56 protein-coding genes, 4 tRNA genes and 1 pseudogene (1 of these 61 running past the window's edge) are annotated in these 55,778 nt (G+C 70.0%); 30 read left to right on the top strand and 31 right to left on the bottom strand.

Annotated elements, in window-relative coordinates; genetic code table 11:
* Both OU415_RS18545 and OU415_RS18540 read right to left on the bottom strand, forming a co-directional pair.
* Positions 1–805: the 5' end (the start) of an ABC-F family ATP-binding cassette domain-containing protein gene (locus OU415_RS18545; RefSeq protein WP_270950128.1), read on the bottom strand. The gene continues 839 nt to the left of window position 1, outside the view; the window shows 805 of its 1,644 coding nt (coding positions 1–805); its start codon is at positions 803–805; the stop codon falls past the left edge of the window.
* 75 nt (positions 806–880) lie between these two features.
* Positions 881–1,858: an alpha/beta fold hydrolase gene (locus OU415_RS18540; RefSeq protein ID WP_270950127.1), complete on the bottom strand. Its 978-nt coding sequence runs from the start codon at positions 1,856–1,858 to the stop codon at positions 881–883.
* A 54-nt stretch (positions 1,859–1,912) separates the two neighbouring features.
* On the opposite strand from OU415_RS18540, the gene OU415_RS18535 reads away from it, so the two are divergent.
* A complete protein-coding gene (locus tag OU415_RS18535) occupies positions 1,913–2,503 on the top strand; it encodes a TetR/AcrR family transcriptional regulator (protein WP_270950126.1) in 591 nt (196 codons plus the stop codon).
* Between the two features lie 68 nt (positions 2,504–2,571).
* Here the strand turns inward: OU415_RS18535 and OU415_RS18530 are convergent, their stop codons facing one another.
* From OU415_RS18530 to OU415_RS18510, 5 genes are all read right to left on the bottom strand, one after another.
* Positions 2,572–3,096, bottom strand: a complete 525-nt coding sequence (locus tag OU415_RS18530; RefSeq protein ID WP_270950125.1) for an SRPBCC family protein — start codon at positions 3,094–3,096, stop codon at positions 2,572–2,574.
* 170 nt (positions 3,097–3,266) lie between these two features.
* Positions 3,267–3,340: transfer RNA gene (locus OU415_RS18525), tRNA-Phe, on the bottom strand.
* A 29-nt stretch (positions 3,341–3,369) separates the two neighbouring features.
* A tRNA-Asp gene (locus tag OU415_RS18520) sits at positions 3,370–3,446 on the bottom strand.
* A 23-nt stretch (positions 3,447–3,469) separates the two neighbouring features.
* Positions 3,470–3,542 (bottom strand) — tRNA-Glu (locus OU415_RS18515).
* 605 nt (positions 3,543–4,147) lie between these two features.
* A complete protein-coding gene (locus OU415_RS18510) occupies positions 4,148–4,387 on the bottom strand; it encodes a hypothetical protein (RefSeq protein ID WP_270950124.1) in 240 nt (79 codons plus the stop codon).
* Positions 4,388–4,616: 229 nt separating this feature from the next.
* Between OU415_RS18510 and OU415_RS18505 the strand changes: the two genes are divergently transcribed.
* Positions 4,617–4,838, top strand: a complete 222-nt coding sequence (locus tag OU415_RS18505) for a heavy-metal-associated domain-containing protein (RefSeq protein WP_270950123.1) — start codon at positions 4,617–4,619, stop codon at positions 4,836–4,838.
* A gap of 313 nt (positions 4,839–5,151) precedes the next feature.
* Positions 5,152–5,703, top strand: coding sequence for a hypothetical protein (locus tag OU415_RS18500; protein WP_270950122.1), 552 nt, complete (start codon positions 5,152–5,154; stop codon positions 5,701–5,703).
* A 127-nt stretch (positions 5,704–5,830) separates the two neighbouring features.
* On the opposite strand, the gene OU415_RS18495 is transcribed toward OU415_RS18500, so the two are convergent.
* From OU415_RS18495 to OU415_RS18485, 3 genes are all read right to left on the bottom strand, one after another.
* A complete protein-coding gene (locus OU415_RS18495) occupies positions 5,831–6,988 on the bottom strand; it encodes an acyl-CoA dehydrogenase family protein (RefSeq protein ID WP_270950121.1) in 1,158 nt (385 codons plus the stop codon).
* A 29-nt stretch (positions 6,989–7,017) separates the two neighbouring features.
* The gene (locus OU415_RS18490) at positions 7,018–9,060 is read right to left on the bottom strand and encodes an acetyl-CoA carboxylase biotin carboxylase subunit (RefSeq protein ID WP_270950120.1); all 2,043 of its coding nucleotides are present in this window, start codon (positions 9,058–9,060) and stop codon (positions 7,018–7,020) included.
* A gap of 102 nt (positions 9,061–9,162) precedes the next feature.
* A complete protein-coding gene (locus OU415_RS18485) occupies positions 9,163–10,776 on the bottom strand; it encodes a carboxyl transferase domain-containing protein (protein WP_270950119.1) in 1,614 nt (537 codons plus the stop codon).
* An 87-nt stretch (positions 10,777–10,863) separates the two neighbouring features.
* Here OU415_RS18485 and OU415_RS18480 point away from each other — a divergent pair, with 87 nt between their 5' ends.
* Together OU415_RS18480 and ctaD are read left to right on the top strand one after the other, a co-directional pair.
* Positions 10,864–11,439, top strand: a complete 576-nt coding sequence (locus OU415_RS18480; protein ID WP_270950118.1) for an SACE_7040 family transcriptional regulator — start codon at positions 10,864–10,866, stop codon at positions 11,437–11,439.
* A gap of 311 nt (positions 11,440–11,750) precedes the next feature.
* A complete protein-coding gene (gene ctaD / locus OU415_RS18475) occupies positions 11,751–13,445 on the top strand; it encodes an aa3-type cytochrome oxidase subunit I (protein WP_270950117.1) in 1,695 nt (564 codons plus the stop codon).
* Between the two features lie 90 nt (positions 13,446–13,535).
* Here ctaD and OU415_RS18470 read toward each other — a convergent pair whose 3' ends face one another.
* Positions 13,536–14,933, bottom strand: a complete 1,398-nt coding sequence (locus OU415_RS18470) for an arylsulfotransferase family protein (RefSeq protein ID WP_270950116.1) — start codon at positions 14,931–14,933, stop codon at positions 13,536–13,538.
* A 397-nt stretch (positions 14,934–15,330) separates the two neighbouring features.
* Here OU415_RS18470 and OU415_RS18465 point away from each other — a divergent pair, with 397 nt between their 5' ends.
* Both OU415_RS18465 and OU415_RS18460 read left to right on the top strand, forming a co-directional pair.
* Complete coding sequence (locus OU415_RS18465; RefSeq protein ID WP_270950115.1) at positions 15,331–16,536, top strand: MFS transporter; 1,206 nt, start codon at positions 15,331–15,333, stop codon at positions 16,534–16,536.
* Positions 16,537–16,710: 174 nt separating this feature from the next.
* A complete protein-coding gene (locus tag OU415_RS18460; RefSeq protein WP_270950114.1) occupies positions 16,711–17,541 on the top strand; it encodes an aldo/keto reductase in 831 nt (276 codons plus the stop codon).
* 67 nt (positions 17,542–17,608) lie between these two features.
* On the opposite strand, the gene OU415_RS18455 is transcribed toward OU415_RS18460, so the two are convergent.
* Complete coding sequence (locus OU415_RS18455) at positions 17,609–18,760, bottom strand: FAD-dependent monooxygenase (protein ID WP_270950113.1); 1,152 nt, start codon at positions 18,758–18,760, stop codon at positions 17,609–17,611.
* A gap of 270 nt (positions 18,761–19,030) precedes the next feature.
* Here OU415_RS18455 and OU415_RS18450 point away from each other — a divergent pair, with 270 nt between their 5' ends.
* Positions 19,031–20,152 carry a 5-methyltetrahydropteroyltriglutamate--homocysteine S-methyltransferase gene (locus OU415_RS18450; RefSeq protein WP_270950112.1) on the top strand — a complete coding sequence of 374 codons (1,122 nt, stop codon included), beginning with the start codon at positions 19,031–19,033 and terminating at the stop codon, positions 20,150–20,152.
* A gap of 315 nt (positions 20,153–20,467) precedes the next feature.
* Here the strand turns inward: OU415_RS18450 and OU415_RS18445 are convergent, their stop codons facing one another.
* Positions 20,468–20,665, bottom strand: a complete 198-nt coding sequence (locus tag OU415_RS18445; protein ID WP_270950111.1) for a KOW motif-containing protein — start codon at positions 20,663–20,665, stop codon at positions 20,468–20,470.
* Positions 20,666–20,817: 152 nt separating this feature from the next.
* On the opposite strand from OU415_RS18445, the gene OU415_RS18440 reads away from it, so the two are divergent.
* On the top strand, positions 20,818–21,438 hold the full coding sequence (locus OU415_RS18440; protein WP_270950110.1) for a YigZ family protein: 621 nt from the start codon (positions 20,818–20,820) through the stop codon (positions 21,436–21,438).
* Positions 21,439–21,627: 189 nt separating this feature from the next.
* Here the strand turns inward: OU415_RS18440 and OU415_RS18435 are convergent, their stop codons facing one another.
* Positions 21,628–22,230 carry a TetR/AcrR family transcriptional regulator gene (locus tag OU415_RS18435; protein WP_270950109.1) on the bottom strand — a complete coding sequence of 201 codons (603 nt, stop codon included), beginning with the start codon at positions 22,228–22,230 and terminating at the stop codon, positions 21,628–21,630.
* 115 nt (positions 22,231–22,345) lie between these two features.
* On the opposite strand from OU415_RS18435, the gene OU415_RS18430 reads away from it, so the two are divergent.
* Complete coding sequence (locus tag OU415_RS18430) at positions 22,346–23,482, top strand: DUF418 domain-containing protein (RefSeq protein WP_270950108.1); 1,137 nt, start codon at positions 22,346–22,348, stop codon at positions 23,480–23,482.
* Here OU415_RS18430 and OU415_RS18425 read toward each other — a convergent pair.
* On the bottom strand, positions 23,473–24,282 hold the full coding sequence (locus tag OU415_RS18425) for a helix-turn-helix transcriptional regulator (RefSeq protein ID WP_270950107.1): 810 nt from the start codon (positions 24,280–24,282) through the stop codon (positions 23,473–23,475). The two genes, OU415_RS18430 and OU415_RS18425, sit on opposite strands and share 10 nt — an antisense overlap.
* 102 nt (positions 24,283–24,384) lie before the next feature.
* Between OU415_RS18425 and OU415_RS18420 the strand changes: the two genes are divergently transcribed.
* Both OU415_RS18420 and OU415_RS18415 read left to right on the top strand, forming a co-directional pair.
* Positions 24,385–24,819 carry a nuclear transport factor 2 family protein gene (locus OU415_RS18420; RefSeq protein WP_270950106.1) on the top strand — a complete coding sequence of 145 codons (435 nt, stop codon included), beginning with the start codon at positions 24,385–24,387 and terminating at the stop codon, positions 24,817–24,819.
* A complete protein-coding gene (locus OU415_RS18415; RefSeq protein ID WP_270950105.1) occupies positions 24,816–25,646 on the top strand; it encodes a Rossmann-fold NAD(P)-binding domain-containing protein in 831 nt (276 codons plus the stop codon). Before OU415_RS18420 ends, OU415_RS18415 begins: the two co-directional genes overlap by 4 nt.
* Here OU415_RS18415 and OU415_RS18410 read toward each other — a convergent pair.
* The gene (locus tag OU415_RS18410) at positions 25,558–26,103 is read right to left on the bottom strand and encodes a phosphatase PAP2 family protein (RefSeq protein ID WP_270950104.1); all 546 of its coding nucleotides are present in this window, start codon (positions 26,101–26,103) and stop codon (positions 25,558–25,560) included. The genes OU415_RS18415 and OU415_RS18410 overlap by 89 nt on opposite strands.
* A gap of 81 nt (positions 26,104–26,184) precedes the next feature.
* Between OU415_RS18410 and OU415_RS18405 the strand changes: the two genes are divergently transcribed.
* Positions 26,185–26,733 carry a chorismate mutase gene (locus OU415_RS18405; protein ID WP_270950103.1) on the top strand — a complete coding sequence of 183 codons (549 nt, stop codon included), beginning with the start codon at positions 26,185–26,187 and terminating at the stop codon, positions 26,731–26,733.
* A 54-nt stretch (positions 26,734–26,787) separates the two neighbouring features.
* Positions 26,788–27,690 carry an LLM class flavin-dependent oxidoreductase gene (locus OU415_RS18400; RefSeq protein ID WP_270950102.1) on the top strand — a complete coding sequence of 301 codons (903 nt, stop codon included), beginning with the start codon at positions 26,788–26,790 and terminating at the stop codon, positions 27,688–27,690.
* Positions 27,691–27,817: 127 nt separating this feature from the next.
* On the opposite strand, the gene OU415_RS18395 is transcribed toward OU415_RS18400, so the two are convergent.
* Positions 27,818–28,810, bottom strand: a complete 993-nt coding sequence (locus OU415_RS18395) for an aldo/keto reductase (protein ID WP_408641867.1) — start codon at positions 28,808–28,810, stop codon at positions 27,818–27,820.
* Between the two features lie 115 nt (positions 28,811–28,925).
* On the opposite strand from OU415_RS18395, the gene OU415_RS18390 reads away from it, so the two are divergent.
* The 3 genes from OU415_RS18390 to OU415_RS18380 all read left to right on the top strand — a co-directional run bounded on the left by OU415_RS18390 (position 28,926) and on the right by OU415_RS18380 (position 31,061).
* Positions 28,926–29,786 (top strand): helix-turn-helix transcriptional regulator, encoded by an 861-nt coding sequence (locus OU415_RS18390; RefSeq protein WP_270950100.1) that lies wholly within the window; start codon positions 28,926–28,928, stop codon positions 29,784–29,786.
* A 179-nt stretch (positions 29,787–29,965) separates the two neighbouring features.
* On the top strand, positions 29,966–30,418 hold the full coding sequence (locus tag OU415_RS18385; RefSeq protein ID WP_270950099.1) for a nitroreductase family deazaflavin-dependent oxidoreductase: 453 nt from the start codon (positions 29,966–29,968) through the stop codon (positions 30,416–30,418).
* 49 nt (positions 30,419–30,467) lie between these two features.
* Positions 30,468–31,061 carry a TetR family transcriptional regulator gene (locus OU415_RS18380; RefSeq protein WP_270950098.1) on the top strand — a complete coding sequence of 198 codons (594 nt, stop codon included), beginning with the start codon at positions 30,468–30,470 and terminating at the stop codon, positions 31,059–31,061.
* A gap of 20 nt (positions 31,062–31,081) precedes the next feature.
* Here OU415_RS18380 and OU415_RS18375 read toward each other — a convergent pair whose 3' ends face one another.
* Positions 31,082–31,270 (bottom strand): hypothetical protein, encoded by a 189-nt coding sequence (locus OU415_RS18375; RefSeq protein ID WP_270950097.1) that lies wholly within the window; start codon positions 31,268–31,270, stop codon positions 31,082–31,084.
* A 47-nt stretch (positions 31,271–31,317) separates the two neighbouring features.
* Here OU415_RS18375 and OU415_RS18370 point away from each other — a divergent pair, with 47 nt between their 5' ends.
* On the top strand, positions 31,318–31,878 hold the full coding sequence (locus OU415_RS18370) for a flavoprotein (protein ID WP_270950096.1): 561 nt from the start codon (positions 31,318–31,320) through the stop codon (positions 31,876–31,878).
* A 301-nt stretch (positions 31,879–32,179) separates the two neighbouring features.
* Complete coding sequence (locus OU415_RS18365) at positions 32,180–34,090, top strand: N-acetylmuramoyl-L-alanine amidase (protein WP_270950095.1); 1,911 nt, start codon at positions 32,180–32,182, stop codon at positions 34,088–34,090.
* Between the two features lie 79 nt (positions 34,091–34,169).
* On the opposite strand, the gene OU415_RS18360 is transcribed toward OU415_RS18365, so the two are convergent.
* The 7 genes from OU415_RS18360 to OU415_RS18330 form a co-directional block, all read right to left on the bottom strand.
* Positions 34,170–34,676, bottom strand: coding sequence for a hypothetical protein (locus OU415_RS18360; protein ID WP_270950094.1), 507 nt, complete (start codon positions 34,674–34,676; stop codon positions 34,170–34,172).
* 75 nt (positions 34,677–34,751) lie between these two features.
* Positions 34,752–35,693, bottom strand: coding sequence for a PDR/VanB family oxidoreductase (locus OU415_RS18355; protein ID WP_270950093.1), 942 nt, complete (start codon positions 35,691–35,693; stop codon positions 34,752–34,754).
* A 14-nt stretch (positions 35,694–35,707) separates the two neighbouring features.
* Complete coding sequence (locus OU415_RS18350; protein ID WP_270950092.1) at positions 35,708–36,445, bottom strand: SDR family NAD(P)-dependent oxidoreductase; 738 nt, start codon at positions 36,443–36,445, stop codon at positions 35,708–35,710.
* Positions 36,442–36,957 carry an aromatic-ring-hydroxylating dioxygenase subunit beta gene (locus OU415_RS18345; protein WP_270950091.1) on the bottom strand — a complete coding sequence of 172 codons (516 nt, stop codon included), beginning with the start codon at positions 36,955–36,957 and terminating at the stop codon, positions 36,442–36,444. The genes OU415_RS18350 and OU415_RS18345 overlap by 4 nt, the downstream gene beginning before the upstream one ends.
* Positions 36,950–38,221: an aromatic ring-hydroxylating oxygenase subunit alpha gene (locus tag OU415_RS18340; protein WP_270950090.1), complete on the bottom strand. Its 1,272-nt coding sequence runs from the start codon at positions 38,219–38,221 to the stop codon at positions 36,950–36,952. Before OU415_RS18340 ends, OU415_RS18345 begins: the two co-directional genes overlap by 8 nt.
* 14 nt (positions 38,222–38,235) lie before the next feature.
* On the bottom strand, positions 38,236–38,616 hold the full coding sequence (locus OU415_RS18335; protein WP_270950089.1) for a hypothetical protein: 381 nt from the start codon (positions 38,614–38,616) through the stop codon (positions 38,236–38,238).
* Positions 38,617–38,717: 101 nt separating this feature from the next.
* Complete coding sequence (locus OU415_RS18330) at positions 38,718–39,857, bottom strand: acyl-CoA dehydrogenase family protein (protein ID WP_270950088.1); 1,140 nt, start codon at positions 39,855–39,857, stop codon at positions 38,718–38,720.
* Between the two features lie 133 nt (positions 39,858–39,990).
* Between OU415_RS18330 and OU415_RS18325 the strand changes: the two genes are divergently transcribed.
* From OU415_RS18325 to OU415_RS18310, 4 genes are all read left to right on the top strand, one after another.
* Complete coding sequence (locus tag OU415_RS18325) at positions 39,991–41,454, top strand: PAS domain-containing sensor histidine kinase (RefSeq protein WP_270950087.1); 1,464 nt, start codon at positions 39,991–39,993, stop codon at positions 41,452–41,454.
* A gap of 184 nt (positions 41,455–41,638) precedes the next feature.
* Entirely contained in the window at positions 41,639–42,145 is a 507-nt protein-coding gene (locus OU415_RS18320) for a flavin reductase (protein ID WP_270950086.1), read from the top strand.
* A 28-nt stretch (positions 42,146–42,173) separates the two neighbouring features.
* Positions 42,174–42,458 (top strand): hypothetical protein, encoded by a 285-nt coding sequence (locus tag OU415_RS18315; protein ID WP_270950085.1) that lies wholly within the window; start codon positions 42,174–42,176, stop codon positions 42,456–42,458.
* On the top strand, positions 42,455–43,702 hold the full coding sequence (locus OU415_RS18310; protein ID WP_270950084.1) for an amidase: 1,248 nt from the start codon (positions 42,455–42,457) through the stop codon (positions 43,700–43,702). The genes OU415_RS18315 and OU415_RS18310 overlap by 4 nt, the downstream gene beginning before the upstream one ends.
* Positions 43,703–43,917: 215 nt before the next feature.
* Here the strand turns inward: OU415_RS18310 and OU415_RS18305 are convergent.
* Positions 43,918–44,472 (bottom strand): annotated as a pseudogene (locus OU415_RS18305) (response regulator transcription factor); the annotation flags it as partial.
* A 65-nt stretch (positions 44,473–44,537) separates the two neighbouring features.
* Positions 44,538–45,095: a nuclear transport factor 2 family protein gene (locus tag OU415_RS18300; protein ID WP_270950083.1), complete on the bottom strand. Its 558-nt coding sequence runs from the start codon at positions 45,093–45,095 to the stop codon at positions 44,538–44,540.
* A gap of 313 nt (positions 45,096–45,408) precedes the next feature.
* Between OU415_RS18300 and OU415_RS18295 the strand changes: the two genes are divergently transcribed.
* From OU415_RS18295 to OU415_RS18275, 5 genes are all read left to right on the top strand, one after another.
* Positions 45,409–46,554, top strand: a complete 1,146-nt coding sequence (locus OU415_RS18295) for a mandelate racemase/muconate lactonizing enzyme family protein (protein ID WP_270950082.1) — start codon at positions 45,409–45,411, stop codon at positions 46,552–46,554.
* 58 nt (positions 46,555–46,612) lie between these two features.
* On the top strand, positions 46,613–47,470 hold the full coding sequence (catA, locus tag OU415_RS18290) for a catechol 1,2-dioxygenase (protein ID WP_270950081.1): 858 nt from the start codon (positions 46,613–46,615) through the stop codon (positions 47,468–47,470).
* 2 nt (positions 47,471–47,472) lie between these two features.
* Positions 47,473–47,754 carry a muconolactone Delta-isomerase gene (gene catC / locus OU415_RS18285; protein WP_270950080.1) on the top strand — a complete coding sequence of 94 codons (282 nt, stop codon included), beginning with the start codon at positions 47,473–47,475 and terminating at the stop codon, positions 47,752–47,754.
* A 128-nt stretch (positions 47,755–47,882) separates the two neighbouring features.
* Positions 47,883–49,109, top strand: a complete 1,227-nt coding sequence (locus tag OU415_RS18280; RefSeq protein ID WP_270950079.1) for a hypothetical protein — start codon at positions 47,883–47,885, stop codon at positions 49,107–49,109.
* Positions 49,110–49,571: 462 nt separating this feature from the next.
* Positions 49,572–50,954, top strand: coding sequence for a pyridoxal phosphate-dependent decarboxylase family protein (locus tag OU415_RS18275; protein ID WP_270950078.1), 1,383 nt, complete (start codon positions 49,572–49,574; stop codon positions 50,952–50,954).
* 84 nt (positions 50,955–51,038) lie between these two features.
* On the opposite strand, the gene OU415_RS18270 is transcribed toward OU415_RS18275, so the two are convergent.
* Together OU415_RS18270 and OU415_RS18265 are read right to left on the bottom strand one after the other, a co-directional pair.
* Positions 51,039–51,410 carry a hypothetical protein gene (locus OU415_RS18270; RefSeq protein WP_270950077.1) on the bottom strand — a complete coding sequence of 124 codons (372 nt, stop codon included), beginning with the start codon at positions 51,408–51,410 and terminating at the stop codon, positions 51,039–51,041.
* 69 nt (positions 51,411–51,479) lie between these two features.
* A tRNA-Lys gene (locus OU415_RS18265) sits at positions 51,480–51,555 on the bottom strand.
* 280 nt (positions 51,556–51,835) lie between these two features.
* Between OU415_RS18265 and OU415_RS18260 the strand changes: the two genes are divergently transcribed.
* A complete protein-coding gene (locus OU415_RS18260) occupies positions 51,836–52,480 on the top strand; it encodes a DUF4232 domain-containing protein (protein ID WP_270950075.1) in 645 nt (214 codons plus the stop codon).
* Positions 52,481–52,536: 56 nt separating this feature from the next.
* Here OU415_RS18260 and OU415_RS18255 read toward each other — a convergent pair whose 3' ends face one another.
* Positions 52,537–53,580 (bottom strand): hypothetical protein, encoded by a 1,044-nt coding sequence (locus OU415_RS18255; RefSeq protein ID WP_270950074.1) that lies wholly within the window; start codon positions 53,578–53,580, stop codon positions 52,537–52,539.
* 161 nt (positions 53,581–53,741) lie between these two features.
* On the opposite strand from OU415_RS18255, the gene OU415_RS18250 reads away from it, so the two are divergent.
* Positions 53,742–54,869: a sensor histidine kinase gene (locus OU415_RS18250; RefSeq protein ID WP_270950073.1), complete on the top strand. Its 1,128-nt coding sequence runs from the start codon at positions 53,742–53,744 to the stop codon at positions 54,867–54,869.
* Between the two features lie 64 nt (positions 54,870–54,933).
* Here OU415_RS18250 and OU415_RS18245 read toward each other — a convergent pair whose 3' ends face one another.
* Complete coding sequence (locus OU415_RS18245; protein WP_270950072.1) at positions 54,934–55,536, bottom strand: response regulator transcription factor; 603 nt, start codon at positions 55,534–55,536, stop codon at positions 54,934–54,936.
* Between the last annotated feature and the right edge of the window lie 242 nt (positions 55,537–55,778).

The following is a 55,778-nucleotide window of genomic DNA, read 5'->3' as shown; positions in this document are numbered from 1 at the left end:
CGGACTTCTTGTCCGCGTACTCCTCGTAGGCCTCCCGCGCGTGCCGGCGCGCGACCGCGCGTTCCTCCAGGTAGGCGTCGTAGCCGCCGCCGTAGAGGTTGATCTGCTGCTGGGCGAGGTCGAGCTCCAGGACCTTGTTGACGGTGCGGGCGAGGAATTCGCGGTCGTGGCTGACGACGACGGTTCCGGCGCGCAGCCCGCGCACGAACTCCTCGAGCAGTTCCAGGCCTTCGAGGTCGAGGTCGTTGGTGGGTTCGTCCAGCAGGAACACGTCGTAGCGGGACAGCAGCAGCGAGGCGAGCCCGGCGCGCGCGGCCTGACCGCCGGACAGCGAGGTCATCGGCTGCTCGAGCTCGACGGCCAGACCGAGCTGGTCCACGACGCCTTCAGCACGTTCTTCGAGGTCAGCGCCACCTAGGCTCAGCCAGCGCTCCAGACTCTCGGCGTAGGCGTCGTCCGCGCCGGCGGCGCCTCGGGTCAGTGCCTCGGTCGCGTCGTCCATCACGCGCTGCGCAGCGGCGACGCCGGTGCGGCGGGCGAGGAACTGGCTCACCGTTTCGCCGGGGCGTCGGTCCGGTTCCTGCGGCAGGTATCCGACGGCGGCGGTGGCCGGGGAGAGCCGCAGCTCCCCGTGCTCAGGTGCGTTCAGCCCGGCGAGCAGCCGCAGCAGGGTCGACTTCCCCGCACCGTTGGCTCCGACCAGTCCGATGACATCACCAGGAGCGATGACGAGATCCAGCCCGGAGAACAACGAGCGGTCGCCGTGCCCGGCGGCGAGGTTCGAGGCAACGAGAGTCGCAGACATGAGACTGCCGAGATTAGCAACCACCACCGCGGCGACTCCCGGAAAGCGGTGGCACGAGCTGGTTCTCGAGCCCGGCTAGGGGCGCCTCGCCAGGAAGTCCGCGATGTCGGCGGCGATCCGGTCCGGGTGTTCGCCGTTGACGGCGTGGGAGGCGTCCGGGTAGACGCGGACCGTCGCCTCGGGCAGCGCGCGTTCGGCCGTCGCGGTGGCCGTTCCGGGATCGTGCATGACGGACCGGCCGGCGATGATCGCCAGCACCGGCAGGTCGAGCCCGGCGAGCGCTTCTTCGGTGATCCTGCTGGGCTGCGGCAAGCGCAGCCGGTAGTGCTGCATGCCGGACTCGATCATCCGCGCGACCGGCACGTCCTCGACCGGAGCGCCGCCCGCCGTGTAGGAGTTGAAGCCGTCGCGCCACGACTTCGGCAGCCACGACAGGGCGGCCGGGAGGGAGCGCACGACGGTGCCCAGCGGCATGTCGTCGAAGACGAAGACCGGGTCGATCAGGGTCAGGGTGGCGACGAGTTCCGGCTGCCGGACGGCCAGGTTGGCCGCGTTCCACCCGCCGATGGAGAGCCCGACCAGGTGGAACCGGTCTTCGGGGAGCCCGGCGAGCGCCTGGTGCAGCCAGGCGGCCTGGTCCGCGTCGTCGACGATGGGACGGTCCTGGACGCTCCGGCCCGGCTCACCGAGCAGATCCACGGTGTAGACGTCGCCGACCTCCAGCAGCGACGGCAGGTTGTCCGCCCACACCGGGCTCGCCGAAGCCCGTCCCGGGAGGAGCACCAGCGGCGCCGAGGCCTCGCCGCTGCCGGCGAAGCGGTAGAAGCGGACGACGCCGTAGTCGGTGCGCACATCGATCGCGTCCTCGACCGCGGGCAGATCCCGAAACGCCTGGTCGTAGGCCGCCAGGAAGCGATCGCGTCCCTCCGCGCCGTCCCAGTGCCCCACCGGCGAGGGCGTGCGCATGGCGAAAGCGGCGACCACCACGGGCACGGCGACGACGCCCAGCGCGATCAACCAGCGGCGCCGGCGAGGCCGTTCCGAGTTGCCCACGATTCCTCCCTGACCGATCGGTAAATCTTCTGACCGATCGGTAGAATATGGGGCGTGTCAAGGAGAGAACGAGCGGAATCCGAGCTCACGCTGACCGAGCGGGCCCGGCGCCAGCAGCTGATCGAGGCCACCGTCGAGCTGGTCGCCGATCGCGGTTACGCAGGTGCCTCCCTGTCGCGGATCGCCGAACGCGCCGGCATCACGAAGGCGGCCGTGCTCTACCACTTCCCGTCGAAGGACGCCGTCGTCCGCGCCGCGCACGAACACGCCCTGACCGCGCTGACCTCCCAGGTCGCGGCGGCCGTGGAAGCCGCGGACCCCGCGCACGGTCCGGCCGCCTACATCCGGTCGATGGTCGGCCACCTGCGCGAACACCCCCGGCACACCAGGATGATCATCGAAGCGATGACCAACGAGTCCGCCGAGCGCCAGCCCGCCGAGCGGTGGCGTCCACTCGCGCAGATCATCGAAGCGGCCAGGAGCGAGCGGACCCCGAAGGCCGCGGGTGACGAACGCACGCTCGCGATCATCATCGGCGGTGGAATCGACGCGATCGTCGCCGAGCAGCTCAACGACCCGAGCTACGACACCGCGGAAGCAGCCGAAGAGCTCATCGACCTGGTCCAGACCAAGCTCTCCGCATGACCCCGCGTGCAGGGCGAAGTTCCCAGTTCCGCCCTGCACGCTGCCGGTGGCGGTCGCCCGCCTGCCGCCTAGCCGCCGGATGCCCCGGCACGGGACGTCGGCGCGACGAGCTCGGCCAGGTGTTGCAGCGAGTTGGGGAGGTGCTCGGGACCGAACGGCGGGAACTGGATGTACTCCCGGACGGACTGCGGCACCGCCGACCAGTCGTAGGTGAGCGTGACCTCGGTGTCGGACGGACCGAGCGGCACGAGGTCGTAGCGCCAGAACCAGCCGCCGAACTCCAGGTGACCATCGCCCTTGGGGTCATGCCCCGTACGCCAGCCGATGGCGCGCGGTGCGTCGAGCACGTGGACCTGGTTGGCCACCTGGTAGTCACCGTCCTGAGCGTTCGGGTGGTACATGTCCATCCGGAAGATCTGCCCCACCTCGGTCAGCGCCGCCCGATCGGCAGGTTCCCGAACCCAGCCGGTGCCATCGATCGCAGGATGCGTCGCCGGGTCCGCCAGCACCGCGAACACCTTCTCGGCGGGCACGGCGACAGCCAGGGTGGCGCTCACGTTCTCCTCGTCCACGGTGTGCACGCTCCTTGCCATGTCATTTCGGCCTCGCCGAGGCGCGAAAACGGGACGTTCACCATGCAGACCACGCCGCGAGACAGAACTCATCGGATCGCGCCAACGGGCAGGGCAACCATGAGACCGGCAACTGAGACAAAAAACGCCCCCACCGAACCCGGTGGGGGCTTTTTTGCAGCTCTGAGCGGTGGCCAGGGGCGGGGTCGAACCGCCGACCTTCCGCTTTTCAGGCGGACGCTCGTACCAACTGAGCTACCTGGCCGATAGCGTCCGGTTTGCACCGTTACGCCTTGGCGACCCAGACGGGACTCGAACCCGCGACCTCCGCCGTGACAGGGCGGCGCGCTAACCAACTGCGCCACTGGGCCATGCTTCTCTGTTCAGTTGTTCGTACCCCCAACGGGATTCGAACCCGCGCTACCGCCTTGAAAGGGCGGCGTCCTAGGCCGCTAGACGATGGGGGCTTGGCCGATTCGGAACCGACCCGGCCTTGCCTCCAACCGGCTTTCCCTTTTCAGGTCCGCTCCGTTGGCGTTGAGAAAAGCTTACGACATGCCTCAAGCGGGCTTGCAACAGGGGGGTCCCTCAAGCCGAACGACCCCCGCGAGCGCCCGCTCCGAGACCCTCGCCCGCCCGCCAGACTACTGCCTTGACCTGCCGATTTCGACCATTCACGGCAGCGAGCCCCAGCACGCGCCGAGGCGCGCCCAGTGCCCCGACGAGGCTCGCTCCAGGCTTGGAAACCGACAAATCGCTCAAGATCCAAAAATGTGACCTGGGACTCAGGTTTGAGCGATTTTTCGGGATCTGCGGCGCACTGCCCCGACGAGCACCGCACGACAGATCCAGATGAAGCGGCCCTTCGGACCTATTGGCGAGCGCGCAGCAGCCCGGCGCGATGCGCATCCCGGCTTGCCGACTGCTGCAGCCCGGCTCCGACAGGTGGCGACCACTCTGGATTCCGCTCGTCCGGGCGACCCGCCCCACGAACGGTTGATCTACGACACCACCGGAAGTTACGTCGCCCTGGGCGTCGCGCCCACCGGCGGACGCCTCCGCGCGACACCCGTCAGCGGGTGACCGGCGGCTGTCCGTCGTCGTCGGGAGCCAATCCCAACATGTCCAGCAGGAGTCTGCAATCTTCGGCGCTCTCCGCGCCGCGGGCGACCGCCATCCTGGCCTTGTGCACCTGGTCCGGCGAGATCCGCGAGGGCTCACCAGCTCTCGGAGCGGGCACCGCGGCCGACTGCCGCGAGTGTCCGTCTTCCTGCTGCCACAAGAACTTCCGTACGTCCAGCGACCCGTACATGACGCCTCCCCGGCCTCGGGTTCCCGGCGCAGGCTATCCACAGGTTGTCCACACCCGCAGCCCCCCAGAGAGTGATTTGACTTCGACGCAGAGTAATCACGCTCGGGGGTGACGATCCACTTCGGATCTTCGCGCTGCGCCGGTCACCCGCGTTGATCGTCCACACTGGACGAACGGCAGAGTTGCCCCGACCGCCGGTTCGGGGCGGACCCATCAGGAAGGAACGCACATGAGCAGTCGAACGTTCACCGTCAGTGGCATGACCTGCGGCCACTGCGCCACGTCGGTCACCGAGGAGCTGACCGAGCTCCCCGGCGTCACCGACGTGCAGGTGTCGGTGGACAGCGGACGGGTGTCGGTCACCAGCGAGCAGGAGCTCAGCCGCGAGGCGGCCACCGCGGCGATCACCGAGGCCGGCTACACCATCACCGACTGGCCCAGCGCGAACTGAACCCCTCGCCGGGGGTCGCGGTTCGCGGGATAACACCTCGAACCGTTGCGCGAGACCGCCGAGCGGGCCCGCCCCGGAGGTGCCGGACGCACGAATCGTGCGCCAAAAGCTCCCCAAAGGGCCTCGCCACGTGCCACAATCGGGTCGCTGACACACCCCCGGTCAGCACCTGTGGAGATCCCCTCCGGCCCCCGCGTTCGTCCCCCTGACGCGGGGGCCCTCCGCTTTTCACGGCCCGCGACGCAGCTGCCACGCACGGTGACTGGAGTCACAGCAGTTCGCGCTTCGCAACCCAACCGTTATCGTGGGGCTCGTGGCTCTAGGACGAACCAAGACCAGCCGTCGGCAGAAGGCGGCCGAACCGGCCGAACCCGATCACGAGTTCGAGTCGTACCTGGCTGCGCTGGCCCCGGAGGAGAGCGTCGAGTCCACCGGGTCCGGTCGCCGCTTCGGCGCCGCGCAGGTCTACCAACTGCGCCTGCCCCTGATGGCCAACGAGCGGCTCAAGGAGCTCGCGTTCAAGCAGGGCACCTCACCGGCCGCGCTCGCCCGTGACTGGGTGATGCAGCACCTCGCGTTGGAGGAGGACAACGCGGCAGCCGCTCCAGCGGCACCGATGCACCAGCCGGCTCCGGCCGAGTACTCAGCTCCCCTCGAGCACGCTGCTCCGGACGAGTACACCGTCGTGGACGACTACGCGGCTCCGGTCGAGTACGGCGCTCCGCAGGCGGACCCGATGTGGCCGGACCAGGACACCCAGAAGCACTTCCAGCCGGTCTCCGAACCGCCGGTGCGGCACGACGCCTACGGCGACGTCGAGCAGACCGAGGAGATCACGGTGCCGCAGAACCGCTTCCGGCACTGATCTTCCGGGTCTAGATGGCTGCGGCGCGAAGCGCCACCTTGAGGGGCGGTGGTCGGGCGAAGGGCTGGCCCCGACGCCCCACCGACCGTTGGGCCGGTGGGGCGTCGGATTCGCTTCAGCTGGGGGCTCAGGCCGGGAGGCCGAGCTCCCGGGCGATGAGCATTCGCTGGACCTCGCTGGTTCCCTCTCCGATCTCCAGGATCTTGGCGTCGCGGTAGAACCGGCCGACCGGGGTCTCGTTCATGAACCCGTAGCCGCCGAAGATCTGGGTGGCGTCGCGGGCGTTGTCCATCGCCGCGTTCGACGAGGCCAGCTTCGCGATCGCGGCCTGCTTCTTGTACGGCTCGCCGCGCAGCATCCGCGAGGCCGCGTCGTAGTAGGCCAGGCGCGCGGTGTGCGCGCGCAGCTCCATGTCGGCGATCTTGAACTGCATCGCCTGGTACTCACCGATCTTGCGGCCGAAGGCCTCGCGCTCGTCGACGTAGCGCAGGCACTCGTCCACGCAGCCCTGGGCGAGGCCGACGCCGACCGCGGCGATCGCGACCCGGCCCTCGGTGAGCGTGGCGAGGAACTGCGCGTAGCCGCGGCCCCGCTCGCCGAGCAGGTTCTCCGCGGGCACCCGGACGTCGTCGAAGGACAGCGCGTGGGTGTCCGAGGCGTTCCAGCCGACCTTCGAGTACTTCTTGGCGACGGTGAACCCCGGGGTGCCCGAGGGCACGATGATCGTGGAGATCTCCTTGCCGCCGTTGGGCTTCTTCCCGGTCACCGCGGTGACGGTGACCAGCCCGGTGATGTCGGTGCCGGAGTTGGTGATGAACGCCTTCGAACCGTTGATCACCCACTGGTCGCCATCGAGCACCGCCGTGGTCTGGGTTGAGCCCGCGTCGGAGCCGCCGCCCGGTTCGGTCAAGCCGAAGGCGCCGAGGATTTCGCCGCTGGCCAGCTTCGGCAGCCAGGTCTTGCGCTGCTCGTCGTTGCCGAAGCGGTAGATCGGCATGACGCCCAGCGAGACGCCGGCTTCCAGGGTGATGGCCACCGAGGAGTCGACGCGGGCCAGCTCCTCCAGGGCCAGGCAGAGCGCGAAGTAGTCGCCGCCCATGCCGCCGTGCTCCTCGGGAACCGGCAGGCCGAACAGGCCCATCTCCCCCATCGTGCGCACCAGCGGGTACGGGAACTCCTCCCGCTCGTAGTAGTCGCCGATGACCGGGGCTACTTCCTTGCGGGCGAAGGTCCGCACGCTGTCGCGCAGGGCTTCGTGCTCTTCGCTGAGCCGGTGGTCCACCATCGTCGGGCCTCCTGTGTTGTCCCGGTCGTTCATGACTGGTTCGACGGGGTGAGGACAGCCAGCGGCTGGTCGAGCCCGACCGACTGCCCCTTCCTGGCGTGCACTTCGCTGACGGTTCCGTCGATCGGGGCGGTGACGGTGTGCTCCATCTTCATCGCCTCGACGACGAACAGGCGTTGTCCGCTGCTGACCTGCTGACCTGCGGTGACGTCGGCGACCAGGACCGTGCCGGGCATCGGGCTGGTGACCGTGCCGTCGGAGCGGCCGCCGGCGCCGCCGCGGTCGGCGAGCAGCTGGTGCTCGGCGAGCGCCCAGGTCCGGCCGTCGGCGGCGAGCCACGTGGTGCCGTCGACGTGCGCGAACCGGTAGCGGCGGGTCCGGCCCTGGTGGGCGACGGTCAGCACGTCCCCGTGCACCTCGGCCGAGGCCCGGTCGGTCGCGACTTCCTTCGCGGATTCGCCGTCGGCGGGCTCGATCGAGACCTGGGCGTCGGCGGCCCGACCGCGGATGCGGACCTCGACCTCGCCGCCGTCGGCCGCGAAGCGCCAGGTGCTCCAGGCCGGTTCGCCGAGCCGCCAGCCGTCTGGGACGTCCCACGGGTCGACGTTCGCACCGGTGGGTTCGGCCGCCAGCAGGCGTTCCAGGGCTGCCGCCAGGTAGATCTCGTCAGGCGTGATCGCGCTTTCGGCGATCAGCGCGTCGAGTTCGCGCTCGACCAGGCCGGTGTCGAGGCTGCCCGCCTGCACCTGGTCGTGCTGCAGCAGCGCGCGCAGGAACGCGACGTTGGTCTGCAGGCCGAGGACCGCGGTGTCGCCGAGCGCCTTGTCCAGGCGGCGCAGCGCGTCGGCCCGGTTCGGACCCCAGGCGATGACCTTGGCCAGCATCGGGTCGTAGTCCGAACCCACCCGGGCACCCGGGCGGACGCCGGAGTCCACGCGCACGCCGGGGCCGGACGGCTCGTGGACAGCGAGGACGTCACCACCGGTCGGGAGGAAGTTGCGGCTCGGGTCCTCGGCGTAGACGCGGGCTTCCACCGCGTGCCCCTCGAGCGAGATGTCCTGCTGGGTCCAGGGCAGCGGTTCGCCCGCCGCGACCCGGACCTGCTGCTCGACGAGGTCGATGCCGCGCCGACCGCCGACGGTGGCAACGAGCTCGGTGACCGGGTGCTCGACCTGCAGGCGGGTGTTCATCTCCATGAAGAAGAACTCGTCCGGCCGGTCCGCGGAGACGATGAACTCCACCGTGCCCGCGCCGACGTAGCCGACCGAGCGGGCGGCGTTGACCGCTGCGGTGCCGATGCGGGCGCGGGTTTCGGCGTCCAGCAGCGGCGACGGGGCTTCTTCGATGATCTTCTGGTGGCGGCGTTGCAGGCTGCACTCGCGTTCGCCGAGGTGCACGACGTTGCCGTGCGCGTCGGCCAGCACCTGGACCTCGATGTGCCGGGGGCGGCTGACGAAGCGCTCCACGAACAGCGTGTCGTCGCCGAACGCCGAGCGCGCCTCCCGCCGGGCCGAAGCGATCTGGTCGTCCAGCGCGGACTCGTCGTGGACCAGGCGCATGCCCTTGCCGCCACCGCCGGCGGAGGGCTTGATCAGCACCGGGAACCCGATGTCCAGCGCCGCCTGGTGCAGGTCGGCGTCGGTCATGTCCGGGTCGCTGCGGCCGGGCACCACCGGGACGTCGGCGGCCGAGACCGTCTGCTTGGCGCGGATCTTGTCGCCCATCGACTCGATCGCGGTCGCCGGCGGGCCGATGAACTCGATGCCTGCCTGGGCGCACTCCTCGGCGAAGGCCGCGTTCTCGGCCAGGAAGCCGTAGCCCGGGTGGATCGCCTGGGCACCGGTGCTGCGGGCGGCGTCGAGGATCCGCTTGCTGTTGAGGTAGCTCTCCGCGGCCGCACTCGGTCCGATGTGGACGGACGTGTCGGCTTCGCGGACGTGCCGGGCATCGCGGTCGGCGTCGCTGAACACCGCTACGGAGCGGATGCCCAGCTCGCGCAGCGTCCGGATCACCCGGACCGCGATCTCTCCCCGGTTCGCCACCAGCACCGCGTCGAAGTGCTGCATCGTCATCCCTTCGCTTCGCCGAACGACTAGGTTTTGCCTGGTCAGGACCCGTGAGTCTTTTGGGGTGCTATAGCGACCCAAAGTGCTCACGGGTCCTGACCAGCGACGTCACATGCGGAAGACGCCGTAGGAGATGCCCTCGAGCGGGGCGTTGGCCGCCGCTGAGATCGCCAGCCCCAGGACCGAGCGGGTCTGCTTGGGGTCGATGACCCCGTCGTCCCACAGGCGAGCCGTCGCGTAGTACGGGTGGCCCTGGTTCTCGTACTGGTCGCGGATCGGCTGCTTGAACGACTCCTCGTCCTCCACCGACCAGTCCTCGCCGCGCGCGTCGAGCTGGTCGCGGCGGACCGTGGCCAGCACCGAAGCCGCCTGCTCGCCGCCCATCACCGAGATCCGCGCGTTCGGCCACATCCACATGAACCGCGGCGAGTACGCCCGGCCGCACATCGAGTAGTTGCCCGCGCCGAAGGAACCACCGATGACCACGGTGAACTTGGGGACCCGGGCGCAGGCCACCGCGGTGACCATCTTCGCGCCGTGCTTGGCGATGCCGCCGGCCTCGTACTCCTTGCCGACCATGAACCCGGAGATGTTCTGCAGGAACACCAGCGGGATGGAGCGCTTGTCGCACAGCTCGATGAAGTGCGCGCCCTTCTGCGCCGACTCGCTGAACAGGATCCCGTTGTTGGCGATGATCCCCACCGGGTGCCCGTGGATGCGGGCGAAACCGGTGACCAGCGTCTGGCCGTACTCCTGCTTGAACTCGGCGAACCGGCTGCCGTCGACGATCCGCGCGATGACTTCCCGCACGTCGTAGGGGGTGCGGCTGTCGGTCGGGACCACGCCGTAGAGCTCGTCGGGGTCGGCCACCGGGGCTTCGACCGGCGCGACGTCCCACGGGCGGGGCGTGCGCGGGCCGAGGGTGCTGACGATGCCGCGGACGATGCGCAGCGCATCGGCGTCGTCCTCGGCCAGGTGGTCGGTGACGCCGGAGGTGCGGGAGTGCAGGTCGCCGCCGCCCAGCTCCTCGGCGGTCACTTCGGCACCGGTCGCGGCCTTCACCAGCGGCGGACCGCCGAGGAAGATCGTCCCCTGCTCGCGGACGATCACCGCCTCGTCGCTCATCGCCGGGACGTAGGCGCCGCCCGCAGTGCACGAGCCGAGCACCGCGGCGATCTGCGGGATGCCGCGGGCGGACATCGTCGCCTGGTTGTAGAAGATCCGGCCGAAGTGCTCGCGGTCCGGGAACACCTCGTCCTGCCTGGGCAGGAACGCGCCGCCGGAGTCCACCAGGTACAGGCACGGCAGGTTGTTGTGCAGCGCGACTTCCTGCGCGCGCAGGTGCTTCTTGACGGTCATCGGGTAGTACGTGCCGCCCTTGACCGTGGCGTCGTTGGCCACCACCACGCATTCGCGGCCGGACACCCGTCCGACGCCGGTGATGATGCCCGCCGACGGCGCTTCGTCGTCGTAGAGGCCGTGCGCGGCCAGCGGGGACAGCTCCAGGAACGGCGAGCCGCGGTCGAGCAGCGCGTCGACCCGGTCGCGGGGCAGCAGCTTCCCGCGCTCGACGTGCCGGGTGCGGGCCTTCTCCGGTCCGCCGAGGCGGGCGCGGGTGAGCTGGGCGTTGAGGTCGTCGACGAGCTTCGAGTGCTGCTCGGTGTAGCGGGCGAACTCCGCCGAGTCCGGATCCGCGGTCGTGCGCAGGGCGGGCGCATCCATGCGGGGCACACCTTCCGCCGGAGTTAGTCATCGTTAACGCGACCGATGTTAACGATGACTAACGGGTTTCGTCTAGCATCGACACCGATGTCCACCGATGCAGCCAAACCGTCCCGCCGCGAGCAGATCCTGGCCGCGGCGGCGGAGAAGTTCGCCCGCGCCGGCTTCCACGGGGTGGGCATCGACGACATCGGCAGCGCGGTGGGCATCTCCGGGCCCGCCCTGTACCGGCACTTCCGCAGCAAGGACGCGATGCTGGCCGAGCTGCTGACCGGCATCAGCGACCGGCTGCTGCGCGGCGGGCAGGACCGCGTCGGCGAGGCGGCCGACCCGAACGACGCGCTGGACCGCCTGGTGCGCTGGCACGTCGAGTTCGCGGTGAACAACCCGGCGCTGATCACCGTGCACATGCGCGACCTGGACAGCCTCGCCGAGACCGACCGGCACAAGGTCCGCGAACTGCAGCGCAGCTACGTCGAGGTGTGGGTGGACGTCCTCTGCCAGGTCCGTCCGGAACTCCCGCGCCCGACCGCCCGCGCGACCGCGCACGTGGTGTTCGGCCTGATCAACTCGACCCCCTACAGCGCGCACCTGGACACCCGGGCGATGTCCCGCCTCCTGCGTTCGATGGCCCTCGGAGCCATCGACCGAGCCACCAGCTGACCCCTCCACCCCCGCCGGTGCCGGTGCCGGTGCCGACGGGTGGACGCAAATTCAATGGAATTTCGACGTCCGATTTCCATTGAATTTGCGGAAGTTCTCCACAGGATCCGGAACCTGTCCACAGGTCCCGACACGCCGGGGTCCCGACACGCCCGGGTGTGCAGTTTCAATTGAAACTGTAAAACCCAGGCACGGCGGATCACAGTTTCAATTGAAACTGCGGGGTGGCGGAGCGGCGGCGGGCCGGACGGTTGCTGGGGTCGCGGGGTGGGTAGGGCTGGTTGAAAGGCGATTGCGCGCTGGAGGCGGGCATGGCCAGGACCTGGATCGAACCCCAACCGATTCCCACGCGGGCCCGGACCACCCGGCGGCGCCGCAAGGGCGAGTACGTGCCGTGGTTGCGCACCACCGATCCGAAGCAGATCGGGGTCATGTACCTGATCGCGTCGTTCGGCTTCTTCGTCGTCGGCGGCTTGATGGCGCTGCTGATGCGCGGCGAGCTGGCCGAGCCGGGGCTGCAGTTCCTGTCGCAGGAGCAGTACAACCAGCTGTTCACCATGCACGGGACGGTGATGCTGCTGCTGTTCGCCACCCCGGTCCTGTTCGGCTTCGCCAACGTGGTGCTGCCGCTGCAGATCGGGTCGCCGGACGTGGCGTTCCCGCGGTTGAACGCGCTGTCGTTCTGGTTGTTCCTGTTCGGCGGGCTGATCGTGCTCAGCGGCTTCCTGCTGCCCAACGGCGCGGCTGATTTCGGCTGGACGGCTTACGCCCCGCTGTCGCGCTCGATGTTCAGCGTGGGCCCGGGCGGCGACGTGTGGGCGGCCGGGCTGATCCTCAGCGGGCTGGGCACGATCCTCGGCGCGGTCAACATGATCACCACGCTGGTGTGCCTGCGCTGCCCCGGGATGACGATGTTCCGGCTGCCGATCTTCTGCTGGAACATCCTGGCCACCAGCCTGCTGGTGCTGATGGCCTTCCCGATCCTGGCCGCGGCGCTGTTCGGGCTGCTGGTCGACCGGCACCTGGGCGGGCACGCGTTCGACCCGGCCAACGGCGGCGCGATCCTCTACCAGCACCTGTTCTGGTTCTTCGGCCATCCGGAGGTCTACATCGTGGCGCTGCCGTTCTTCGGCATCGTCACCGAGATCCTGCCGGTGTTCAGCCGGAAACCGCTGTTCGGCTACACCGGGCTGGTGTTCGCCACGCTGATGATCATGGGCTTGTCGGCGATCGTGTGGGCGCACCACATGTTCGCCACCGGCGCGGTGCTGCTGCCGTTCTTCTCCTTCGCCACGTTCCTAATCGCGGTGCCGACCGGCATCAAGTTCTTCAACTGGATAGGCACCATGTGGCGCGGGCACCTGACGTTCGAGTCACCGATGCTGTTCTCCATCGGGTTCATGGTGACGTTCCTGCTCGGCGGGCTGACCGGGGTGATCCTGGCGGCCCCGCCGCTGGACTTCCACGTCACCGACACCTACTTCGTGGTGGCGCACTTCCACTACGTGCTGTTCGGCACCATCGTGTTCGCGGTGTTCGGCGGGGTGTACTTCTGGTTCCCGAAGATGACCGGCCGGATGATGGACGAGCGGCTCGGCAGGATGCACTTCTGGTTGACCTTCGTCGGCTTCCACCTGACGTTCCTGGTGCAGCACTGGCTGGGGGCGGAGGGCATGCCGCGCCGCTACGCCGACTACCTGGCCTCCGACGGCTTCACCGCGCTGAACGTGGTGTCCACCATCGGCGCGTTCGTGCTGGGCGCGTCGATGCTGCCGTTCCTCTACAACGTGTTCAAGAGCTACCGGTACGGCGTGATCGCCGACGTGGACGACCCGTGGGGGCACGGGAACTCGCTGGAGTGGGCGACGTCCTGCCCGCCGCCGCGGCACAACTTCACGTCGTTGCCGCGGGTGCGGTCGATCCGCCCGGCGTTCGAGCTGCACTACCCGCACATGGTCGAGCGCTTGGAGGTCGAAGCCCACGCCGACCTGCGGCGCAGCCGCTAGGGCCGACGCTCCCCGGCGTGTCGGGTCCCGACGCACCGGGGGTCCGCAATTTCCATTGAAATCGAAGGTCCGATTTCAATGGAATTTGCGTCAGGCGCCGGCGGGGACGGGTTCGGAGCGGGAGAGGACCTGGCCGTTGGCGTCGAGGGCTTCGACCGCGGCGTAGGGCGCCGGCGACGGCAGCGGCGCCGAGGTCTCGAAGCCCGCCTTCGGGACGTCCGCGACCGGGTTGAGCTGGTCCGGGGCCGGGCCGGCGAGGACGCGCCAGGTGCGGACCTCGGTCGCTCCGTTCCAGCTCGCGTACACCGTGTCGTCGTTCAGCGCCGCCACCGGCGGCTCGGTCGGCGTGCCCGCCCAGGGCAGGCGGAAGGCCCGGTAGGACGGCATGCCGTCGCCGAGCGATCCGTGCAGCACCACCTCGCCGTTCTGGTCGAACTCGGTGAACTCCGGCTGCGATCCCCAGCCGACGAAGCTGTTGCCGCCCGGCAGCACCTGGTGGTCGCCCTGGCTGACGCTCGTGCCGCCGCCGGGGTGCTTGAACTCGCGCACCACGCGAGCGGTGCGCGCTTCCTGGTCGACGGCGAGCACGAGCCCGCGGGACACCGGTCCGGGTTCGCTGGCCGCGTTGTCGAACAGGCTCATCGTGCCGTCCGGCTGCCAGCGCGCGTCGTGCTGCCGGGCGAACACCGCGTCCGGGTCGGCCGCGAAGTCGCTGCGCTTGCCGCCGAGCCGCCACCGGACGTCGCCGGTCGCGCGGTCCACCTGGTAGATCGTGTCGGTGTGCCGGGCGGAGATCAGCAGGTTGCCGTCGGCGTCCTCGGTGATCGAGTTGAGGTGGAGGTAGTCGTAGGGCGCGGCGGGGTCCTCCGGCAGCGGGACGGTCGACTCGTCGAGCGCCACGTGGTCCAGGCTGCGCCAGTCGAGCAGCACCGCGCCGGTGGCGATGTCGATCTCCTGCACGACGCCTTCCACGACGGGCCGGTCGAGCTGCACCGTGTGGTAGGCGATCAGCAGCGCGGTGTTGCGCGGGGTGATGACCATTTCGTGCAGGTCGGCCTTCAGGCCGTTGCCCGCGCGGACGGTGGCGATCTGCTGGTAGGAGCGGTCCAGCACGACGTACTCGCCGTCGCCGTAGCCCGGGTGCGGCGCGCCCTGCCACCAGGTCAGCACCGGCTGGCCCTGGTAGGTCTGCGCCTTGAAGTCCATGGTGAACAGCTGGGCGCCGTCGCCGACCGGCTGGAACCACACCGGCTGCCCGGTGTCGTCGATGATCATCGGCCCGCTCTGGGCGGCCGTGCCGTGCGGCGCGACGAAGATGCTGCCGGGCTCGGTGCCGTTGGCCGGGGTGTCGATCCGCACCACCGGCGGGCTCAGGTCCGGCCTGGTGATGAAGTGGTGCGATTCGGGCGGCGCGGACACGCCGATCCCGGCGGTCGCCACCAGCAGTGCTAACGCCGCGAGCAGTACTGCGACGACCTTCGAGCGCATCGGCCACTCCGTCCACCGGGGATGGGGTCGGCTCGAGGGCTATCACTGATCAACTGCCCGCAGGTAGTCAGTTGCGAAAAGTTTCCACGTTTTGCCAGGGCGTCAGATCGCACACCGGAACCGGCTCTCGGATGTGCGCACCGCACTCGAGAAGTCCACAGTGGACGGACGGTTTCCGCTGCCCGCTGGGCCGAACGAGCGAAGCCGGACGTGGCGCGGTTCATAAACGGTTCGGGAACAACGGGGCGCGGGACTACTGTTGGGAACACCTGGGGAGCGCCAGTGCGAGCCGTCTTCCTGAATCGTTTCCGCCAGCCGCGCGAGCGGCCGCTCCGGCACGCCCGCGGCGAGGACGCGATCACCCACCCGCCCAGCACGTCCAGACGAGGAGACTTCCTTGCCCATTGCCCTGTTGGCCCTGGCCATCGCCGCATTCGGGATTGGAACGACCGAGTTCGTGATGATGGGACTGCTGCCCGAGGTCGCCACCGACCTGGGCGCGACCATCCCGGAGGCCGGCGGTTACGTCTCCCTGTACGCGCTCGGCGTGGTGATCGGCGCGCCGCTGCTGACCATGCTCGGCATGCGGACCAAGCGCAAGGCGATGCTGCTGAGCATGATGGTGCTGTTCACCGTCGGGAACCTGTTCTCCGCGTTCGCCCCGACGCACGAACTGCTGCTCGCGGCCCGGTTCGTCGCCGGCCTGCCGCACGGCACGTTCTTCGGCATCGGCGCCGTCGTGGCCGCCGGTCTCGTCCCGGCCGACAAGCGCGGCCAGGCCATCTCGATGATGTTCATCGGTCTGACCGTCGCCAACATCGTCGGCGTTCCGCTCGGCACGCTGCTCGGCCAGGCGCTCGGCTGGCGCTGGGCGTTCGGACTGGTCGCGGTGATCGGCGTGGTCGCGCTGGCCGCCGTCGCCGCGCTGGTGCCGGACCAGCCCAAGCCCACCGACGTCAGCCTGCGCGGTGAGCTGCGCGCGTTCCGCCGTCCCCAGGTGTGGCTGGCGTTCGCCGTCGTGGTGTTCGGCTTCGCCGCGACCTTCTCCTTCTACAGCTACATCAAGCCGGTGCTCACCGACGTGACCGGCTACTCGCCGACCGCGGTCACGCCGCTGCTCGCGCTGTTCGGCGTCGGGATGACCGTCGGCACCGCGCTCGGCGGGCGGCTCGCGGACCGCAACCCGATGCGCACGCTGTACGTCTTCCTCACCGCGCTGGCCGCCAGCCTCGGCCTGTTCGTGTTCACCGCGCACAGCGCCGTGCTGGCGCCGGTCACCGTGTTCCTGATCGGGGCGACCGGTTTCGCGGCCATCCCGAGCATCCAGGCGCGGATCCTGGACCAGGCCAAGGAAGCGCCGGCGCTGGGCTCGGCGAGCATCCAGTCCACGTTCAACATCGCCAACTCGCTCGGCGCCTACCTCGGCGGCCTGGTCATCGCGGCCGGGCTGGGCCTGACCGCGCCGAGCTGGGTCGGCGCCCTGCTGGCCCTCGTCGGCCTCGGCTTCGCGCTGCTGTCCGGCTGGCTGGACCGCAACCAGCGGCAGCCCGCCGCCGCGGTCGCCTCGCACCGCGCCGCCGCGGAGTCCGTCGAGGTCAGCTGACCGGCGCCACAGGAGTCACACTGCCCGGGCGTTCGCGCTCCCGGTGAAATACGGTGGCTTGCGGCATGCGCCACACGGCGTGGCGGGAATCCACGATCAACTGGATCGGTTCTACCTCGTGTCGGCCCTTCGCGGCTGGCGACGAACGCGATATCTGCGGAGGAAAGCACCCACATGACACAGGTTCCGAACATCACGCTGAACACCGGCGCAGCGATGCCGCAGCTCGGTTACGGCGTCTTCCAGGTCCCGGCCGACGAGGTCGTCGCGCCGGTCCGGTCGGCGATCGAGGCGGGCTACCGCAGCATCGACACCGCCGCGGTGTACGGCAACGAAGCGGGCGTCGGCCAGGCCATCGCGGAGTCGGGCGTCAAGCGCGAGGACCTGTTCGTCACCACCAAGCTCTGGAACGACGCGCAGGGCTACGACAGCACCCTGAAGGCGTTCGACGAGAGCCTGGACCGCCTCGGCCTGGACTACGTCGACCTGTACCTGATCCACTGGCCGGTCCCCGCCAAGGACCAGTACGTCGACACCTGGAAGGCGTTCCAGAAGCTGCACGCCGACGGCCGCGCCAAGACGATCGGCGTGTCGAACTTCCAGGTCCCGCACCTGCAGCGCCTGTTCGACGAGACCGACGTGGTGCCGGCGGTCAACCAGATCGAGCTGCACCCGAACCTGCCGCAGGCCGAGCTGCGCGCGTTCCACGCCGAGCACGGCATCGCCACCGAGGCGTGGAGCCCGCTGGGCCAGGGCAAGGGCCTGCTGGACGACGCGACGCTGGCCGCGCTGGGCGAGAAGTACGGCAAGAGCCCGGCGCAGATCGTGCTGCGCTGGCACCTCCAGCTGGGCAACGTGGTGATCCCGAAGTCGGTCACCCCGTCGCGGATCAAGGAGAACATCGAGGTCTTCGACTTCGAGCTCGCCGACGACGACGTCGCGGCGATCACCGGCCTGTCGACCGGTGTCCGCGTCGGTCCGGACCCGGACACCTTCGGCGCCTGAGCCGAACCCCGCCACAACGGCCCGCCCCGCCCTCCAGCGCGGCGGGCCGTTCCGCGTTCGGGGGTGGTCAGGCGACTTGGACTGCGGGGCGGGAGGCGAAGCCGCGGAGGACGTTGCTGCCGGATCGGAGCGAGGCCACCTGGCTGCGGGTGGCCAGCCAGCCCGGGAACTTCGCCAGGCGCTGCAGCGGCGTGCTGCGCTGGGCCGAGGTCAGGGCCGCCGTGCGGGACACCTTGAGGGCGCGCGGGCGGCGCTCCTGCTCGTAGGCGCGGAGCCGGGACGCCAGGTCACCGTCCACATCGGACAGGTACTGGGTGAGCAGCCAGGCGTCCTCCAAGGTCTGGTTGGCCGCTTGTGCGACCGCGGGCGGCATCGCGTGCACGGCGTCGCCGAGCAGCGTGCTGCGCGCACCGCCCCAGACCTGCGGGACCTTGTGCCGGATGTGCGGGAAGAAGCCCAGGTCGTCGTCGGCGACCGAGGCGAGCAGCTGCTCGACCGGGTCCGGCCAGCCCCGGAAGACCTCGCGCAGGTCGGCGACCGAGAGCACCGGGTCGCCCTCCTTCCACGGCATGTCGAACCACCAGTGCAGCATTCCGCCACCGGTCGGGATAAGGCCGCAGTGCGCGTTGCGGCCGGCGATGTTCAACGTCTGGTGGCCCTGAGCGACGGGCAAGTCGCTGCGCGTCAAGCCCTGCCAGCTCGCCCAGCCGGTGGGCTTCGCCGGTTCGCCGCCCAGCAGTTCGCGGCGCACCACCGAGCGCTGCCCGTCGGCGCCGATCAGCAGGTCGCCCGTCGCGCTGGTGCCGTCGTCGAACTCGACGACGACGCGGTCCGGGTGCTCGACGACACCGACGCAGCGGCGGCCGAAGTGCAGCACGTCCGACGGCAGCGCGGCGGCCATCTCGGCGATCAGCGCGCGGCGCGCGATCTGCACCGTCGGCGAGCCGAGGCGCTCGGTGACCTCGCCGAGGTCGGCTTCCCAGAGCAACCGGCCGGTTTCGGTGAGCGAGCGCAGGCTGCTCAGGTGACGGCCGGAGGCTTCGATGTCGACGCCCAGATCGCGCAGCGCAGCAGTCCCGTTGCTCCACACGGTGATTCCCGCGCCAGTGGTGCGCAGCGCTTCGGAATGCTCGAAAACCTGCACGTCATGGCCGTTGCCGGCCAATCCGTTGGCGATGGCGAGTCCCCCGACTCCGGCTCCGATCACGAGAACCCGCATCGTCTCCATCCGTCAGCCCCGACGTCAGTTGTCCAGCTCGAGTTTATCCAGGAGACCGGAAGTACCGATTTGTCCTTGCTCACAACTGGACCAATAAAGACTTCCGCCGGCCGCCCCAGGCGTGCTGCGGACAGCGGAACTCCCGCCGCTGTTCGCCATCTCACATCACCTGGTGAGCGGAGCGCGAATTTTGCCCGGAACTCGCGGTCGGCTCCGACGTCCCGCGATCGCCGGGTAGGCACGGTCGCAGGAGCAAACTATGTTGCCGTCATGAGCCCTCGCGTCTCCCCTCCGTTCCGCGCCGATCACGTCGGCAGCCTGCTGCGCCCGCAATCCCTCCTCGACGCCCGCGACGAGCACGCCGCCGGTCGCATCGACGACGCCGAGCTGCGCCGCGTCGAGGACGAGGCGATCGCGCAGGTGGTGGCCATGCAGGAGGAGGTCGGCCTGCACAGCGCCACCGACGGGGAGTTCCGGCGCAGCTCGTGGCACATGGACTTCCTGTACCAGCTCGACGGCGTCGAGAAGGTCGAGAACGCCGACCTCAAGGTCCAGTTCCACAACGAGCAGGGCGACATCGAGTTCGCCACGCCGGACCTGCACGTCAACGGCAAGATCGGGCTCAGCCGGACGATCTTCGAGGACGCCTTCACCGCGCTCGCCGACCGCGTCAGCACCGCGACGCCGAAGCTGACCATCCCCTCGCCGGGCATGCTCTACTACCGCGGCGGCCGGGCGGCCATCGATCCGACGGTCTACCCGGACCTGGCCGAGTTCCGCGCCGACCTGGCCGCGGCCTACCGCGCCGAGGTGCGGGCGCTGGCCGATCTCGGCTGCCACTACCTGCAGCTCGACGACACCAGCCTGGCCTACCTCAACGACCCGAAGCAGCGCGCGCAGCTGACCGCGCGCGGCGACGACGCCGAGCGGGCCCACCTGCAGACCATCCAGCTGATCAACGAGTCGCTGCGCGGGCGCCCGGACACCCTGTCGGTGACCACGCACATGTGCCGGGGGAACTTCCGCTCGTCGTGGGTGGCCGAGGGCGGCTACGACTTCGTCGCGGAGGCGCTGTTCAACGAGCTCGAGGTGGACGGGTTCTTCCTGGAGTTCGACGACGAGCGCTCCGGGGGCTTCGAGCCGCTGCGGTTCGTGCCGAAGGGCAAGGCCGTGGTGCTCGGCCTGGTCACCACCAAGCGCGGCGCGCTGGAATCGAAGGACTCGCTCAAGCGCCGCATCGAGGAGGCCGCCCGCTACGTCGACCTCGACCAGCTGTGCCTGTCACCGCAGTGCGGTTTCGCCTCGACCAAGGACGGCAACACCCTGACCTACGACGAGGAAGTGGCGAAGTTGCGCCTGGTCGTCGAGACCGCCGCCGAGGTCTGGGGCTGAGCCCTCGCGGTCGCCGACCGGGGTGGAGGGCGCTCACTGCGACTGCAGATTTCAGTCACGACTGAACACAGTTTCAATTGAAACTGCACATCCCAGGCACGGGGGACCGCAGTGTCAATTGAGCCTTTGCATCCTGTCTGGTCTGCGACTGCGAGGCATGACCGGCACCGCCGCGGGTTCTCAGCGTTCGCCTGGCGAGGACGGCCCGACTGCCGTGCATTGGAGTCGGGCATCCGGAGTCCAGGCGGTCGCTGAGGTTCCGCCACTTGCACCGACACGCAGAACGAGGATGGAAAACCTCGGTGAAACTGCGTCTTATGCGGCTTCGAGGAAGCGGCCGGCTACTAGGCCGGGCTCTTCCGCGCCGTCGAAGCGGACCCACAGGACGGGGCCTTCGAAGACTTCTGGGAGGCCGCTGGCGGTCTCCACCACCGTGCCGACCTTGTCGCGGAACCGGCCGAACGTGGCGCGGACCCGCGCGCCTGGTTCGAACGGGCTCGAGGACTGCTCCATGAGGGGGGACGTTACGTGGCCGCGGGCCACAACGGAAATCGCCGTCCCCCGATCGTCGACATGCCGCGCTGACCTGCACCATTGCTGCAATGGGAGGATGGCCGGAGCGGCCCTCCGGGGCCGTGAGGAACACCACCTGCCGAAGGGGACGGATGCGCACCATCAAGCAGCCCGGTGAGCACGAGCTGGAGGTGAAGAAGTCCCGCTTCCTGTGCGCGCTGGCGCGGGTGACCGACGAGGCCGAGGCGCGGGAGTTCATCCAGCAGCGCCGCAAGCTGCACCACGACGCGCGCCACCACTGCTCGGCCTTCGTGCTCGGCGACCTGGGCGAGGTCCAGAAGTCCAGCGATGACGGCGAGCCTGCGGGCACTGCCGGGGTGCCGATGCTGGAGGTCCTGCGGCACAACGAGATCACCAACGCGGTGGCCGTGGTGACCAGGTACTTCGGCGGGGTGCTGCTCGGCGCCGGCGGCCTGGTGCGCGCCTACGGCGGCGCGGTGTCGGCCGCGCTGGACCACGTCGGCCTGCTCGAGCGGAGGCCGGTGCGGACCGTGACGACCTCGGTGGACTACCTGATCGCGGGCAAGCTGGACAACGATCTGCGATCGGCCGGTTACCAGGTGGTCGACACCGAGTACCAGGACGTGGTCCGGTTCCACATCAACGTTCCGGTATCCGAAGTGGACGCCTTCCGCACCTGGTTGGCGGAAGCCACCGGCGGCACCGCCGAGGCCACCCTCGGCGGCCTCACCCACGCCGAAGTCCCCGCCTGACCGGACACCCCGACCGGGGTCCGCACCACCAACGGAAACCCCACGCCCTCGGCGTGTCAGATCCCGACACGCCGATGGATGTGGACAGGTCGTCTTCGCTTTGGAGAACTTCCGCAAATTCAATGGAAATTGGACATCTGATTTCCATTGAATTTGCGTGCCCGCGGACGGCGGAGCGCCCCGGGGGAGTCAGGTGGTGCCGAAGAGGCGGTCCAGGTGGTAGTCGATCGTGGCGATCGACTCCTCGCCCGTTCTCTGGCCGAGGAGGAGGCCGATCGACAGGCCGTCGGGGACGGTCAGCAGCACCTCCGCTTCTCGGACCGGATCCCGGTCCGCCGGTAGTTCGCCCGACTCCTGCGCCGTGCGGAGCTCCCCGGCCAGCCAGCGCTCGAACTCCGGCCACCACTCGCGGTAGCTCGCGCTGAGCTCGGGCGAGTTCAGGGCGCGCTGGAAGAACGCCAGGTGGGTCAGGAACTCCATGCGGCTGTCCTCGGTGAGCGCGAGCATCTCGAGCATCACCGTGCGCACGACCTCCCGCACGGGCGGCCGTTCGCCGTGCTTGCTCAGCGCGGCCACGATCCGCTCACCAGCGCGTTTGGTCACGTGGTCCATCGCGTGCAGGAGCATCTGCTCCTTGGTCTTGAAGTAGTGCTGCACCGCGCCCATCGAGATGCCCGCTTCCGCGGCGACGTCGCGCAGGCTCACCGCCTCCAGCCCGCCGCGGCTGACCAGGCGCAGCAGCGCTTCGGCGATCTGGATGCGCCGAGCCTCGTGGTCGACCTGTTTCGGCACGTCACCAACCTTTCCAATGCAACCGCATTGCAAACCCGCGCGCGAGCCGTTTACCATGCACTTGCATCGTAACCCTCCGTCACTAGCGGAGCGCTTCCGACGAACTGGGGAACCCATGACATCCCTGCAACAGGCACCCACCACCACGCGAATAGCCGCCCTCGACGTCATCCGCGGCGTGGCAATCCTAGGCACCCTCGGTACCAACATCTGGATCTTCACCAACCCGCAGGGCCCGGCGGCCGCGCTGAACTTCACGCTCGACAGCGGCGCCGCGCACGTCGAAGCGGTCCTGCGCTGGCTGGCCAACGGGAAGTTCCTCGCGCTGCTCACGCTGCTGTTCGGCATCGGGCTGGAGCTGCAGTACCGCTCCGCGCGCCGACGCGGCGGCAAGTGGCCCGGGTGGTACCTGTGGCGGGCCGCGCTGCTGTTCACCGAGGGCCTGCTGCACTACGTGCTGATCTTCGAGTACGACGTGCTGATGAGCTACGCGGTGACCTCGATCCTGGTCGCCTACCTGATCGGCCGCAGCGACCGGGCGCAGCGCGGCTGGATGATCGCGATGGGCACCGCGCACGTCGCGTTCATCGGGTTGACCACCCTCGGGATGCTGCGCGGCCACGTGTCGCTGGTGACGCCGTCGACCGACCGCTACACGCACGGCAGCTACCTGGAGCAGCTCTCGACGCGCCTGGCGAACTGGGGCGACTTCCGCGCCGAGGCGATCTTCATCATCCCGCTGTCGACGCTGCTGTTCCTGGCCGGTGCGCGGCTGTACCGGGCCGGGGTGTTCGACGCCGACCGCCAGCAGCTGCGAAACCGGTTGATGCTGTTCGGTTTCGGCATCGGCGTGCCGCTGAACCTGGTGACGACCTTCGCCGGGCCGAACTGGTTCATGGTGGACCGCTACATCCTGCCGCCGATCATCGCGCTCGGACTGCTCGGCCTGATCCCGACGGTGCTGGCGAAGCTGCGCGGTGAACCCGGTGCGCTGCACCGAGGTCTGACATCGGTCGGCCGAACTGCCCTGTCCTGCTACGTCTTCCAGAACCTGGTGGCCACGATCCTCTGCTACGGATGGGGTTTCGGCCTGGCTTCCCGGATGGACTGGGCCCGCCCGTGGTGGGTCCTGCTGGCCTGGGCGGCGATCTGCGCGATGTTCATGACCCTGGCGACGTGGTGGCTCCGCCGATTCGAGCGAGGCCCCCTCGAAGCCGCGTGGAACTGGGCCTACCGCCTGCCTCAGCGCTGAACGCCCTGAGCCCGGTTCAGGGAGAGCAGGGCTTCGTATGCGGGAGTGCCCGGTTCCGCGGTCAGGAAGATCAGGCGGTGAGCGCTGTTCGGGGCGTGCAGGACCTGCGCCTCCAGGTCGAGTCCGCCCAGGTCCGGATGCTCGATGCGCTTGCGCAGGGTTGGGCGGGTCTGCACGTCGTGCTCGGTCCAGGACGTCGCGAAATCCGCGCTGAACTCGGCGTACTCCCTGGTCAGGGCGGTGATCCGCGGGTCGTCCGGGTGGCGGCCCGCGGCCAGGCGCAGGTCCGCCGCCGCTTGCCTGGCGAACTCGTCGTTGCCGGACGAGCAGCGGTCACCGCGCATCGACATCCGGAGCACGTTGCGCTCCTCCGGCGGCACCGCCGCGAAATCCGCGATCAGGCCCGCTGCCAGCGAGTTCCACGCGACGATGTCGTAGCGCTCGTCGACGACGTACGCCGGCACCGGACCCAGCCGGTCCAGCAGGCGCAGCACGCCGTCCGGCACCGGCTCGTCGCGCACCGGCGGGGCCTGCCCGGCCAGGCGGGCCAGGTGCTCGCCCTCCGCCTCGGTCAACCGCAACGCCGTGCCCAACGCGGCGAGCACCTGCGTGGACGGGCGCGGGGCGCGGGCTTGTTCCAGGCGCTCGTAGTAGTTCGTCGAAACCCCGGCCAGCCAGGCGACTTCCTCGCGGCGCAGGCCGGGCGTGCGGCGACGGCCGCTCACCCGCAGACCGACCTCCGCGGGCCGCCGGGCCTCCCGGCGGTGGCGCAGGAACCGGGCCAGCTCGAGCTTGTTCACCGGTCCAGCCTGGCACGAACCCGGACCGCCCAGCCACGGACCGCTGGTCCGGGGCAACCTCGGTCCTGCCTGCGGCGGCGCCGGGCGGGAAGTCTGGGCGACGTGGAAGCTGCAGAACTGTTCCAGCGGGCTTTGGACCTGCTGCTGGCCAAGGACATGGACGGGTTCGCCGACCTGTTCGCCCCGGACTGCACCGTCGAGTTCCCGTTCGCGGAGAACACCCCGGCGCGGCTGACCGGGCGGGAGGAGCTGCGCGCGTACCTGGCCGACTACCCGAACCGGATGGACATCACCGGGTTCCCGTCGGTCGCGGTGCACCGGACCACCGACCCGAGCACGATCGTCGTCGAGTTCACCGCCCGCGGGCGGACCGTGGCGACCGGTGCCGACTACGAGATGCGCTACGCCTCGGTGTTCGTGGTGCGCGACGGCGCTTTCGCGGAGCTGCACGACTACTGGAGCCCCGTGCGGGCGGCCCGGGCGAGTGGCGCCCTCCGCGAACTGGCGGACGAGCTGGTCGGCGAGGTGCGCGCATGACCGTGCTGATCACCGGCGGCACCGGGAAGACTGGGCGTCCGCTCGCCGCGCTGCTGCGCGAACGCGGGATCGCGGTGCGGATCGCCAGCCGGCACCCCGGCGCCGATCCCGACCAGGTGCGCTTCGACTGGTCCGATCCGCGGACCCACGGGCCCGCGCTGGACGGTGCCGATCGGGTGTACCTGGTGCCGCCGATCGGCGTGCTGGACCCGATGCCGCTGGTCGAGCCGTTCTTGCGGGCCGCCGAGGGACGCCGGGTGGTGCTGCTCGGGTCGCTGGCGGTGATCCCTGGGCTCGACGAGCTGCGCGAGCGGGTTGCCGCGATGCCGGATTCCGCCGTGCTGCGCCCGTCGGGGTTCATGCAGAACTTCACCGGTCCGCACCCGGTCGCGGTCGACCTGCGGGAGCGCGGCGTGATCCGCACCGCCACCGGCAACGGACGGCTGGGCTGGATCGACGCCGCCGACATCGCCGCGGTCGCGGCCGCCGTTCTCACCTCGGGCGAGGTGGCCGGTGAATACCTGCTCACCGGTCCGGAATCGTTGAGCTACGCCGAAACCGCGGCGATCCTCACCGAGATCACCGGGCGGCCGGTCCGGCACCACGACGTCACCCGGGACGAGCGCGCCCGGCAGCTCGCCTCCGGGGTGCCCGCCGACTTCGCCGCTGCGCTGGCCGCGATGGACGTCGACATCCGCGCCGGGTCGGAAGACCTGGTCACCTCGACCGTGCCGGACCTCACCGGGCGCCCGGCGCGGTCGTTCCGCGACTTCGCGCGCGCGAACCGAGCCGAGTGCACACCACCGCCAGCACCGCGCCCAGGATGAACCCCGCGAGGACGTCATGCGGGTAGTGCACTCCGATGACGATCCTGGTGAAGCCCTCCAGGACGGCGAGCGTCGCAGCCAGCGGCGCGATCCGCCGCCACTGGAGGACCAGGGCGACCGCGAATGCCGCAGCGGCTGCCGAGTGGCTGCTGGGCAGCGACCAGGTGCTCACCTCCGCGCAGGCCTTGATCGTGTCGATCGGGATGGTGCGGCACGGGCGCGGTTGCCGGATCACGTCCTTCAGCAGTTCGGCGAGCACCCAGGCGAGGACGCCGGCCAGCAGCGGGATCAGGTGCGCTGCGCGGCGCTCCGCGCGCCACCACGACAGGAGGGTCAGCGCGGCCAGGCCGGCGAGCAGGGCTTGCGTCGCGAGCAGCGCGATGTGGTGCGCCCACAGCGGGGTTGCGTCCGCCCAGCTCGCGATCGCGCGGTACAGGTCCGCGCTGAGGTCGATCACTGCGCCGAGAATAGCGGTGGCCCGAGATCTCGCCGTGGGCAATACTGCTTCGCGGCCCGGTCCCCGACCTGGAGGTTCGTCGTGCGGTCGTTGCTCGTCGCTGGTGCCGTCGTCGTCGCGCTCGCCGCCCCGGCGCACGCCGATCCGGTCTCGCTCGACCCGCTGCTGCACTCGGCGGCCGAGCGCGTCGCGACCGCCGACCAGGTGGCCGCCGCCAAGTGGGGCACCGGACAGCCGATCGACGATCCCGCCCGCGAGCAACAGGTCCTGGACGCCGTGGCGCGCAAATCCGCCGAGCTGGGCCTGGATCCCGCAGAGTCGAAGCGGATCTTCCGCGACCAGATCGAGGCCAGCAAGGTCGTCCAGCACGCCCTGCACGACTACTGGGCGGCGCACCCCGACGCAGCGCCGACCGAGCGCCCCGACCTGGGCCAGATCCGGCCGATCATCGACCGCCTGAACGACGAGATCCTGCTGGAGCTCCGCGACACCGAGCAGCTGCGCGATCACCCGTCCTGCAACGGCCGGCTGGCCGGTGCGTTCAACCGGACCCGAACCGAACTGCGCCTGGACCACCTGCACACGACCGGGCTCGCGCGAGCGCTGCCGTCCCTGTGCGAGAACTCTTGACCTCTAGCGCGCTTTAAGTCGGAACCTGGGTGGAGCGACCCCCAGGAGCAGCAGATGGACATCGGAATCTTCCTGCCGCGCACGGGACTTCCCGAGGTGGAGATCAGGGAGGCCGCCTACCACGCGGTGGACGTCGAACTCGACTCGCTGTGGTGCGGCGACCACCTGGCCAGCGGATCCCCCGTGCTGGACGGAATGCTGGCGCTGGCGACCGCAGCGGCGGTGACGGAGTGCATCGACATCGGCTTCGCCGTGTACCTGCCCGCGCTGCGCCCGCACGTGTGCGCGGCCAAGCAGATCGCCACGCTGCAGCACCTGACCGGTGGTGACCGGCTGCACCTGGGGATCGGGGTCGGCGACCGCTCCAGCGGTTGGGACGCCGTCGGCGTCGACCCGGGTGCGCGCGGGGCACGGACCGACGAGTTCCTGCAGCTCCTGCCGTCGCTGCTGGCGGGTTCGCCGACGTCCCTGCCGGACGGGCCGACCGTCGAACTCGCGCCGCCCGCGCCCGTCCCGCCGCTGTGGATCGGCGGAGCGTCTCCCGCCGCGCTGCGCCGAGCAGCTCGCTACGGCGACGGCTGGTTCGCTGCTCTGCACACCCCGGACGAGATCCGCGCCAAGTCCGCCCAACTCCGCGAACTCGCCGACCAGCACTCCCGCCCCGCGCCCCGCCTGGCCTCGATGATCCACTGCGCGCTGACCAAGCGCCCGGACCCGACGCTGGCCGATCAGCTGGCCGGCTCGCTCGCCGAAACCCACGGCGTACCAGCGGAAACCGCACGACGCTGCGCCGCAACCGGAACCCCAGCGCAGGTGGCAGAACAGCTTTCGGCATACGCCGAGGCAGGAGTGGAGAAACTGGCCGTCGCGGTGACCGGCGACTGGCACGCGTCCTGCGACCTGCTCGGCGAAACCCGCCGCCTCCTCACCGCCGGATCCCCGAAGTGCCGCCCCTGACCGGGCAAGGACTCCGGTGAGCTCCGTCGTCGCTGGTCAGGCCCCGTGAGTACTTTGGGGTGCTATAGCGCCCCAAAGTACTCACGGGTCTCCACCTGCGGAAAGGGCGCGCAGATTCGGAGCCGGGTCACTCGCGGGCTGCTGCGGTGAAGGTCATGTCGGGGTAGCGGGTGCCTTCCACCTGGGCCGCGATCGGTTCCAGGGCTACGAGGTCCGCTTCGGTGAGGGTGAGGTCCGTTGCGCCGAGGTTCTCGTCGAGGCGGGTGCGGCGTCGGGTGCCGGGGATCGGGACCACTGCCAGGCCTTGCTGCGCGTGCAGCCAGGCCAGCGCCACCTGCGCCAGCGTCGCGTCGTGGCGCTGGGCGACCTCTCGCAGCGGCTGCAGCAGTTCCGCGTTGCGGGCCGCGTTCTCGCCGGAGAACTGCGGGAAATCCCGGCGGAAGTCGCCCTCCGGCAGCTTCTCCGCGTTCGCGAAGGCCCCGGTGAGGAAACCGCGGCCGAGCGGCGAGTACGGCACCAGCGCCACGCCCAGCTCCTTCGCCGCGGGCACCGCCGTGCGCTCCACGTCGCGGTTGAACACCGACCACTCGCTCTGCACCGCGGCGATCGGGTGCACCGCGTGCGCCGCGCGGATCTCGTCGCCGGTCACCTCGGAGAGGCCGAGGTGCCGCACCTTGCCCTCGGCGACCAGCTCCGCCATCGCGCCGACCGTCTCCTCGATCGGCACGGACAGGTCGCGGCGGTGCATGTAGTACAGGTCGATCTCGTCGACGCCGAGCCGCCGCAAGCTCGCCTCCGCCGCGGAGCGGACGTAAGCCGCATCGCCGCGGAAACCCCGGTAGCGCGGGTCATCGGCCTTGCGGATCAGGCCGAACTTCGTCGCGAGCACGACCTGCTCGCGGTTGGCCCGCACGAACGGCGACAGGAACTCCTCGTTGGCGCCCATCCCGTAGATGTCGGCCGTGTCGAACATGGTCACGCCGCGCGCCAGCGCGTGCTCCAGCGTGCGCCGAGCTTCGTCCTGGTCGGTGGGGCCGTAGAACTCGCTCATCCCCATGCAACCGAGGCCCTGCGCACCCACCACCGGCCCGGAGCCCAGCTGAACCCGTCGCACCGTCATCTCGTCCTCCCGTTCGTCGGTCACCACTGATGCTGGCCGGGTAGCCGGCCGCGCGGCAGGTCGCGCTTCTCCTGGGAGTGCCACACCCAGGCTGCGCTCGTGGCAACATCGACCGGTGACCAACGAGCTGGGCAACTTCCTCAAGGCGTGCCGCGCCCGCCGCAAACCGGACGAGGTCGGCATCCCGACCGGTCACGGCGTGCGGCGGACACCGGGGCTGCGGCGCGAGGAGGTCGCCGCCCTCACCGGGATCAGCGCGGACTACTACACGCGGCTGGAGCAGGGCCGCGAACGCCACCCGAGCGATGCCGTGCTGGACGCGCTGGTGCGGGGGCTGCTGCTCGACGCCACCGAGCACCAGCACCTGCACAACCTCGCCCGGCACGCCTCGGGCGTCCGGCACCCCGAGCAGCCGGAGGTCGAGTCGGTCCGCCCCAGCGTGCTGAGCCTGCTCGGCGTGCTCGGCGACTCCCCCGCCTACGTGCTGAACCGCTGCAACGACGTGGTGGCCTCGAATCCCGCCGGGCAGGCGCTGCTCGCCGGCATCGACCAGTGGCCCGAGCAGCGGCGCAACACCACGCGCTACCTGTTCCTGCACCCCAGCGCGCGGACGCTGATGGTGGGCTGGCCGGAGGTGGCGCAGAACTCGGTGGCCGACCTGCGCGCGAGGTTCGGCGACAACCCGGCCGATCGGCGACTGAAGGCGCTGGTCGACGAGTTGATGCGCAAGAGCGAGGAGTTCCCGGCGATGTGGTCCCGCCACGAGGTGCAGCCGAAGTCCTCGGGCGTGAAGGACTTCGACCACCCCGCGGTGGGCCCGATGTCCCTGACCTACGAAGTCCTGTCGGTGTCCGGCGCCGACCACCGCATCGTCGTCTACCAGGCCGAACCGGGCACCCCGGACCACGACGCGGTGGCCCTCCTCAACCTCGTCGCCCGCCGCGAATCCCCCGCAGTCCCGGAACACCGCGCCTGAACCTCCACCGGTGCGTCGCATCCCGACACGCCGACGGCTGTGGACAACCCCCTGGTCCTGTGGAGAACTTCCGCAATTTCAATGGAAGTCGGAGGTCTGATTTCCATTGAATTTGCGTCCCCCGGGAATGCGAGGGTCGAGTCCATAGTGGAATCCGGGCATCGGTGGTAGACCGGGGCATGGTGCGACGGATACCTCGGTGGATCGCTCGGGCTCCGATTCCCCTGTTCCAGCGCGGGTTCGGGTGGTTGCTCGGCAGTCGGTTCATGATGTTGGAGCATCGGGGACGGCGGAGCGGGGAGCCGCGATACGCGGCGTTGGAGGTGCTCGACCGGGAGCCCGGAGCGTTGTTGCTGGTGTCCGGCTACGGGCCGAAGTCGCAGTGGTTCCGGAACGTCGTGGCCGATCCCGAGGTGCGGGTGTGGACCGGGCGGCTGCGCGGTGTCCCAGCTCGTGCCGTGGTGCTGCCGGCCGACGAAGCTCGCGAGCGGCTCGAGCAGTACCGCCGCGCGCACGCCCGCTCAGCAGCGGCTTTGGGCCGGACGCTGGGCATCGAGGAGCTGGCGAGTCCGGAGCCGTTGCCGGACGACATCGCTGAGCGGTTGCCGCTGGTCCGCGTCCAGCGAGTCTGACAGTTCGTGCCTGACTGGCACGGTGCGCCGTTGTTCTTAGACTGGGGGCGTGAGCCTCACCGAGCGCCGCAAGGCCGCCACCCAGCTGGAGATCGCCCGAGCCGCCGCTGCGCTGTTCGCCGAGCGCGGCTCCGACGGCACGACGGCCGAGGCCATCGCGGACCGGGCGGGCGTGAGCCTGCGGACCTTCTACCGCTACTTCCGCATCAAGCAGGACGCCGTCGCACCGCTGCTGAACTTCGGCGCCCGCCGCTGGCAGCAGAACCTGGCCGGAACACCGCACGACGTCCCCCTGCCGGAAGCCCTGGAGCAGGCGGCCCGACGTGCGATGACCGTCCGCGACGCGGACGACGCGGAGTCCCTCGAGTGGGCCCGAGGCCTCCTGCGCGCAGCAGCCGACGACCCGGCTCTGCGCACGGTGTGGGCAACGGTGAACCAGGATTCGGAGCACGAGCTGCTCCCGCTCCTCGCCGAGCGCACCGGTGCGGAGCCGACCGACCTCCAAGTCCGCCTGACAGCAGCAGCGGCCACCACGGCGATCCGCGTAGCGGTCGAAACCTGGGCAGCGATGGACGCCGACCCACCAGAACCAGCGGACATCGCAGTCCGCTGCATGCGAGACCTGACAGCCGGCCTCTGGTAAACCCAGGATCGCCGACGTGGTCACTCGGTGAAGCCGACGGGTCCCGTGTGCAAGCCGGTCAGCATGATCAGGTAGCCGGTCTTGCCGGCACCGCAAATACCGTTCGCCTGGCCCCTGAAAGCCTCTGACATATCAGGAGAATCCTGTCCGCTCTCGAGGAAGATCAGACCGTAGTGGGCCCGGGGCTCGGCATCGACCAGTGTTCGCATGGCGCGATGCTCGCGAAACCCCCTGACAGCGCCTGCATACTGGGGCCGTGCGGACTCTTGGGGTTGTTGGTTGCGGTGCTGGTGGGGTCGAGGGGATTCGGGGTGGGCTCGTCGAGCCTGCGATCTCCCGGGGGTGGCGGGTCGCGGTGACCTTGACCCCCACTGCTGGGAGTTGGTTGCGGGCCACCGGGGAGCTCGAGCGGATCGAGGAGGTCACCGGGTTGGCTTGCCGGGTTGAGCCGCGGTTGCCCGGGGAGGCCCGGCCGCATCCGGACATCGACTGCTACCTCCTGTGCCCCGCCACCGCGAACACCGTCGTCAAGCTCGCGCTCGGGATCGCCGACAACCAGGCGCTCACCACGCTCGGCGAGGCCATCGGGACTCCGGGACTGCCGGTGGTCGTGTTCCCGAAGATCAACGCGACGCAGGTCCGGCATCCGGCCTGGCAGTCGCACGTGGACACGCTGCGCGCGACCGGCACCCACGTCCTGCTCGACGAGGAGTTCGCGATGCACGGACCGCGCAGCGGGCAGGCTCCGGAGATCCCGTGGTCCGGAATCCTCGACGCGGTCGAGGACGCCGTGCAGAAGTCCACTTCGGACGCTTAGGCCAGTTGCCGTCGAGCGCGCCGCGCCAGCAGGCGGCTCGAACAGCGCCGTTGGGCCTGGCAGCGGCCCATGAACCCTCGGGCGCGCGGGATACGTGGATGGGTTGAACGACCATGCCGAACCAGAAAGGTCTGAGCGCCGCCCCGGAACGGGGGACAACAGGCGCGACACATCTCAACCCAAGCTCTTGATCACTTCCGAACGCACCGCCGCCGGGGACGGCAGGTTCCGCAGCGGCAACGCGGTGACCTCACGCGTCCGCTGAGGGCACCCGCGATGGAATTGCGAGGTAGCGAAGATCTTGACCACCAGGAAACCGCGCTGGTGGCGAGCTGCCGTGGTGACGACCGCGGCGACCGGCCTGCTGGCCGGTGCCGCCCAGCCCGCCTCCGGCACCTCCCCGGAAGAACCCAGCACCGTCGAGCAGCAGGCCTTCGAATCGGCTGCCGCCGAGTTCGGCGTCCCGGCGCCCCTGCTGCTGGCCACCTCCTACCAGCTCACCCGCTGGGAGGACCACCGCGGCCAGCAGAGCAAGGCGGGCGGCTACGGCCCGATGCACCTCACCGAGGTCGACTTCGAGCAGCTGCGCCGCGAGAACCCGAAGCTGAAGAAGCTCGCCGACAACCCCGCCCTGCACACCCTGGCCGAGGCCGCCGAACTCGTCGACCTCCCGCCGGAGCAGGTCAAGCGCGACCCGGAGCAGAACATCCGGGCCGGTGCCGCGCTGCTGGCCGAACGCGCCAAGCAGCTGGGTGACGGGCAGCTGCCCACCACCATGGGCGACTGGTACCCGGCCGTCGCGGAGCTCAGCGGCAGCCCGCAGGCCAGCGGTGCGCGGTCCTTCGCCGACTCCGTCTACGAGGTGCTCGACCGCGGTCGCAGCCGCACCACCTCGACCGGCCAGCGGGTCGGCTTCACCGAGATCCCCGAGGTCACGCCGAACCGCGACCTGACCGGCACCGGCCTGGCGGACGCATCGGCCACCCGGCTCGCGCCCGAGCCGGAGTGCCCGGCCGACCTGGACTGCAGGTACGTCCCGGCCGCCTACGCGCCGACCGATCCGGAGGACCCGACCGGCGGTTACGGCAACTACGACACCGCGAACCGGCCGAAGGACGTCCGGATCAACTCGATCGTCATCCACGACACCGAGACCTCGTACCAGTCCACGATCTCGGCGTTCCAGAACCCGGCGCACGGCGCGGCCTCGCACTACGTGATCCGCTCCTCCGACGGCCAGGTCACGCAGATGGTGCCCACCAAGGACATGCCGTGGCACGCAGGCAGCTGGGACCGCAACATGCGCTCCATCGGCATCGAGCACGAGGGCTGGGCCGCGGAGGGCGGCACCTGGTACACGGAGCAGATGTACCGCTCGTCGGCGGAGCTGGTGAAGTACTTGGCGGACAAGTACGACATCCCGCTCGACCGGGAGCACATCCTCGGCCACAACGAGGTCAGCGCCGACAAGCCGGAGCAGGCGGGCGGCGAGCACTACGACCCGGGCCCGTACTGGGACTGGGCGCACTACATGAACCTGCTCGGCGCCCCGCTGGACGGCGACACCGGCGGCGACGACGTGGTGACCATCTTCCCCAGGTTCGACACGAACCGGCCGGTGGTGACCGAGTGCCCGCCGGAGGAGGAGTGCCGGGAGCTGCCGTCGCAGCCGGCGAACTTCCTGTACCTGCGCAGCGAACCGCGCGACGACGCCCCGCTGCTCGGCTCGACCTCGGTGCACCCGGACGGCTCGCCCGGCACCACCAAGATCGAGGACTGGTCGGCCAAGGCCACCGTCGGCCGCCAGTACGCGGTCGCGGAGCGCCGGGACGACTGGCTGGCGCTGTGGTTCGACGGCAAGAAGGCGTGGCTGCGCGACCCGGACGGCGTGAACACCGCACCCGCGGACGACGCCGAGCTGGTGACGCCGGTGCGCGACGGCGTCCCGACCTACGGCATGGCGCTGCCGGATGCCGGCGACTACCCGGACGGGCTCGAACCACGGGTGATCGAACCGCTGCCGTACGAGCTCCCGCTGGGGCAGGTGTACGTCGCGGGTCGAGCGGGCCGGGCGATCGACTACAACGTCGGCTACGACGGCGTGAACGATCCGAACAACCACGAGGTGGTCATCGGGAGGGACACCTACGTCCCGGTCTCCTACAACCACCGCTGGGTCTACGTGAAGGAATCAGACCTCGAAGAGGCCTGACCTCCCAAGAGGGTGAGCGCGAGCGCTGCGGCGTTCGCGCTCACCGCCGTCCGGAGTCCACTTAGGACCCGCATCGGGATCAGTTCCCGGCGGCCCCGTGCCAGTAGTCGGCGATTTCGCTGGTCCGCTTGAGGATTCGGTCCGGCGCGGGCGGGGCCGGCCAGAACTGGAGCAGGTAGCGGTCGACCAGCGGTTCGTCGTCCATCCTGGTGTCCTGCTCTCGCGCTGCATCCATGCCGACCGCGCAGTAGCGGACCCGGTAGTCGATCTCGCGCAGGTCGAGCGATCGGGCGTCATCGCCCGACCAGAAGACGAGCGCGACATCGCCCACCGGGCGGTAGGACGCCTCGACGATCTCCTCCCAGGTCTCGTCCAGCGGCGGAGCCTGGTCGTGGAGCTCGATGGTGAAACCGACATCGCCCGTGTGCAATCCGGTGATCAGGAACAGGATTCCGGGTTCGGCAGCACCGCACAGCCCGTTGCTCTGCTCGGCGAAACACGCGTCGAGATCGGCGTCTTCGACTTCGCTCTCCACGTAGATCTGCCCGTAGTGGACCGGAACCTCTTCATCGACCAGTGTTCGCATGGGCGCGATCATCACGCAGGGGCCCGACAGTCGTGAGCGGCGATGGTCGCGAGAACCACCATCGCCGCTCACGAGTCAGTACAGCTCGATCACCAGCTTGTCGCACAGCGCGCGGGAAACGCAGAGCGCCATCTGGTCGCCCGCGGCCCGGTCCGAGCTGGACAGGCAGTTGTCGCGGTGGTCGGGGACGCCCTCGAGGACTCCGGACACGCACGAGCCGCAGATGCCCTCCTCGCAGGACTTCGCCACGTCGACGCCGCCCTCCTCCAGGACGGCGAGGATCGACTTGTCGGCCGGGACCTCGAACACCTCCCCGGTGTCGAGCTCCACCGTGAACGACGTGTCCGCGCTGGTGTCGACCTCGGCGGCGGTGAAGTGCTCGACGTGCACGTGGTCCTCGCCGACGACGGGGGCGAACACGCCGGTCACCTGGTCCATGAACCCCTGCGGACCGCAGGTGTAGACGTGCGCCGCCGGGGTCAACTGGCCGGCGACCTCGGCGAGCAAGGCCGGCTGGTCAGCGCGGGGGACGCCGAAGTGCAGGTGCACGTCCTCGCGGAACTCGTGCTCGAGCAGGTCGGCGAAGGCGGCTTCGTCGCGGGTCCGGGCGAAGTAGTGCAGTTCGAACTCCGCGCCGACCCGGTGCAGCTCGTGGGCCATGCCCAGCAGCGGGGTCACACCGATCCCGCCGGCCACGAGGACGTGGCGTTCCGCCTGCTCAGCGATGCCCAGCAGGTTCCGCGGCGCCGAGACCTCGAGGTGCTCGCCGACCTCCACCGCGTGCAGCGCCACCGAGCCGCCCCGCGACTCGGGCTCCCGCTTCACCGCGATCAGCAGCGACTCGCGGTCGTCGGGCCGCCCGCACAGCGAGTACTGGCGCAGCACACCGGTCGGGCCGGTGACGTCCACGTGCGCACCCGCCCGGTAGGCGTCGAACGGCGCGCCGTCGTCGCGGACCAGCTTCAGCGCGCGGACGCCGACGGCCTCGTCGACCACCTCCGCAACCCGGACCTTCATCGCGACTCCCCTCATCAGCGCATGTAGAGGCCGCCGTTGGCGTCCCAGCAGGCCCCGGTGACCGAGGCGGCCTCCGGCGAGGCCAGCAGCGCCACCATCCGGGCGATGAACGCCGGGTCGCCGAGCCTGCGGACCGGGATGTTCTCCGCGAACGACTCCAACGAGTCCTCCCCGACGATGGCCCGCACCATCGGGCTGTCCTGCGGCCCCGGCGACACCGCGTTCACGGTGACCCCGCGCGGCGCGAGCTCCCGGGCGAAGACCTTGGTCGCCGACATGATCGCGCCCTTGGACGAGGCGTAGTGACCACCGGTCGCGGTCCCGCCGTTCTGCCCGGCCAGCGAGGCCATGTTGACGATCCGGCCGTAGCCCTGGTCGGCGAAGTGCGCGCCGAAGATCTGGCAGGCGGCGAAGGTGCCGGTGAAGTTGACCGCCATCACGGCGTCGAGCTCCTCCGGCGTGATCTCCATCAGCGGCGTCGCCTGCGTGCGGGCGGCGTTGTTGACCAGCACGTGCACGCCGCCGAAGTCGGCCACCACGTCGGCGAGCAGCTGCTGCAGGGCAGCGCGATCGCGCACGTCGACGCGGTAGCTGCGCGCGGTGGCGCCGGTGCCGTCCAGCTCCGCGGCCAACGCCGCGGAATCGTCCACATCGGACACCGCGACGCGGTAGCCCTCGGCGTGCAAGCGGCGGACGATGAACTCGCCCAGCCCGCTCGCCCCGCCGGTCACCACCGCGACCTGCGCGCTCACAGCAGGAATCCCGCGGCCGGCACGGCGTCCTCGCTGTCCACGAGCCGCACGACCTTCTGCACGATGCGGTCCGCACCCGACTCCGAGAGCCGGATCCGGTGCACCAGGTCGCCCGCCCAGATGTCGTGACGACCGCGCTTGTAGGCGACGATGATCTGCGCCGAGCGCAGCACCACCTCGTCATCGGACACCGACTCCGGCACGAAGCGGGACACCGTGCGGGCCGTGCGGGCGGCGTCGACCGCAGCGATCGCGTAGCCCTCGATCATGCGGGTCACGCGCATCTGCCGCATGCGGGCGTCGTCGTAGACCATGTTGAGCGAGTTCGCGAAGTCCTCGGTCTCCGGGTCGATCGGGATGATGTAGAGCCCGTCGTCGGCGAACAGCTCGTTCCAGGCCACGTAGTCCTTGCGGTCGAGCAGTTCGGCCTCGCGCCAGACCAGCTCGATCGCCCGGACCACGCGAGGATCGGTCGTCGACAGCCGGGATTCCACCGCGGTCGCGTCAGTCATCGCCCATCATCTCCTTCCACTTGCCGTAGGCCGCGCGCATGCCGGTCTCGTCGGTGACGTGGGCGGTCGGCCACCCCTGCGAACTGGCCTTCTCGCGGCCGATGCCGCGGTTGACCATGATCGGCATGTCCGGGGCGCCCTGCGCGCCGCGCTGCACCCGGTCCCAGCCCTCCGCGTCGTCGGGGGTGCCGAAGCCGAACGGCCCCTGGAAGTGCTCGTGGATGCGCAGCCGCTCGCGGTTGACGGCGTCGACCTCGGGCGGGCCGTCCGGACCGATCGCGACGTGCTCGATGTAGGTCTCGTCGGCCGCGATCGGGCGCAGCACCCGGAAGAACGCCGAGGACATCGAGACGTTCGGGAACAGGTTGAGGTTGAAGCCGGTGCCGTGCATCGCGCGGACCAGCTTGCGCACCTGCGCCTCGTCCAGCGTCTTCGACAGCTCCGCGACGAGGTCGTCGAACCGGCCCTGCAACGGCTCGCTGCCGTCGTCGGCGTCGAGGTCGGAGTGCTCGGGCACCATCTGCATCACGCTGTGCCCGTTGCCGAGGTCGTGGGTGATCGCGGCCGGGTCGTTCATGAACGACATCATGTCCGCGGTCTCGGCGTCGACCGACGCCATCCACGACCGGTGCACGATCGGGAAGTGGTAGCCGTCGGTGGTGTTCTCCAGCTGGATCTTCCAGTTGCCGCGGAACTTGAACTGGTGCTTGCCCAGCACCTTGATCGGGTAGCCGCCGCCCTGCTTCATGAACAGGTCGATCCACTGCCGGGCGTCGCCGAGGAACTCCTCCAGCGGCTCGGCGTCCTCGTTGAACGTCGCGAACACCAGACCGCCGTAGGTCTCGGTGCGCAGCTTCTTCAACGACAGCTCCGACTTGTCGACGACACCCTCGTAGCCGTCCGGGTACGGGATGCCGCGCAGCTGCCCGTTCAGGCCGTACGACCAGGCGTGGTACGGGCAGGTGAAGCCGTTGGCCTTGCCGCTGGGCTTCTCGCAGAGGCTGGCGCCGCGGTGGCGGCAGCGGTTGAGCAGGGTGCGCAGCTCGCCCTTGCGGTCGCGGGTGACGATCACCGGCTGCTTGCCGACGTAGGTCGACTTGAAGGTGCCCGGACCGGGCAGCTCGCTCTCGTGCGCGACCCACACCCAGGTGCGCTCGAAGATCTTGGTCAGCTCCTGCTCGAAGATCTCCGGGTCGGTGTAGAGGCGGCCGGCGACCCGGTCCCCGGCGACCAGATCGGCAGCGGCGGTGGTGTTGTCGGTCATCGGGATCTCCCTGGTCAGTCGGGAAGCTCGACGTCTTCGCGGACGGTGAGCGCGCGGCCCATCCGGGCCTCGATCCGGGCGAAGCGCCACAGCTTGGCGGGCCCGTCGGCGACCTGCGTCGTGCGGAAGAGGTTGCACGCGGCCTTGACCGTCTCCTGCGAGTCGACGTCGGCGAGGATGTAGCAGGTCCAGGGCCAGCCCTCGGACGGTCCGACCATGTGCGAGTCGTCGTCCATGTCGCCGATGAAGTCCACCCCGGGCAGCGCCTTGAGCTGGTCCATCATCGAGACGAACGCCTGCCAGACGTCACCGATCTGGATGCCGTCGGTGGGCAGGTCGAAGAAGTTCTGGTTGATGCCGATGCAGAACAGCACGCGGAGCGGCTGAGCCGTCATGCGGACCTCCTTCGTCGTGGGATCAGCGCTGGTCAGAGACCGTGAGCGTTTTGCGGTGCTATAGCCCCACAAAGCGCTCACGAGGCCTGACCAGCCACTTCTCAGCGGAAACCTGGTGTGGTGGGCGGCATTCCCATCAGAACCGCGCCCGCCGCGTCGTACATCGACGGACCCAGGAAGGCGTGCTGCTTGGGGACGAGCGCGTCGCCGTGCAGCAGCTGCAGCGGGTGCCCGGTGTTGATCGGCGCGGTGCCGGAGACCTCCAGCAGCCCGGCGACGACGTCGGAGGAGGTCTTCGCCAGGTGCGCCGAGGACAGCCGCAGCTGCGCGTTCTGCTCGTCGGTGGCCTCGTCACCGGCCAGCACGGTCTCCCAGACCTCGTTGCTGACCTCGTAGAACCACGCCCGGGCCGAGCGCAGCGCGGCCTCCGCACCGGCGACCGCGGTGCGGTAGTAGGGGCGATCGGCCAGCTTCGGCGCGCCGGTGACCCCGGCGTAGCCGGCACCGACCTCTTCGGCGTGGTCGAGCGCGGCGCGGGCCACCCCGGCGCCGACGACGGCGAGCACCTGGGCGGCGTAGGCGATCGTCGGGTAGCGGTAGAGCGGTTCGTCCACAGTGGGCGTTCCGCCGCGGATGAAGGTCCACTCCCGCGGCACTTCGGCGCCCCGCACCACCAGGTCGAACGACCCGGTGCCGCGCATGCCGACGACGTCCCACTCCTGGACGATCTCGACCTGCTCGGGGCGCAGCACCGCGGTTCGCGGCTTGCCGGCGGTGGTCTCGTCACCGGGGATGCCCACGCCGAGGACGTCGGCGCCCATGCACCCGCTGGCGAACTTCCAGCGGCCGTCGACCAGGAAACCGGTCTCGGTCGGCTCGGCGGGCTGCACCGGGAACAAGCCGCCGGCGAAGGCCACGTCCGGGCCGTCGCGGTAGATCTCGGCCTGCGTCTCGAGCGGCAGCGCGGCCAGGTAGACCAGGGCGGAACCGAAGCTGGCGACCCAGCCGGTGGAACCGTCCACCGCCGAGATCCGCTCGATCCGCCGCAGGAAGTCCGCCGGGGCGAGCGGCTGGCCGCCGAACCTCGTCGGGGTGGCGGCGCGGTAGATCCCGAGCTCCTTGAGCCGGGCGATGAAGTCCTTCGGCACGTAGCGCTGCTCGCGGAACTCGACCCGCCGCTCGGCGAGCTCCGCCAGCACGTCCTCGAAGGTGACACCGTCGGCTTGCAGGGTGTGCACCATCTCAGCTCCCTCTCGTTGCTGGACGGTTCTCGACGTTACGAACGCGCCCGCCACCGCGGAATTGGTATTGCCTCTGCCGCCGTAGGGGATTCCTTCAGTGCGGACCCCCTCGAACCGCCCTTACGCTGGGCAGATGCAGGTCGATCCTCGCGCGCCCGAACTGACGGCGCAGGACTTCGTCGCGATGGTGCACGCCACCCGGATGTGCGTGCTGCTGCACGACGCCGCGACCAAGGACATCCTCTGGGCCAACCCGGCGGCGTGCGAGATGCTCGGCTGGAGCGTCGACGAGCTGCGCCCGCTCAAGGCCAACCACATGAGCAGCTCCGCCCAGCAGTACGACCGGGTGATCGGCCGCGCCTGGCTGCAGGAGGCCGTCGAGAAGGGCGCGAGCCGGATCGAGTGGCACTACCGCGCCAAGTCCGGCCGGGTGATCCCGACCGACGCGATCGCGCTCCGGGTCGAGCTGGCGCGCGGACCTGCGGTGATGGTCCAGTTCCGGGACATCGAGCGCGAGCAGGAGGTGGAGCGCGAGCTGCGGCTGACCACGTCGTGGGTGGACGCGCTGGCGCACCACACCTCGACCATCGCGCTGATGCTGGACTGCACCGGGACGATCCGGTTCGCCACCAACACCGCGCTGCCGCTCATCGGCGCGCGCCCCGGCGAACCGATCGGGCTGCTCACCGACCACGCGCGGCTGCGAATGCTCGGACGTCTGTCCACATGGGACGAAGTGCTGGCGCGGACGGATCCGGTCACCTCGGTGCAGCTGGAGATCCCGGGCCGGCCGGACCCCGTCTACCTGGAGGGAAGCCTCGAACGGCTGCAGGAAGCCGATGGCGACGCGCTGCTGATGATCCTGCACGACGTGTCCGAGCGGGTCCACGGCCAGGTGCGCCGGGAGCGCGAGATGCACCGGGAGAACTACCACGCGCGCTACACCGCGATGGGCGACATGGCGATGGCCATCGCGCACGAGCTCGGCCAGCCGCTGGCCGCCGCGGGGAACTTCCTGGCCGGTGCTCGCGCTGCGGCGCAGGCGGATTCGCGCGTCGGGTACGGGATCGACAACGCGGTGCGGCAGATCGACCGGGCGTCCACCATCGTCAGCTCGGTGCGCGCGTTCGTCGGCCACCTCGAGCACGTGCAGCAGGTCGCCGACCTCAACGACATCCTCGAGGAATGCCTGTACTTCGTCCGGTTGCGGGCGGATCCGGCGGGCGTCGAGGTGCGGGTGCAGCGCAGTCCGGAGCCGGTGCCGGTGCGCTGCGAGCGGGTGCTGACCGGGCAGGTGGTGCTCAACCTGTGCTTCAACGCGATCGACGAGATGGCGGTGTGCGCCCCGGACCGGCGGCAGCTGACCGTCACCACCCGGATCGACGGGGGCACCGGGGTCCTCACCGTCGACGACCTGGGCCGCGGGCTGCCGCGCGATCCGTTCGAGCAGACCTTCACCGACAAGGAGCACGGCAGCGGCATCGGCCTGGCGCTGAGCTACCGGATCATCACCCGCCAGCACGGCACGATCTGGAGCGAGCAGCGCGACTCGGGCGGATCCCGCTTCGGCTTCACCCTCCCGCTGGCGGAGTCGTGAGTACTTTGGGGTGCTATAGCGCCCCAAAGTGCTCACGTGCCTTGACCAGCGGAAACGGAGCTGCGGGGTGGTCCGGGCGTAGGGGAAATCCTCAGCTGGGCGCGGGGAAGTCTCGATTCCGGGGTGACGGGCTCGTGCGTAGCGTCTCAACGGTGCCGGTAACCGTCCTGCCACAGGAGGAATCGTGCCCGAGCTGACCTCGTCCCAACGCGAATTCCGCACCGCGATGGCGAATCTGTCGGCGGCCGTCAACGTCGTCACCACCGACGGAGCCCACGGGCTCGCCGGGATGACCGTCAGCGCGGCCTGCTCGGTGACGGACTCGCCGCCGACCGTCCTGGTGTGCGTCAACCGGTCCAGCCGATCCCACGACGTCCTGGTCGCCAACGGCCGGATCTGCGTCAACGTGCTCGGCGCCGACCAGGAAGACCTGGCGATGCACTTCGCCGGCGCCACGAAGGTGCCGACCGCGCAGCGGTTCACCGAGGACTGCTGGGACCTGGAGTCCGAAGGCGTCCCGGTGCTGCGCGGTGCGCCCGCCTCGCTCATCGGCCGGATCATCGCCGAACGCGCCCAGGGCTCGCACTCGGTGATGTTCGTCGAAGTCGACAAGGTCTTGACCAGCGAGGACAGCGGTGCTCTCGTCTACTTCCAGCGCCGCTTCCACAGCCTGACCCCGCTGAGCGCCTGAGCCCCGTCCGCGGAGAGGAGATCGCCGGATGCCCACGGACACGTCAGGTTCCGAACCGACTCGGATGACGTTGACCTGCTACAACGACACCCACGGCTACGGCTGGCGGCACGTCGACCTGTTCGTCCACGACGCCGAGGGCCGCGAGCTGAACTGGGTCCACTGGGCGGTCGCGGCGGACGGCCCGGACGCGGCCGACGCGGTCACCGCCGAGGTGGAGCCGACGCTGCGGCGGACCTCGGAGTGGCGGCACGACGTCAGCGCCAGCGGCATGGACTACTGGGTGGCCGACGCGGCGTGGGAGCAGCAGTGACCGGATCGCGCTGGCAGCCGTGGTCGCTGCGCTCGCTCGTCAACTCGCTGAACAGCGGCGACATCACGCCCGCCGAGGCGCACCAGCGCGCTCGCGCGCGGATCGCCGAGACCGAGCCCGAGCTGCGGGCGTGGGTGGAGCTGGATCAGGACGTCTCCCCGGTCGCCGACGGGCCGCTCGGCGGGGTTCCGCTCGCGGTCAAGGACATCATCGACCTCGCAGGACTGCCCACCAGGTGCGGATCGCAGCTGCGCGCTTCCGCCGGGGCCGCTGAGGCCGATGCGACGATCGTGACCGCGTGGCGGCAAGCCGGTGCGGTGCCGATCGGCAAGTCGGTGACCACCGAGTTCGCGTACTTCGCGCCCGGTCCGACCCGCAACCCGGCCGCGCTCCCGCACACGCCGGGCGGCTCCTCCAGCGGCTCGGCCGCGGCCGTCGGTGCTGGTCAGGTGCCACTCGCGCTGGGATCGCAGACCGCTGCCTCGGTCACCCGGCCCGCCGCGTTCTGCGGCGTCGCGTCGCTGGTGCTCAGCCGCGGCCGGTTCCCGGTCGACGGGGTCACCGGCCTGAGCCCGAGCCTGGACAGCCACGGCTTCTTCACCGCGAGCGCGTCCGACCTCGCCCTGGCCTGGTCCGCCCTGACCGGCGAACCCGATGCCGCACTGACGGCGGACCGACCGCCGCGCCTGCTGCTGTGGCCGGCCGCGCAGTTCAACGTCGACCCGCAGATGACGACCGCCCTGTCCAGTGCCTGCGCCACGTTGCGCGCCGCGGGCGCGGTGATCGACGAGTTCCCTGACCCGCAGCTGATCACCCAACTCGCCGAGGCCCACCCGGTGATCATGGCCTACGAAGCCGCCCGCGAACGCTCCGCGGAGCTGGCGGCGTCATCCCAGATCAGCACGCAGCTGGCAACCCTCCTGAAGACCGGCGCGGCCACCCCGGAACACGACTACGAAACCGCCCGCCGCACCACGACCGAGGCAGGCACCCGCGTCGCGGAACTCCTCTCCACCTACGACGCCGTCCTAGCCCCAGCAGCCCTCGGCCCAGCCCCCGCAGGCCTGGACGCCACCGGCGACCCGATCCTCAGCCGCCCCTGGCAAGCCCTCGGCCTCCCCGCAGCCGGCATCCCGGCAATGCGCACCCCATCAGGCCTCCCCCTCGGCCTCCAACTCATCGGCACCCGCGAGTCCGAACTCCTCACCACGGCCTGCTGGACCGAATCAACGCTCCACCCCTGATCGCTCCGCCGCCCCACGGCTTCAGCCACGACTGAACGCAGTTTCAATTGAAACTGCGGACCCCACCCACGGCGGATCACAGTTTCAATTGAAACTGCACACCCGGGCGTGTCGGGACCCCGGCGTGTGGGGACCTGCGGACCCCGACAAGCCCACACCTGTGGACAAGTCGTCCTGACCTCTACTCGGTGGAGGAGGATGTCGCGGACGAGGGTGGCGAGGCTTTCGGCGTCCGCCTTGGCCTTGATGCGGGCTCGGTGGACGTCGACGGTTTTGACGCTCGTGCCGAGCTTGCCCGCGATGGTCTGGCTCGGCAGGCCCTCGATGACCAGGCGCAACACCTCCCGCTCGCGCGGGGTCAGCGACTGCAGGCGGGCCGCGACGGCGCTGCGCTCGGCGTGCTCGGCGAAGCGGTGGCGGGCCTCGTCCAGCTGCGCCTGGACCAGCTCCACCATCCGCTGCGGCTGGTAGGGCTTCTCCAGGAAGTCGACGGCGCCGCGGGTGACGGCGCGGACCGACATCGGGATGTCGCCGTGGGCCGAGCAGAACACCACCGGCGCCGGGTAGTCCATCTCCAGCAGCCGGTCCTGCAGCTGGAAGCCGCTGATCCCGGGCATCCGCACGTCGACGATGACCACGGCGACCTCGGCCGGGTCGAACTCGGCCAGGAAGGTGCCGGCGTCGGGGTAGGTCAGGGCCTGGACGCCGATGCTCTCCAGCAGGAACACCAGCGACTGCCGCAGGTCCGCATCGTCGTCGACGATGTGCACCACCGGTTCGGTGTTCTCCGAGGTCACCGGCCCCGCCTCCTCCACGTCGGCCACCGCCCGCCCGGTCACGGCTTCATCAGCACCGACGCGGACGGGTGGTCGCTGGCCCAGTCCGCGGCGAGCGGCGCGATGAACACGTTCTCGGTCCGCGTACGTGTGATCCTCCAACCATCCGCGTCTTTTCGGAAGGCGTTGTTCAGCCGGCTGGAGCGCAGCAGGGCCTTGCCGTCGGAGAACAGCCAGGGCTGCACGTGGATCCACTGGCCGGTCGCCTCGGTGCCGTCGACGTGGATCTGCTCCGAGGTGAGGTAGTGCGCGTTCAGCAGCAGTGCCGGGTCCTGCTTCTCGCCCCAGAAGGCCTCGAAGTGCGCGCGGATCGCCGCGGCGCCCTCGGCCCGGCCGAACTGGCCGTCGTAGTACTCGCCGACGCCTTCCCAGACGGCGTCCTCGGCGTAGAGCTCCATGATCAGGTCGATGCGGTGGGCGTCGTCGCGGACGCCGAACTCGGGGCAGGGCGTATCGCACAGGAACATGTAGCGGGCCTGGATCCGGCGGATCTCGGCCTCGGCCTCCAGGACCTCGACCCGGCGGGCGAGCTCGGCGACGGTCTTCTCCAACGACATGTTCACCTCACGGGATGTTCCGGACCGGAACTCAGGAGTGCACAGTGGACGATCGCGGCGGGCTGCGCCGGAGCGGGCGCAGCGGACTTCGGGGCCGGACCTAATGGATAGCACCAACGCACGCCGCGCGGAACCCCGCAAACCCCGGCAAATCACCCACATCGAAAACATAACCGCAGGTCAGACGCATCACCAGTGCTCCAGCTGAAGGTTTCCCCTACGCCCGCTGGGGAGCTCTACCAATTCCGCACCGCCGGACCAGCGCTTACGCTCGGCAACCATCCAGGCAACGGCGCGACCCCGAGGAGTCCGGATGGCCGAGCAGGGTTCCACAGTGGACACTCCGAGCGCGGGAACCCGGATCACCGCGCTCGAAGCGATCCCGTTCGCCATCCCCTACGCCAAACCGCTGAAGTTCGCCTCCGGCGAGGTGCACGCCGCGGAGCACGTGCTGATCCGCGTGCACACCGAGGACGGCGTCATCGGCGTGGCCGAAGCGCCGCCCCGCCCGTTCACCTACGGCGAGACGCAGGCCGGGATCGTCGCCGTCGTCGACTCCCTCTTCGCTCCGCAGGTCACGGGCTTGCACCTGACCCAGCGCGAGGTCGCCCGCGCCCGCCTCGACCGCACCGTCGGCAACCCCACCGCCAAGGCCGCGATCGACATGGCGATGTGGGACGCCTTCGGCAAGACCACCGGCCTCAACGTCACCGACCTGCTCGGCGGCTACACCGACCGGCTCCGGGTCAGCCACATGCTCGGCTTCGACGAGCCCGCGAACATGGTCGCCGAGGCCGAGCGGATGGTGGCGACCTACGGCATCCGCACGTTCAAGGTGAAGGTCGGCCGCCGCCCGGTCGAGCTCGACGTCGCCGTGGTGCGCGCGCTCCGCGAGGCGTTCGGCGACGCCGTGGAGCTCTACGTCGACGGCAACCGCGGCTGGACGCCGGCCGAGTCGCTGCGCGCGATGCGCCAGCTCGCCGACGTCGACCTGATCTTCGCCGAGGAGCTCTGCCCGGCCGACGACGTGCTCGGCAGGCGCTGGCTGGTCGGCAACCTGGACGTCCCGTTCATCGCCGACGAATCCGCGGTGACCCCGGCCGACATCACCCGCGAGGTGCTCGGCGGTTCGGCCACCGCCATCAGCATCAAGACCGCCCGCACCGGGTTCACCGGCTCGCAGCGCGCGCACCACCTCGCCGAGGGGCTCGGCCTCGAGGTCGTCATGGGCAACCAGATCGACGGCCAGCTGGGCACCGCCTGCACGATCGCCTTCGGCGCCGCCCACCAGCGGACTTCGCACCGCGCCGCGGAGCTCTCCAACTTCCTGGACATGACCGACGACCTGCTCACCGAGCCGCTGCGGATCCGCGACGGCGAGCTGCGGGTCCGGCCAGGCGCCGGGATCGGGGTCGAGATCGACCCGGACAAGCTCGCCCACTACCGCCAGGACTCGTGAGCGGCGGCGGTCGTTCTCGCGACCGCCGCCGCTCACGCAAACGGGATGGAGGACCCAGATGAGCGCCGCTGACGAGACCGCCACGGCAGCCGCTTCGGGCGCTGCCGCGACCGAGCGCTTCCACCACGACAAGTCGCCGTACGACGCGGTCAAGGACACCCCGAAGGAGCGCGTCGACCTGCTCGCGCGCGAGGTCATCGGCGCGATCCACGAGACGATCCGCAAGCACCAGGTGACCTACGACGAGTACAACGCGCTGAAGGCGTGGCTGATCCAGGTCGGCGCGGACGGCGAGTGGCCGCTGTTCCTGGACGTCTGGGTGGAGCACGTGGTCGAGGACGTGGCCACCGCCGACCGCAAGGGCAGCAAGGGCTCGATCGAGGGCCCGTACTACGCCCCGAACGCCCCCGAGCGCGGCGCGGACGCCGAGCTGCCGATGCGCGAGGACGAGGCCGGCACCCCGCTGCTGTGGGAAGGCGCGATCACCTCGGTCGACGGCACCCCGCTGGCCGGGACCGTGGAGCTGTGGCACGCCGACTCCGACGGCTTCTACAGCCAGTTCGCCCCGGGCCTGCCGGAGTGGAACCTGCGCGGCACGTTCACCACCGGTGAGGACGGCAAGTTCCGGATCCGCACCATCCAGCCCGCGCCGTACCAGATCCCCACCGACGGGGCCTGCGGGAAGCTGATCGCCGCGGCCGGCTGGCACGCGTGGCGCCCGGCGCACCTGCACGTGAAGGTCTCCGCGCCCGGCCACCAGCAGCTCATAGCGCAGCTGTACTTCCCCGGCGACCCGCACAACGACGACGACATCGCCAGCGCGGTCAAGCCGGAGCTGATCCTCTCGCCGGTCACCCAGGCCGACGGCAGCGCTAAGATCGACTACAGCTTCGCGCTCGACCCGCAGGAGGACTGACCGTGCTGTTCCACGTGCGGATGGACGTGCGCTTGCCGCACGACCTCGACCCGGACGCCAAGGCCGAGATCATCGCCAGGGAGAAGGCCTACGCCCAGGAGCTGCAGCGGTCCGGCAAGTGGCCGCAGATCTGGCGCATCGTCGGAGAGTACGCGAACATCTCGATCTTCGACGTCGAGTCCAACGACGAGCTGCACACCCTGCTGTCCGGCCTGCCGCTGTTCCAGTACATGGACATCGAGGTCACGCCGCTGGCCAAGCACCCGTCCGACATCAAGGACTGAGTCCACTTCGGACCATCGGGGTGGGTTCGCCGCAGAACCCACCCCGATGGCGATTCCCGACGAACCCTCCCGCGACGAGCGCCGCTTGCCCTACTGTGGCCGAGTTCCGGAACTCTCGGGAGAATCGGTTGTTCAAGCTGCTGCGCCGCACGCGTTCCAAGGCCGACTACACGTGGTTCCTAGCGGTCCGCGAATGGCCCGTGCTGGTCTCCGCACTCGGCGTGCTGCTCGGCGCCGTCACCATCCTGCCCAGCGCGGTGGGCGTCGTGATCTCGGTGATCGCCCTGCTGCTCGGGTCCGCGACCTTCGTGCGAGACCTGCGCAACCTGCGGCGGCGCTGGTCCTCCCACGACTTCTCGCTGATCGCCGCGCCGTTCCCGCACGAGGCGTTCCCGCCGCCGGCCGCGTACCCGGACGCCGAGTACTGCTACCTGCCCAACCGCGGAACCGCGCTGATCAGCGACGGGATCGACGGCAGCTTGCGGGAACGGCGGTTCACCGTGCGGGTGGCCGACGAGCCCTACCGGCTCCCGCCGATCCTGCGCGCCACCGCCCCGCACGTGCTGCCCATCCGGGCCCGAGGGCGCCTGCTGTTCAACGGCCCGGTGGTGGGCATGCGCACCGAGCCGCTGCCGGGGGTAGGTGAGGCGGAGATCCAGCTGCACCGCGCCCGGTACTTCGACTTCCAGTGCTCCAACGAGCTGTGCACGATGCGCATCACCAACCGGGAGACGGGCGAGGACCTCGACCCGCGCCGCCGCCTGCTGACCGACACGTCCGGCCGGATCGTCACCCTGGCGGCCAGCGTCCTCTCAGACGTCGTGGGGATCTCCACCTTGGCGTTCACCACCGACGGCCTGCTGCTCCTGGTGGGCCAGTCCGACCGCAACACGGCCAGCCCGCTTCTGCAGGCCCCGTCCGGCAGCGGATCCCTGGAACCCCGCGACCTGACCGACGCCGACGGCGAAGCGCGCGAAACCCTGGCCGACGTGCTGCGAGCGGGCATGGAGCGCGAGTTCTGCGAGGAGACGGGCGTGCGCCCGGACGCCATCGCGGGCACCGAGATGACGGGCTTCGCGCGCTGGATGGAACGCGGCGCGAAACCGGAGTTCTTCGGCCTGACCGAGCTGTCGGTGTCGAGCACCGAAATCCGCGGCACGGCACCACGAGGCGCGGAGCGCCTGTACAGCTCCGACGTCACCTTCCTCGAGATCGACCTCGCCGCCCTGGGCGCCGAACTCCGCACGGGAACCCCGATCCTCGAAGCCCCGAGCCTCCCCACCGTGATCCGCGAGGTCGGCTCCCTCCCCCTCCTCCTCGGCATCCGCGCAGCAGCCCGCCACCGCACCGCCTGACCCCACCGAAATCGCGGGCCCGCTGCCGGTCTCGTCCGCAAGACCCTCTTGGCGAATCCTCTATGGACACCCTCCGAACGCGGCTGATCGCTCAGCGGGATCGCCGTACCCGCAACTGGGACTCGACGGTCGGGGACGTCCTCATGGGACACTTGCGGGCATGTTTGGAATGCCTGGGGTCTACGAGATTCTCGTCATGGTCGGTGTCTTGATCGTCATCATCGCGGTCGTGGCGCTGATCGCTCGCAGCATGAAGAAGTAGGCCGGGCGAGCACGAACGAACCGCGCGCCTTCGCTCTGGCATCGCAGAGCGGAGGCGCGCCGCTTTCTCCGCACCTTCCGGCGCTGGTCCCGGTGCCGCACCAGCTGATCGGCTCGAGTCCAGATTCCCGGAATTGGACCAGGCGCTGGGCCGGGAGGCTCCGTACGGTCGTGCTCGGACACCACGAACGGAGCCATTCCATGCACCCGCGACTCGCCACGGACCGCGATGAGCTGCCGCAGCTGCTGGCGGCCGTCCAGCAGCACGCCGCTGACGTGCTCTCCCAGTTCTCCGAGCGGAAGGTCGTGCCCGCAGCTCCGCTGCCGGAACCGGCCCCGCTGTCCGCGCGGGGGGCTGGGCTGCAGGCCGCGCTGGAGGAGTTCGCCGCACGCTGGGAACCCGCGCTGTCGACGAGCGCTGGACCGCGGTACCTCGGATTCGTCACCGGCGGGGTGACGCCCGCTGCGTTGGCCGGCGACTGGATGACCTCGACCTGGGACCAGAACTCCTTCACTTCCCTGGACGCGGCCGGGCAACACCTGGAGCGCGAGGCGATCGGCTGGCTGCGGTCCCTGTTCGGCCTGTCCGACCAGCAGCGCGGGACCTTCGTCAGCGGCGCCACCATGTCCAACACCGTCGGCCTCGCCGTCGCCCGCGAATGGCTCGGAGAACAGCAGGGCGTCTCACCTGCCGAGCACGGAGCGGGCGCGCTCGGCGGGGTGCGGGTGCTCTCGGGGGCCGCGCATTCCAGCGCGGCCAAGGGGCTGTCCGTGCTCGGCCTGGGGCGCCGTTCTCTGGTCCAGGTGCCGCCCCAGCCCGGGAGGGAAGCCGTCGACCTGGCAGCGCTGGAGCGCGCGCTGGCCGAGGACGAGGGACCGTGCATCGTGATCGCCAACGCGGGCACCGTCAACACCGTCGACTTCGACGACCTGCGGGCCATCGCCGGGCTGCGCGAGCGCTACCCGTTCTGGCTGCACGTGGACGCCGCGTTCGGCGCCTTCGCCGCCCTGTCCCCCGAGCACGCGCACCTGGTCGACGGCCTCGACCTTGCCGACTCCATCTGCATCGACCTGCACAAATGGCTGAACGTGCCCTACGACAGCGCCGTGCAGTTCACCCGCCGCCCCGACCTGCAGACGCGCGTCTTCCAGAACGCGGCGGCCTACCTCGGCCCGCTCGGCGACACCCCCGACACGGCCCACCTCACCCCGGAGAACTCCCGCCGCCTGCGCGCCATCCCCGCTTGGTTCACCCTGCGCGCCTACGGGCGGGACGGGTATCGCGAGATCACCGAGCGGTGCATCGCCTGCGCACGCACCGTCGGTGACGCCGTCGACAGCACCCCCGGTCTGCAACTCCTGGCACCCGTCCGCCTGAACGTCGTCTGCTTCACCCTCGCCGACGACCCCACCGCCGAACGGCTCTCCGCGCTCACCGAGCAGATCGTCGACGAGGCATTCCTGACCCCCACCGTCCTTGACGGCGTGCCCGCGCTGCGGGCCGCCTTCAGCAACTGGCAGACCACCGCAACCGACGCCCACCGAGTGGTGTCGGCACTGCGAGCAGCGGTGCACGAGTTGTGACGCAACGACCTACGAGCTGGTCCTAAGTGGACGGTCTCATCCAACACGCTCGTTCTCGGACACGGGTCTTCCCGGCCCGCGCGCTCATCGACGCAGGCGCCTGCGGATCGCTGCGGCGATCATGAGGATCGGCACGATCAGCGGGAGCAGCGCCAGCGGCCAGTACGCGCCCGCGAGGGCGGGCACCACCAGCAGCACCGACCCGAAGCCGAGGGTGAAGGTGAGGTCGCCGTCCTGATCGTCGTGGGGATGCCGGACCACCACGGCGACCAGACCCGCCACGGCCAGGACCACCACCAGCCGCAGCCCCCAGAAGCCGGCCAGCGCCGTGATCGGCGCCAGGATCGCCACCGGGAGGAAGAACGCGAGGTAGACCCAAGGGCCGACGACGCACACGCGCGCCACGAGCAGGCCCGACCGTCGGGTCGCCCCTTGCCACTGGGCGGCTTGCGCCACCACACGATCATCGGCATCCCGGCCCCCGGTTCCGCACATGCGAAACCCCAGGTCTGTGACCTGGGGTTTTGGTGGGTCGCCAGGGGATCGAACCCTGAACCCGCGGATTAAAAGTCCGCTGCTCTGCCAGTTGAGCTAACGACCCGCGTGCCCCAGGTTACAAGGTCCGGACGATCTTGTGCGGTACTGGTGGCCGGTTTCTCTTCCGAGGCGGTCGCAGCCCGGCCGCGGAGCGGGCGATTCACCTGGTCCGGACCTCCACCCGCTGGTCACGGCCCTGATCGGGCAGCGGGAGCACCGGGTGCCGGAATCCCTGGTCGGCGAGATCGACCATTAGTTTGGCAAAGGGATGCAACCCCGGCCCGGGGTGCGCGTCTTACGGGGCAAAGGGCGCGGGACGCTCAACCTGATACGGAAGGAACACCATGTTGCTGAACCGGACTCGTACGCTGGGTGCTGCTGTCGCGCTGGTCGGCGGTGTCGCTCTGCTCAGCGGGTGCGCTCAGGGAGCGACCAACGCGCCTTCGCCGGAGCAGGGCACCAACAGCGCCACCGCCGAGCAGGCCACCGGCGAGACCAACGCCAAGACCGAGGCCAAGACCGAGCAGGCCAGCGACGAGACCAGCAGCGAGGCCGCCTGCTCCGCGGGCAACTTCAAGGTCGAGCTGAACGTCCAGCCGGACCGCCCGGGCATCCTGCTGCTGGCGGCCACCAACAACTCGAAGGAGACCTGCACGGTCAACGGCTACCCGACGCTGGTCGGCACCGACATGTCCGGTGCGGACATCGACGTGCAGGCCAAGCAGGTCGATGTCCCCGGCGCGCCGACCTCCTTCGAGGTCGCCCCGGGCCAGACCGCCTTCGCCGGGGTGAAGATCGAGACCGGTGACAAGGGCGACTCCGACGTCAAGGTCGCCACCGGCTTCAAGGTCGGCTTGCCGGGCAGCCCGGGCGCGGTGGACGCCGAGGTCGTCACCGACCCGAGCGCCGGCGGCTACCCCGAGTACCCGATCAAGTCGATCGAGGTCGGCTCCCTGCAGCCGGCCGCCCAGGGCGTCACCGTCTTCTGATCCGAAGAGCTCGAAGGGCGCTTCTCCGACTCGGCGGAGAAGCGCCCTTCGTCTTCTCAAGCAGGGGTGCAGTTGGCGCGGATCTGGGTCACTGCGACGTGGGCGCCCTCGCCGTCGGCGCCCTCCTTGTAGTCCTCACCGCGGTTGTGCAGCTTGATCGAGAGTTTGCCCTGGTCGATGCGGTGGGTGCCGAGGTCGACCCACTTGCCGAGGTTCGCGACCTGGTCGACGTCCTTGACGGCGATCACGTTCGCCCCGCCCTGGTCGAAGCTGTTGAAGATCGAGTAGTGGGCCGCGGTGGCCCCCACGTTGCGGCGGTCGCTGTCATTGGGGATGTACACCGAGAGTGCGCAGTCGGCCACCTTCAGGTCACCGGAGACGTCGAACGTCCACTTGCCGAAGTGCTGGGAATCCGAGGTGTTGGCCTCCCCCGACATCGGCATGGCGTCGAAGCTGCCCCGGCAACCGGCTTCGGCGCTGCCCCCGCTCCGGGTGTACCAGCCCTCGGTGCCGTTCGAGTAGTAGCCGACCGCCTCGTACTTCTGCTGCGCGTTGTTCGCACAGCCCGGTCCGGCGACCAGCGACACCCGGGTCGGCTGCTCGACCGGCGGCGGGCCGGCGTTCTGCTCGGGGGTGTCGGGTTCGGTCCGGACCGGCTCGCCCTGCTCGGCCGGCAGCGCATCGACCGGTGTTTCCGGCGGCGGCTCCTGGGCCGACAGCAGGGGGCCGTTGCCGGGCTCTTGCGGCTGAGGCGCGTTCATCCCGATCGCGACGTGCTCGTCCTCGCGGTCACCGGTCATCAGCAGCGCGATCACGAACGGCACCGACACCAGGACGATGGCCGCCGCCGCCAAGGCGATCAGCGAGAACTTCGACGGCAAGCCGACTCCCTTGGCCGGGGTCGGTTCGGCGGGCGCGGGCTGCGGCGGCTGCGCGGTGCCGGACAGGGACGCCAGCGGGACCTCTTCGTAGGAGGGCTCGGCCCGTTCGACCGGTTCCACCGGGGTGCCTTCCGCCGGGACGTAGATCCGCAGTTCCGGCGGCAGCGATTCCAGGGATTCGCCTTCCGGTCCGCGATTCGGGTCAGTTTCCGACGCCACTCGTATCACTAACTCCAGAAATCCGGGACCGGCGCCGATCCCCGAACCGGACACCGCTTTCCGTTCAGTACCTTATACTTTGGCCCGTTCTGGGGGAAACCTGCGCGGGGGAACCTTCACCGAACGTCAACAATCCGCTGCCGCGAACAGAAATGAAGGCCATGCGAGACCTCCTCTTCGTCGCACTAGTCTCGCTCTGGTGCTCGGTGGCCGTCGGGGTGCTCGGCGCCGTGGTCCTGTGGTTGATGCGCCGCAGTTCGCTGGTCGTGATGATGATGGTGCTCTCGGTGGTGACCGTCATCGAGATCGCGTTCACCTTCGCCGCGCTGGGATTCCTCGGGGTGTTCACCGAGCAGGCGATGATCGCCGTGCTGCTGGCCTGCATCCCGACGACCGCGGTGTCGCTGGCGCTGTGCCTGCTGCTCGGCGCGCGGATCCTCAACGGCAGCCGGAGCCTCGCGCGCGCCACCCGGACCATGGGCGAGGACGGGCGGTTCGCCGCACCCGCGCAGTCCGGCTCGGCGGAACTCGCCGTGCTCACCCAGGAACTCGCCGCGACCAGCGCGGCGCTGACTGCTTCGCGCGAGCAGGAGCGGGTTCTGGAGGCCTCGCGGCGGCAGCTGATCGCCTGGGTCTCGCACGACCTGCGCACGCCGCTGGCCGGACTGCGGGCCATGACCGAGGCGCTGCAGGACGGCATGGCCCGCGACCAGGACCGCTACCTGGGGCTGATCCTCCAGGAGACGCAGCGGCTGGACCAGCTGGTCGGCGACCTGTTCGACCTGTCGCGCATCCAGTCCAACTCGCTGACCCTGTCGCTGACGCCGGTGTCGCTGCCGGACCTGATCAACGATGCGGTGACCGCGATCGAGCCGCAGGCCCGCAACCGCGGGGTGCGGCTGGTGCCCGGCGGCATCGAGTCCCTCGACGTCCGGGTGGACGTCCGGCAGATCAACCGGGTGCTGGGCAACCTGCTCGGCAACGCCGTCCGGCACACGCATCCCGGCGGTGCGGTGACGGTGAGCGCGCACTCCGCGGACGGGATGGCGGTGCTGTCCATTTCGGACGCTTGCGGCGGGATTCCGCCCGAGGACCTGGCGAATGTCTTCGAACCCGGTTGGCGCGGGGCGCCGGCGCGGCCGTCCGGCAAGGACGTCGGCGGCGGGCTGGGCCTGGCCATCGTGCGCGGAATCGTCGAGGCGCACCACGGCGCGGTGGCGGTGGACAACATCGAGGGCGGCTGCCGCTTCACCGCCACCATCCCGCTCGCCGCTGGTAGCGCCTCGTGAGCGTTTCGGGGCGCTATAGCACCCCGAAGTACTCACGATCTCTGACCAGCTGAAACGGTGCCTCTCACGCAGCCGTTAGAAGAGGTTCCCGTCGGACGATGCCCAGCTCGATGGCCTTGCGAGTCAGCTCGGCCTTGTTCCGGACTTCGAGCTTGGCCCGGATGCGCTTGACGTAGGTGTCGACGGTCGCCGCGGACAGGCCCATCCGGCGGGCCGCCTGCGAGTGCGTGTAGCCGTCGGCGATCCAGCGCAGGACCTCCTGCTCGCGGCGTGTCAGCAGCTGCTGCACCGACTCCGACTCGGCGCTGACACCGGTGAGGGCCGCCCGGGAACCGGACGTCACGTACACCGCGCCGCGGGCAACCACAGCCAGCGCGTCGTGGAATTCCTGCTGGTCGCAGCCGGTTCCGAGGAATCCCAGGGCGCCGGCCCGCAGCAGCTCCGGGACCTGGTCGAACGCCTGCTCCGGCAGGACCACCAGCACCCGGTAGGAGCGGCTGAGCCGGGACACGCAGTGCTGCAGCTGCTCGACCGGGGTGGCCCCGCCGAAGGCGAGGACCGCGACGTCGGTGAGCGAGCGCTGCGGGGCCTCGCTCAGCATCCGGGTGACCTTCTCCTGCAGTTCCGGTCGGTCGGCGAACACCGTGACTTCCGACAGCACGCGCATCAGCAAGGCGATTCACTCCCACACTTCGCCGGTTCGCGCCGGAGCACAGGCAGCTTCGACTGTTCGTCGCGATACGGCGGGAATTGTTCGGGGCCGTGTCTTACCGGCCATCTTCGGACACCGGGAACGCTACCGATGCCGACGTCGCCTGCGAAGAGTTGTCGAGCAGCTGTAAGGGATGGTCGGAAACGTTGTAAGAATCTGTAAGAAAGGGTCGTGAGTGCGTAACAGTGTTCGAACAC

This window comes from Saccharopolyspora oryzae (assembly GCF_027853915.1).
GTDB lineage: Bacteria > Actinomycetota > Actinomycetes > Mycobacteriales > Pseudonocardiaceae > Saccharopolyspora > Saccharopolyspora oryzae.
This window is presented reverse-complemented; position numbering and strand designations above follow the sequence as displayed.

Bases quoted from the DNA above. Each gene is read 5' to 3' on its own strand.
- OU415_RS18415 (WP_270950105.1), top strand. From the start codon at position 24,816: ATGACCGTGCTGATCACCGGCGGCACCGGGAAGACTGGGCGTCCGCTC.
- OU415_RS18400 (WP_270950102.1), top strand. From the start codon at position 26,788: ATGGACATCGGAATCTTCCTGCCGCGCACGGGACTTCCCGAGGTGGAG.
- OU415_RS18250 (WP_270950073.1), top strand. From the start codon at position 53,742: ATGCGAGACCTCCTCTTCGTCGCACTAGTCTCGCTCTGGTGCTCGGTG.
- OU415_RS18315 (WP_270950085.1), top strand. From the start codon at position 42,174: ATGCCCACGGACACGTCAGGTTCCGAACCGACTCGGATGACGTTGACC.
- OU415_RS18360 (WP_270950094.1), bottom strand. From the start codon at position 34,676: ATGCGAACACTGGTCGATGAAGAGGTTCCGGTCCACTACGGGCAGATC.
- OU415_RS18275 (WP_270950078.1), top strand. From the start codon at position 49,572: ATGCACCCGCGACTCGCCACGGACCGCGATGAGCTGCCGCAGCTGCTG.
- OU415_RS18470 (WP_270950116.1), bottom strand. From the start codon at position 14,933: ATGCGCTCGAAGGTCGTCGCAGTACTGCTCGCGGCGTTAGCACTGCTG.
- OU415_RS18530 (WP_270950125.1), bottom strand. From the start codon at position 3,096: ATGGCAAGGAGCGTGCACACCGTGGACGAGGAGAACGTGAGCGCCACC.
- OU415_RS18340 (WP_270950090.1), bottom strand. From the start codon at position 38,221: ATGACCGACAACACCACCGCCGCTGCCGATCTGGTCGCCGGGGACCGG.
- OU415_RS18480 (WP_270950118.1), top strand. From the start codon at position 10,864: ATGTCCACCGATGCAGCCAAACCGTCCCGCCGCGAGCAGATCCTGGCC.
- OU415_RS18450 (WP_270950112.1), top strand. From the start codon at position 19,031: ATGAGCCCTCGCGTCTCCCCTCCGTTCCGCGCCGATCACGTCGGCAGC.
- OU415_RS18335 (WP_270950089.1), bottom strand. From the start codon at position 38,616: ATGACGGCTCAGCCGCTCCGCGTGCTGTTCTGCATCGGCATCAACCAG.
- OU415_RS18460 (WP_270950114.1), top strand. From the start codon at position 16,711: ATGACACAGGTTCCGAACATCACGCTGAACACCGGCGCAGCGATGCCG.
- OU415_RS18245 (WP_270950072.1), bottom strand. From the start codon at position 55,536: ATGCGCGTGCTGTCGGAAGTCACGGTGTTCGCCGACCGACCGGAACTG.
- OU415_RS18355 (WP_270950093.1), bottom strand. From the start codon at position 35,693: ATGAAGGTCCGGGTTGCGGAGGTGGTCGACGAGGCCGTCGGCGTCCGC.
- OU415_RS18445 (WP_270950111.1), bottom strand. From the start codon at position 20,665: ATGGAGCAGTCCTCGAGCCCGTTCGAACCAGGCGCGCGGGTCCGCGCC.
- OU415_RS18260 (WP_270950075.1), top strand. From the start codon at position 51,836: ATGTTGCTGAACCGGACTCGTACGCTGGGTGCTGCTGTCGCGCTGGTC.
- OU415_RS18455 (WP_270950113.1), bottom strand. From the start codon at position 18,760: ATGCGGGTTCTCGTGATCGGAGCCGGAGTCGGGGGACTCGCCATCGCC.
- OU415_RS18325 (WP_270950087.1), top strand. From the start codon at position 39,991: ATGCAGGTCGATCCTCGCGCGCCCGAACTGACGGCGCAGGACTTCGTC.
- OU415_RS18440 (WP_270950110.1), top strand. From the start codon at position 20,818: ATGCGCACCATCAAGCAGCCCGGTGAGCACGAGCTGGAGGTGAAGAAG.
- ctaD (WP_270950117.1), top strand. From the start codon at position 11,751: ATGGCCAGGACCTGGATCGAACCCCAACCGATTCCCACGCGGGCCCGG.
- OU415_RS18375 (WP_270950097.1), bottom strand. From the start codon at position 31,270: ATGCGAACACTGGTCGATGCCGAGCCCCGGGCCCACTACGGTCTGATC.
- OU415_RS18385 (WP_270950099.1), top strand. From the start codon at position 29,966: ATGGTGCGACGGATACCTCGGTGGATCGCTCGGGCTCCGATTCCCCTG.
- OU415_RS18495 (WP_270950121.1), bottom strand. From the start codon at position 6,988: ATGGTGGACCACCGGCTCAGCGAAGAGCACGAAGCCCTGCGCGACAGC.
- OU415_RS18505 (WP_270950123.1), top strand. From the start codon at position 4,617: ATGAGCAGTCGAACGTTCACCGTCAGTGGCATGACCTGCGGCCACTGC.
- OU415_RS18485 (WP_270950119.1), bottom strand. From the start codon at position 10,776: ATGGATGCGCCCGCCCTGCGCACGACCGCGGATCCGGACTCGGCGGAG.
- OU415_RS18300 (WP_270950083.1), bottom strand. From the start codon at position 45,095: ATGTCGTTGGAGAAGACCGTCGCCGAGCTCGCCCGCCGGGTCGAGGTC.
- OU415_RS18395 (WP_408641867.1), bottom strand. From the start codon at position 28,810: ATGACGGTGCGACGGGTTCAGCTGGGCTCCGGGCCGGTGGTGGGTGCG.
- OU415_RS18510 (WP_270950124.1), bottom strand. From the start codon at position 4,387: ATGTACGGGTCGCTGGACGTACGGAAGTTCTTGTGGCAGCAGGAAGAC.
- OU415_RS18295 (WP_270950082.1), top strand. From the start codon at position 45,409: ATGGCCGAGCAGGGTTCCACAGTGGACACTCCGAGCGCGGGAACCCGG.
- OU415_RS18345 (WP_270950091.1), bottom strand. From the start codon at position 36,957: ATGACTGACGCGACCGCGGTGGAATCCCGGCTGTCGACGACCGATCCT.
- OU415_RS18490 (WP_270950120.1), bottom strand. From the start codon at position 9,060: ATGACGATGCAGCACTTCGACGCGGTGCTGGTGGCGAACCGGGGAGAG.
- catA (WP_270950081.1), top strand. From the start codon at position 46,613: ATGAGCGCCGCTGACGAGACCGCCACGGCAGCCGCTTCGGGCGCTGCC.
- OU415_RS18330 (WP_270950088.1), bottom strand. From the start codon at position 39,857: ATGGTGCACACCCTGCAAGCCGACGGTGTCACCTTCGAGGACGTGCTG.
- OU415_RS18430 (WP_270950108.1), top strand. From the start codon at position 22,346: ATGACATCCCTGCAACAGGCACCCACCACCACGCGAATAGCCGCCCTC.